The organism is Halomonas sp. HL-93 (assembly GCF_900086985.1).
Lineage (GTDB): Bacteria > Pseudomonadota > Gammaproteobacteria > Pseudomonadales > Halomonadaceae > Vreelandella.
Window position 1 is genome coordinate 2,344,067 of the sequence record NZ_LT593974.1, and the last position, 57,456, is coordinate 2,401,522.

The window sequence follows — 57,456 nt, forward strand, 5'->3', positions numbered from 1 at the left end:
CTGGAAAGGTCTCATTAACGATCCTCATCTTAACGACTCCTTTGAAATCGATGAAGGCCTGCATATCGCGCGCAAACTGTTGGTAGATCTTGCCGAGATCGGCTTGCCGCTGGCAACTGAGGCGCTCGACCCGATCTCGCCACAGTACCTGCAGGACTGCATTAGCTGGTCGGCGATTGGCGCCCGCACCACCGAGTCGCAGACCCACCGCGAGATGGCATCAGGCCTCTCTTCGCCTGTGGGCTTCAAAAACGGCACCGATGGCAGCCTGGATGTGGCCATCAATGCCTTACAGTCCGTTGCCCACCCGCACAATTTTCTGGGCATTAACCAGTCAGGCCAAGTTGCCATTATTCGTACCCGTGGCAACGGCTATGGACACGTCGTCCTACGCGGCGGCAACGGCAAACCCAACTATGATAGCGTCAGTGTCGCCTTGGCCGAACAGGAACTCAAAAAAGCCAGCCTTTCCGCCAACATTATGATCGATTGCTCTCACGCCAACTCGAACAAGGACCCTGCACTACAGCCATTGGTCCTCGAAAACGTGACCAACCAGATACTCGAAGGTAATACCTCCATTGTCGGTCTCATGGTGGAATCCAACATTGGCTGGGGCAATCAAAAAGTCCCTACCGATATTAACGAGCTTCAATACGGCGTTTCGATAACCGATGCCTGCATTGATTGGCCAACAACCGTTGAAACGTTTACCCGCATGAATGACAAGCTCGCGCCGGTGCTAAAAAAACGCCGCCGGTCGTAGCTTCCCCTATCGCCCACTGCGACCTGCGCAGTGGGCGAGCGTGAAGTCATAAGGCGATTTCTCGCCGGAAAGGTGGCAACGCATCCAGCAACGCCTGACCGTAGCGACGCGTGATAACGCGCTTATCCAATAGCGTAATAGTGCCTGTATCACTCTCCTTGCGGATCAGCCGACCACAGGCCTGCACCAGCTTGATTGATGCGTCTGGCACACTGATGCGCATAAATGGATTACCGCCCTGACTCTCAATCCACTCGGCGAGCGTTGCTCCCACCGGGTCATCCGGCACCGCAAACGGCAACCGGGTGATGACAACATGCGTAAGATAGTCCCCTGGCAAGTCGATGCCCTCGGCAAAACTCGCCAAGCCGAAAATAATACTGCCTTTACCGCTATCCACCGCCGCGCGATGGCGCTCGATCAACTCGCGCTTGGGCAAGGCGTCTTGGGCCAGTACGCGCTCCTTGACCGATTCGCTCAGCGCTTTCTCGACCCCGCGCAGCTGTGCACGCGATGAGAACAACACCAGCGCCGCCTCACGATCCGCCAGCTTTGTCACGAAATCGACGATGGCTTTTTCGTGGGCTTCTCGATCGCTTGGATCAGTCGCCTCCTTGGGCACGCTTAATACAGCGTTGGCGTAATCAAACGGACTGGGCAGCGCCTGATAACGGTAGCGATTGGCCAGCCCCGCTCGCTCCTGAAGCCGCTCGAAACGCCCCAGCGCCGTGAGCGTGGCAGATGTGACCACAGCGCCATGGCAGCGCCCCCACAAGTGTTTCGCCAAGGTATGCGCGGCGGATACCGGGCTTGCCGAAAATTCAAGTTCCGGCTCTCCCGCGACACGGCTTAGCGTGATCCAGCGCGCGCTAGGCGGCGCATTAGCGGCATCGCGCTCGCTGAACGCCTGCCATAGCGCATGAGCCTCCAGTGCCCGACCGTGAAGCAGCGCCACCAATGGCAGCCAGGCTTCCGCCTGCTCGCGCTCAAGGCCGGTTTGCTTATCCGGGTCGAGGCTTTCGCGCAAAATATCGCTGATACTTTCAAGGCTGCGCGACAGCGTGGCAAACATCACCACCAATTGCTCGGCCTGCTCGTGCAGCGCATCGGGAATTTGGCCCTTTTCAAACCGTGACTGAAGCGTGCTTTCTTCGTCAGCCAACCCATTCGCGCGCCCTGCAAGCTGATGCCCCATGCTGAACACATCGCCCAACGCCGGCTCCAGGGCATGGATAAGCTCGGGCAAACCGGCGAGCAACCGAGCAATCGTCGGTTGGACGGCAAGCCCTTGATGCAGGTCGGTCAAGCTGCTTTTGAGGGTTTTAAGCCAGCGTAAACAGCCATTGATAGCGAAGCGATGAGCAAAATGCGATAGCGCCTTATCGGGCAGATGATGGCCTTCGTCAAACACAAAGATGCAGTCGGCTGGGTCCGGCAAGATGGCCCCGCCGCCCAGCGCCAGATCGGCCAGCACCAAGTCATGGTTGGCCACAATGACGTCGGCGTTTTCCAATTCCCGGCGAGAACGGAAAAACGCACAGGCACCAAAATGGCCGCAGCGTCGCCCGGTACACTGACGATGATCGACGGTCAAACGCCGCCAGTGGGCATCGTCAATCGGATGCGGCCAGTTATCGCGATCGCCTTCCCACTCCCCCTGACCGTAAGCCTCAGCCATATCGCTGGCAATCAGGCTAAAATCACTGCTTTGTGCCTGTAAAGACTGCTCGAACAGCGACAGCGTGGGATTTGGCTCGGTCCCTTCCAACGCTTGATCAAGCCGCGCAACGCATACGTAGCGCCCGCGCCCTTTAGCCAGCGCGTAGCGAAATGCCAAACCGCTATGGTTCGCAAGAGACGGCAGGTCGTGGTTTAGCACCTGCTCCTGAAGCGCGACCGTTGCGGTCGAGACAATCAGTCGCTTGCCACGCGCTTTGGCGATGGGCAGCGAGGCGATTAGATAAGCCAGGGTTTTGCCTGTCCCCGTGCCAGCCTCAAGCACACACACATGACTGTCGCTTGTGCGCTTGCCGTCGCCATCACTTTCGATATCACCCAGCGTGCGGGCAATCTCGGCAATCATCAGCCGCTGACCGTAGCGTGGAGTCAACTCAAGGTTTTCCACCACGCGACGGTAAGCGTCCTGAATTTCGCTTTTAAGGCCAGTATCTAGCATGCGGCTTAGAGCATACCTTCCGGCGGGTGTTCGCAGGGAAGCTTGTCGTTGATATAGCGCTCAATCTCCGGCAGGGAGAAAGCATCTTCTTCACCCACAAAGCTAATTGAAACGCCTTTTGCACCAGCCCGGCCAGTACGCCCAATACGGTGGACATAGTCTTCCGGATCTTCAGGCAGCGTGTAATTGATGACGTGGCTGACGTCTTCAATATGAATGCCGCGGCCCGCTACATCGGTGGCGACAAGCACTTGAATATCGCCTTCACGGAAGCTCTCAAGGGTTTTGATGCGTTGGTTCTGCGGCACATCACCAGACAGCATGGCGGCACTCACGCCGGCCTTTTTAAGCAGGTCGTCAAGTTTGCGCACCAGATCGCGGCGATTGCCAAACACCATCACACGCTCGAAGCTTTCCTGCTCCAACAGCTTGACCAGCAGACGCTGCTTGTCATCGTCAGAAACCATATAAACCCGCTGGTCGATATCGGCCTGGTTCTCCACGGTCACTTCGATCTCAACGTGGGCCGGGTCCATCGTCCATTGACTGGCCAGGTTGAGAATATCCTCGGTGAACGTCGCCGAGAAAAGAAACGTCTGACGCTCTTCTTTCTTGGGCGTGTAGCGGATGATCCGCTTCACGTCGGGAATAAAGCCCATCGACAGCATACGATCGGCTTCATCCAGCACCAGCACTTCCACTTCGGAAAGGTCGATATCACGCTTCTGGTGAAAATCGAGTAGCCGCCCAGGAGTCGCGACTAGGAGATCGATTTTTTTGCCTAGACTATCGCGCTGCTTTTGATAGTCCATCCCGCCCACAACGCTTGCCACGTTGAGCTTGGTAAAGCGGGCAAGGGCCTTGGCATCTTTCTCGATCTGCAGTGCCAACTCGCGGGTAGGGGCAATAATCAGCGCCCGCGGCGCCCCTGGCTTCTGGCCGTCCGGGGTTGGCTCTTCCAGGAAATAGGCCAGCGCTGAGATCAAAAACGCAGCGGTTTTGCCCGTACCGGTTTGTGCCTTGCCGACGATATCACCGCCCAACAACGTGTGGCGCAGCGCCTCTGCCTGAATAGGCGTGCAGTATTCAAACCCTTGGGCATGAATCGCGCGCATTAACGGCAGCGGCAGATCAAAGTCATGAAAGCGCCACTTGCCAGCCACGGCAGGCACCTGAAACTGACGAAGATCCCAGTTCGACTGGCGACGACGCGGTTTCCGACGACGACGTTTTGGCTTACGGTTCTGGGCCGATGCTGTGGTCTGTTCCGACTCGCTCATAGGCTATGTATCTGTCCATTGCTGTGGATGTTAGGCATCTTGACGTGCGCATTGTACCAGGGCTTGGCAATAAGAGCGCGCCCTGCTGTCGAAGGAGGTCGCTAGGCTGCTAGAATAGGCCTATTACCGAACCAAGGAGCGCGATATGACGCGTAAAAAAAAGACCCGTTCGCTGGCGGATAAAGTCACCATCCGTACTGGTCGGCGTAAAGACTTTAAAAAGTGGCGCCATGATAACCCCGATCAAGTGACGTCATCACGTCGCTTTGTGGCTAAAAAACAGCAGCAACGCAAATTGCAGGCGGTGCGTAAGCTGGCTCGCCAGCAGAGTGGCCAGGATATTGCCATTCACCCAGACAAAGATACGGACAACCCGCCGGGAGACCGCTCCTGATGCGCCTTGTTTCATTCAACATTAATGGCATTCGAGCGCGGCTTCATCAGCTACAGGCTCTTATTGATACACAAAAGCCCGATATTATCGGGCTTCAAGAGACCAAAGTACAAGATAGTGAGTTTCCACTCGCCGATGTAGAGGCCATGGGTTACCACGTTTTCTACTACGGGCAGAAAGGACACTATGGCGTCGCGATGCTTTGCCGCCAAAAGCCCCAAGCGGTATTTTACGGTTTCCCAGACGATGAGGAAGACGCTCAGCGTCGCATGATTGGCGTCAAGCTATTGACCGAGGACGGCGATCCCGTCACCGTTTGGAACGGCTATTTCCCCCAAGGGGAAAATGTTACCCATCCCACTAAGTTCCCCCACAAAACGCGCTTTTACCAGCAGTTGGCGCGCCTGCTTAGCGAGCAGCACCACCCTGATGAGCGGGTTGCCGTAATGGGCGACTTCAACATCTCGCCGGAAGACCAGGATATTGGCATCGGTGAAGCCAATCGCAAGCGCTGGCTGCGCGAGGGTAAAACCAGCTTCCAGCCCATCGAGCGGAAGTGGCTTGAAGGCATTAAAGCCTGGGGATTGCATGATAGCTACCGGCTTTGTTATCCAGCGGACGCCGAGTGGTTTAGCTGGTTTGATTATCGCTCCAAAGGCTTTGACCGCGAGCCCAAACGCGGACTACGCATCGACTATATTCTGGTGACCCAGCCGCTGGCCGACTGCGTCACTGCCGCCGGGATCGACTATGCGCTGCGCGGTATGCAACGCCCGTCTGATCACGCACCCACTTGGAGCGACTTTTCACTCACGCTGGCGTCTTCCGATTAGCCAGCGCGCATAACCTCCAGGTAAGGCGGCCATGTTATCGCGACCAGGCTAAGGTGAATGGTGAGGCGACTGCTCAAGCGTCGCCAGCCATTCAGCGGCTTGCTCATCGCCCAATGTATGAGCCCGCGACAGCGCCTTCTCGGCGCGCTCATCCTGCCCCCAGGCAAAGGCTAGTTGACCATATTGCCGCCAGTCGCCGCCATCCTCACTCAACGTCGCTAATGCCTGCCAGGCATCCAGCGCTTGGGTCTTATCCCTTGCCTGATGCCAGGCGTTCGCCAACAAGCGAAGGGTAGCTTCATCCCGCACTACTTCACCTTCTGCAAGCCAGTGCTCAAGATATTCCGCCGCTCTCGCCGGCGTACCGCCCGCCATGTGCAGGCGTATCAGTTGCCACCGGTCATCGTCTTCATCTAGCTTATCCAACTGCCAAGCGGTATCCCACAACGCCGCGGCGACACCCGGTTGGCCAGACTGCTGCGCAAGAGCAGCGGCCTGACGCCAGCTATCAATATCACTCTGTTCGTTGAGCCCGCGTAACAAAAAGTCGAGCGCTTGATCGGTTTGCTGGGTGCGTTGATAGATCGCCAACGCCAATCTGCGCTGGGCTTCATCGGGTTCAGAGGTCTGACTAAGGCTACGCTCAAGCCATTCAGCCGCCTCTTGCCAGCGCTGATCATTAGCTAACCAACGGGTCAGCTTCCAACGCTCTTGCCGTTGGCTACTTGCATCCTGGCCGGCCTGGGACTGCAAGGCGCTGGAAAGCAACTCGGTCGCCCGATCCGCCTGGCCCGCCGCGCGGCGTAACGACGCTTCTTCTCGCAGCCAGCGAGCGGCCTGAGCTTGCTCTTCACCGCTCAGTTCACGTGCTTGTGCCAGCCGGTCAGCCGCAGCACTCGGCTCGTCTTGGCGCGCCAGCGCGTTAGCTGCCAACTGCTGATAAAGCGCACTCGCCCATCGATCAGCATCGTTGCCAGCCCGCAAGCGCTCTGCCTGCTGAGTGGCTTGACTCACCACGCTAGCGTATTGCTGCTCGCGTAGCTGCGTTTGCAAACGGTTCAGGTCGTCAATGACATCGCTGGGCAGCGCAGGACTAGCATGCGCTAGCGACGTCCATAGACCTAGTAAACAGATGCACCACCATAAACGCATGGTCATACCTCAATAAAGTCGTTAGCGCAGTTGAAACTCGATACGCTGGGTGGCGTTGCGCAGCCGATCACTAGGCTCGAATTGCCATTCCCCAATCGCTTCACGGGCCGCATCATCAAATACGCGGCGTGGTTGGGCGTCGGTAACGCGGATCGAAGAACCCTCAACGCTGCCGTCACGACGAATGGTAAACGACACCTCAACATAGCCTTCCATGCCGCGACGCTGGGCACGCGCAGGATATGTCGGATTGACCCGGTTGGTCGGGGCGGCTTCGCCAACATTCACCGGCTCATCGGACTCAGTCGGCTCAGCTTCTGGCGCTGCTTCCCGCTCGGCATCAGAGGGCTCCGCCTCACTTTCTGCCTCCGCTGTCTCTGTCGGCTCTGGTTCCGGTTCCGGTTCCGGCTCAGGTTCGGGCTCCGGCTCTGCTTCGGTCATTTCCGGCAGTTCACTGTCCATTTCCACCGGCTCTTCGGGTGTCTCGGGCAGGTCAACTTCCGGCATCTCGATCGCACTATCAGCCACCGGCGGCGGCTCGGGCGTCGGCATGGGAGCCGAGGGGGCCGGCGTTGCTGCCTGGTTGGTCTCCGGCGGCGGTGTTTCTTCCTGCGGCGCTTCTTCCGGTGCTTCGACCATATCCATGGAGACGGTTTCTTCGGGGGGCTCGACTGGATCCTCCGGTGGTGCAACCAGTAACGCCAGCAGCCAAAACAGACCAATGGCCAACACCCCACCGACGATCAATGATACCGCTTGGCGCATCATTGGCCGCTCCGGTTGGCCGCCACCGCGACTTGGTCTACGCCTGCCTCCTGTAGACGGTCCATGACCTCAATCAGCAGCCCAGTGGTTGACTCACGATCAGCCTGAATAACCACCGAACCATCATCGCTGATCATGCCCGCCACCTCTTCACCCACCCGGTGGGCGTCGATGGCGCGACCATCCACCCAGACCGCACCTTCGGGTGAAACCGCGACCAATACCTGGGCATCAGGCCTGGGGCTCGCGTCACTCGACTCCGGACGGTTTATTTCAATGCCGCTTTCTTTAATAAAGCTGGTGGTGACAATAAAGAAAATCAGCATGATGAACACCACGTCGAGCATGGGCGTGAGGTTCACCTCGTTATTTTCTGCGGCGCTTTCCATCGAACGTCGTCTACGCATCATTTTCCTCCAGTGCCCGCGCCATCCGGTCGTGCAACCGCTGATCTTCGCGTCGAATAATATGTTCCAGGCGGCTAATAAACAGTAGGCCCACCACGGCGATTGCCATGCCGGTCAGGGTGGGCAGCGTTGCTCTCGCCACGCCATCAGCCATTGCCCGCGCCTGGTGCGTATCACTTAACGAAAGGCTATCGAAGACGCCGATCATGCCCGTGACGGTACCCAGAAGGCCGAACAGTGGACATAGCGCGACCAATAGCTTTAACCAGGGCAGCGGGCGACGCAGGCGGACCACAAGATCTTCCGTCCAAACGTTACGCAATGTGCGGGCGCTCCAGCTTTGGTGATCATCTCGCTTGGCCCAGCGTTTAATGAGCTGGCGCCGCGCTCGCCGCCAGGTGATGCGATAGAACCAGAAGCGCTCAATGGCCATGCCAAATACCAGCAGCGCTACCACGGCCAGCACCACCAGCACGACGCCGCCCGCATTCATCAGCCGCTCAACAGGCTCAAGCCAAAGGGGAACTGTGAACATATCAGGTCACCGGTGAGGCATGGGCAGGCTGATGGGCTTCCAAATGGTCCGCCAGCGTTGCGCTTGCCTGCCCTTCAATGACGTGAGTGAGATAGCGGCTACGGCTAGACAGTGCGGTTTGCGCAAACAGCAGCGGCACCGCGGTAATCAGGCCGAGCACAGTGGTTACCAGTGCCTGGCTAATCCCGCCGGCCATAAATTGCGGGTCGCCAGTGCCAAACACCGTGATCGCCTGGAAGGTGACGATCATACCGGTCACCGTCCCCAGCAGTCCTAGCAACGGCGCAATGGCGGCGAGCAGTTTGACAATCGGTTGGCCACGCTCGAGACGGGGTAGCTCGGCCAGCACCGCCTCATCCAGCCTGGCTTCCAGCGCTTCCGGCGTCTGGTGTTTGTCCATCTCTTCAAAGCGCAACAGGACGCGACCAAGGGGGTTGTTCGCCTGCAGCTGGTCGGGATGTTTAAGCTGACGATTCACCCGCTGGCTGGTAACCAGCAGGTACAGGTATTGCAGCATGGCAACCAGCAACCCTATGCCACCCAACGCGACCACGACATAGCCCACGTACCCGCCTTGATGAAAACGCTCCATAAGGGTGGGACGCTGCGCCAAGGCATCGATAACGCTGTCTTGGGTTGGGTCCATCGCGAACACGCGTGTCTCACCCTGATGATAATCCGCCAAATAATCGGCTACTTCTGCCGGGGTGCGGGGCAATACGGCCAAATGCCCTTCATCGTCCTGACGCAGCAGATCAGACTCTGTGAACGCAGCAAAGTCACCCAGCCGCACGATGGTCTGGGTTGAAACTTCGCCATTGGCATCGGCCACCGGGCGCTCCAACCGCTCAGCACTGCCGGTATTTTGCGTGAGCTTCGCCAGGCTATCGACGACATCTTCAAGAACCTCACGCTCCAGAACATCGACATCGCTGAGTCGTGGCGGCAACGCTTCTTCATTCAGGGTCAGCCAACTGTCATCGCCCAAAGCGTTGCGCACCTCGCTGCTATGTTCATTGAGCGCGGCCAGCAGGTTGCTCAACGCCTCACCTTGCTCAGATTGACGCGCGGAGAGGCGCTCCGCCTCCACTGACTGCGCTGTCTCCTGAGCCTGTAACGCTTCGTTGCGCTCCTGCGCGGCTTGCTGACGTGTCCGTGCTTGGTCGAGCGCGTCTTCCAGCGAGGCTTGGTCGTCAAGCAAGTTAATCAAGCGTTGCTGGTCGCGGACCTCAGCGGCTTCGCGGGCTTCACGCAACGACGTGGCGTCTTGCGACTGAGCGCTCGCCAGCGGGCTAATGCTCATCAGCCCCATCAGAAGTGCTACCGCTACGCCACGATAGCTTTTTTTCATGTCGCGTATCATGGCTACTCTCCCTGATCGGCTGAGACGGTGATGGATAGCGGCAACGTTAATAGGTCCGGCGCGCGTTGATCTTCCGCCATACGAAGCCCGTTGCGCACCTGCTGAACCTGCCGCGAACTGAGTGGCTGCCACTCATCGTCCTGGGCATTCCATACACCGCCCTGACGGCCATCGGGGGTCAGGTAGTAAAAACCGATGCGCCCAATGCGCAAGAAGTCCACTTCCAGCTGCTGGTCATCGTCAAGCTGCAAGCGCCCCCGCCAGGTATCCATTTCACGGCCGTAATCCAACTCTGTGCGCCAGATATCGAGCATGCCTTCGATTCGCTCGGCAGGCTCAGCGCCTTCGTCATTTTTCAGCGTTTCAACGCGTGCAAGCCGCTGTTCTTTAAGAAACGGCAGGTCGCGTTCGATCCATTGAGTTAGCTGCGTTTGCATGTTTTGTTCGATATCCGGCAGCGCGGCGCGCGTATCGGCAAGGGTATCAAGCGCGGACGCTAACCGGACCTGACGTTCGGCTTCCTCAGCCAATTGACCCGTTAGCGACGCATTCTGCGACTCAAGCTGCCTTGTTTCGCGCTCACGCTCGCGCAGCTCTTCCAAAGCTGCCCGCGTTTCGTCGTCCGAGTCATCTATCTGCTGCTGAAGTTCGGCTTGAATGCGCTGGGCATCGACACTTTCGCCCGCTTGATCGAGCGTCTCGTCACTTGCCGCTAGCGTGCTGCTGACGAGCATGCACGCTAGCCAGCACCCACCTATGGCAAAGAAAGGCTTGTTCAGCACATCGACTCTCCGTCACTGTTCACCGGCAGTCACACTGCCTTTATATAGGACACTTCAAATATAAGAACGATTTGCGTTTCATATCGACTGCGCATAGCCTACCATCCACAAAATAAATGACAATATTTATCATTAGCGTTTAAATAAATTTAGCTTGCTACCAAACAAAACGGGAGCCGCTAGGGCTCCCGATATCATCAATGTTAGTGATGGGCTAACACCATAATGTCAAACGTGTTTTGCTAATGGACCACGACGTACGCTTTCGTCAGAGGGGCTAGCGGAAGTTGCCAAGCCTCTTCACGGGTCACCCACCTGGCTTCGGCAATTTCAGCAGCGGCCTCGACCGGCTCGTCAATCACCAAACTGAACAAATGCGCTTCCAGCATCACACCCGGCTCATTGGCTGCTGGAGCGGTGTGTACGCCCATGGGGATCAGTTGATCCTGATTAATATGCAGGCCCAGCTCTTCTTTCAGCTCACGGGATAGTGCCTCAAGCGCGGTCTCACCCGCATCAATCTTGCCACCTGGTTGCATATAAATAGACGTATTGTGCTTACGCACCAACAACAAGCGACCATCCGGGTCGCTCACCACGGCAGCCGCTATTTCCAATACGTTAGCTGGGTTGGTTGGCATACTTTCTCCTTGGTGCACTGATAATATCCAATGCTACTCGTACTGTTTCCACCAAGCGAGACAGAGTTTGCAAGCGCCAGTTAAGGATTAGTCGGCTGCAGGCTAGCTCCGGGGCGGCTAACATCGTGCTTTGGATGGCGGAGCCGGTGGAGTTTCTAAAGAAGGCGGCGACTTCAGTCGCCGCTTTTTTGGCATCAAAGTGGTTGCCGGTGCAAAGCACCGGCAACCGAACAGGCTAGGCTTCGCTTAGCATCTGCTTATTTCGCGGATATATCTTGTTCTCGAACTCCCGCATGCATGAGTCCGCAACGGCCCTGAGCTCCCGCTTGAGTCGCTCGGCACCGTTTGCTAATAGCTCAGCATGGCTCGGTGAGTCATCGGTCTTATCCGGCTGCCTGTGACAATGGGCTTCAGCCACTGCCTGCATCGATCGCGTATCAATCACCTTAAGCTTTGCGGAATATGGCACATGGTAGGTTCTCATGGCGAAAGGATAGTAGGAAAAACCCCAGCCCAGGGTTTCAACATCTACCAGCAAGTCGCTAGACGCATAGTCTCTTGACAAGCCTGCCACCCCAGATTCCTTGGTCACAACTCCGTTTTCCTCAACTTGCTCTATACCAAGCCGCTCAGCAAGTGACGCCGCCAAGCCACTGCTTATATGGCCAGCTGGATCCTCGATCTCGTTCTCTTCAACGATGTTATTGCCTGATATCATCATTGCTGCAACACCCACCAGCCCGCCCACCATGGCTTTCCCTGCTGTCATGGCAGCAAAGCTAGGTTTTTCACGACTGGATATTGTGATCGAGGCTGGTGACGTCTGCTCTACCTTAGCGGTATCCATGGGGACTGTTTTGGTGCTAGCACAGCCGACCAACATGAAGCCTAAGATGAATATTGTGATCCCTTTCTACACCTGACACCCCTTTTCTAATTTTCGCAATATGACTTTATACAGCTTCGAAAATTTAACTTTCTGTTGTGGCATTATTACTAATTGGATGACACCACTGGGCCGGTGTGTAGCTTTCCTGACCTTCTTGAGATCTAACTTCCAGGACAAGCAGGTGGGCACTATATCCACGCACGACAACCTCTGTCTTATATTCTTTTCCTGCCTCGGCGACAAAGCATGAATACAAATATCTAGGCGAGCTTCCATAACTATAAAGAGCTTGGACATTTCTTTTTCCAGGCCTCAAGAAAGCCTCAGATGGATATTGGCACCCATTAGTATAAGAAGTCATAAAGCGCGGAGTTGGCCTTCCGTCAATGGCAGAAAAAAGCACAATAGGCTCACCGACCTCACATGACTCCGAAGCACTATTAACATTTCCCCTAAGATATGCACGCTCAGCTGTAGAAAGCTCCCCTTCGTAAGACTTGTAAACACCTATAGACGTACAGCCTTGAAGAAAAAGAAGCGTCATAAAAAGTACAGCCCTTTTCATTATATATTCCCCTGACTTATCCTACCGATTCACCTGCAATACAACGCTTGCCTGGCTCTCCCTGTACAGTCTCTGATCCAGGAACCCCTCCAACCTCTTCCCCAGTTTCCTGATCTTCAAGCCATATCCTCACTCTACTGCCTTGAGTATCATGTCGTATCAGGTAAATATCGCCCCCTTTAGCATCCACCCACACAGGCGTGTATGCTCGATACGTCCCAACATTATATACATATCTTTGATATAATATTCCTATGTAGCGAACACCTGTTGAAACTTTGGCTTCTTTTGTTGTCGAGGTCAGACCTAAGCTGCTTTCAATAAACTCTCCATCAACACACGCGATTACCGGCCCTCCCGGATCCTGGAGACGCTCTTTATATGTCGTAGAAGGAACCATGATTCGAGCAAACTGATCTGGCGGTGTATTCTCAGGCACACCCTCATAGGGTGCAGACACGCACCCCGCAATACCACTGAACAACATTAGCATGCCCCCCACTTTCTTAAGCATCCTGCTTCTCCCCTTCTCTTAACAAAAGAACCAACGTATTTATACTCAGCTATCTACACTTCCTAGTCGCTAGCTGCTTCCGCTAAACTTCTAACGCACTCCCCTCTATCTCCAACAGTAGACCAGGGCCAATCATCAGTTAGCCGGCACATTTAACTGCCAGACCCTATCTGGATGATGAACACAACGATTCCTTTTCGGACAGCCAGTCAAGTTCCACCACGGAAAACGACAAGCGAAAATAAGCCTGCGAGTTCACGCTCATGCTGATGGCGCAGTGCCCTTCGACCGAGTGCAGCATACCAGTCCCGACCAACACCAAAGGGCGCAAGAAATGGCGGAGCAACCTGCAGACTCTTCCGGCTGCCTCTTGGCCGACTGACTGTGAAGAGCAACCGGTAATTCCCTGTTGCACTGCGTCCATTGCACCACTTTCTATATCGCTTAAGCCTCATGGGTATATCGTGTGAGCAATGATTGCCACAAGGCTGTCAGCATCTAGAAACCGTCGTAAGCGCCTAATTGATATAGCTATCGGCCGATTGATCTCAAGCTTTAGGCCTGTTAGCAATTTTGACCTGCCGACGTCGGGAGCACTCGTGCTCCTAGGCGATCAAGAGTCCGATGTCGCCACCGAATCAAAGGGACATCACGCCATTTGGCTATGACGAATTATTGTGCCAAGCCCCAGAACTTCAGTTATAGCAACCAATTATTAAAAATTAAGCCAAGCGCTACATTTAGCACTTGGACCGCCGAATCCAAAGTTACCAATCAATGAACGGGAACGTTTCTCTAAAACGTTTCTCAACGTGTGGGTTCCTATCGAGTTCTTGCAGCGCCACTTCACGTGGCACCGCATCGCTTAAAAAATCATTCCATCGTCTGTACCCAATTCCATCTAGAGCATCACTTTCGGACTCTGTATGCTCCCAAGAAGGATTGAACCCCATTACTGAAAAGGGTTTGAAGTCAAACTTATTCTCGATATCTAAGATATCCCAAAAATATGCAGGAACTTGATCTTGATGCTCGATGACATAATAAAGCCATTGCTTAAATTCGCTGAACTTTAAGACACCTGAAACCAAGCTTGCTTTCGCGAAACCAATATCATCGCTGTCATTTTTCTCAAGTCGAAAGTTACGTGTCATTATTTACCTCCTGACAAAGCTTCACCGCCTATGTGACCTGTTTCTCTATGAACTCTTTCCCTAACGAGTTGCATACACCCTCTGTCTTGATGGTGGTACCAAGTATAATCTGGAATTTTGGCGTTCCCAGATTGAATTGCCTGTAGCTGCTGATCAGTAAATAATGACCTCAATTGAGGGTTATTCTGAATCTGCGCTATAAGGTCTCTTGTCGCTATCCTCATTTGCGCCTGATAACTGGCTGCCTGAAAATCAGCGCCAGGGAGTCGAGTACCGAGGCTGAATGACTGTCAAAAAGAGGTTATTCTCTTATAGCCAGCTACAAAAAAACGGGAGCCGCTAGGGCTCCCGTTTTTTATTAGGTTTTATGCTCAATGATTGTCTAGAAAGCCCAATCATCATCCTCAGTGGCCACAGCCTTGCCGATTACATAGGAAGACCCCGAGCCTGAGAAGAAGTCATGGTTTTCGTCGGCGTTGGGAGATAGCGCCGCCATGATCGTGGGGTCGACATCCGTTTCGCTGCTGGGGAAAAGCGGCTCAAAACCGAGATTCATCAGCGCCTTGTTGGCATTGTAGTGAAGGAACTTCTTGACGTCTTCGGTCAGCCCTACTTCGTCGTACAGCGACTCGGTATAGCGGACTTCGTTATCGTAAAGCTCCAGCAGCAGCTCGTAAGCGTAGTCTTTGACTTCCTGCTGACGCGCCGGTGTTGCCTCAGCCAAGTCCTGCTGGAACTTGTAGCCGATATAATAGCCGTGCACCGCTTCGTCGCGGATGATCAGGCGGATCAGGTCGGCCGTGTTGGTCAATTTGGCGTGGCTGGACCAGTACATCGGTAGGTAGAAGCCGGAGTAAAACAGGAACGACTCCAGGAAGACGCTGGCGACCTTGCGCATTAGCGGGTCGTCTGAGCGATAGCGGCCGAGAATCAGCTCCGATTTCGCCTGCAGCATGGGATTTTCTTCGCTCCAGCGAAAGGCGTCGTCCACATCGCGGGTAGTGCACAGCGTCGAAAAGATCGAGCTGTAGGAGCGCGCGTGGACCGATTCCATAAAGGCAATATTGGTGTAGACCGCTTCTTCATGGGGGGTGCGTGCATCTTCCATAAGTACCGGCGCGCCGACACTGCTCTGGATGGTATCCAGCAGCGTCAACCCGGTAAACACGCGAATGGTCAGCTGCTTTTCTTTGGCCGTCAGCGTATTCCACGACTGGATATCATTGGACAGCGGGACTTTTTCCGGCAGCCAGAAGTTGCTGGTCAGGCGGTTCCACACTTCAAGATCTTTATCGTCCTGAAGGCGGTTCCAGTTAATCGCGTCCACCCGCGATAAACGTTGCATGCTGGTCATATCATCACTCTCTTCGAAGTCGTTATACGCTTACAGCGTGCAGGAAACGCAGCCTTCCACCTCGGTGCCTTCCAGCGCGCTCTGGCGCAGGCGGATGTAATAGAGGGTCTTGATGCCCTTCCGCCAGGCGTAAATCTGCGCCTTGTTGATATCACGCGTCGTCGCGGTATCCGGGAAGAACAGCGTCAGCGAAAGCCCCTGGTCGACGTGCTTGGAGGCTTCGGCGTAGGTGTCGATGATTTTTTCAGGGCCGATTTCGTAGGCGTCCTGAAAGTAATCAAAATTGGCTTCATTGAGGAACGGTGCTGGATAGTAAACCCGCCCCAGCTTGCCTTCCTTGCGAATCTCGATCTTGGCCGCGACCGGGTGAATGCTCGACGTTGAATGGTTGATATAGGAAATAGAGCCCGTCGGCGGCACAGCCTGAAGGTTACGGTTATACAATCCGTGTGCCATGACGCTTTCCTTGAGCGCCTGCCAGTCCTGCTGAGTAGGCAAGGCAATCCCGCTACGCTCAAACAGCTGACGGACTTTTTCGGTCCGCGGCTCCCAGGCCTGATCGGTGTACTGATTGAAGAACTCACCGGACGCGTAGGTAGAGTCGGCAAAGCCCGCAAAGGTATCCCCGTGTTCAATCGCCAAGCGGTTTGACGCCCGCAGCGCGTGGAAGGCCACGCAATAGAAATATAGATTGGTAAAATCGAGGCCTTCATCGGAGCCGTAATAGATATGCTCGCGGGCCAGGAAACCATGCAGGTTCATCTGGCCAAGGCCAATCGCCCGAGACTTGGCATTACCCTCGGCGATGGAGGGCACGCTGCTCAGGTTGCTCATTTCCGACACGGCCGTCAGACCGCGAATGGCCACCTCGACGCTGGTGCCGATATCGCCCGAGTCCATCACCTTGGCAATGTTCATGGACCCCAGATTGCAGGAAATATCCTGGCCGACCTGGCGATAGCCGAGGTCTTCGTCGTAATCCGTCGGCGTGTTCACCTGGAGAATCTCGGAGCACAGGTTGCTCATGTTGATACGCCCGGCGATGGGGTTGGCGCGGTTCACCGTGTCTTCGAACATGATGTACGGATAACCGGACTCGAACTGCAGCTCGGCCAGGGTCTGGAAGAAGGCGCGCGCGTTGATCTTCTGCTTGCGAATGCGCGCATCCGCCACCATCTCATGGTACTTCTCGGTCACGCTGATATCGCCAAACGGCACGCCGTACACCCGCTCGACGTCATAGGGCGAGAACAGGTACATGTCCTCGTTGCGCTTGGCCAGCTCGAAGGTGATGTCCGGGATCGTCACCCCGAGCGAGAGCGTCTTGATACGGATTTTTTCGTCGGCGTTTTCGCGCTTGGTATCCAGGAAGCGCAAAATATCGGGATGGTGGGCATTCAGGTAAACGGCACCGGCCCCCTGGCGCGCGCCAAGCTGGTTGGCGTAGGAAAATGCATCCTCGAGCAGCTTCATGATCGGGATAATGCCCGACGACTGGTTCTCGATGCGCTTGATCGGGGCGCCCGACTCGCGAATGTTGCTGAGCAGGAAGGCAACGCCACCGCCACGCTTGGACAGCTGAAGCGCCGAATTGATGGAGCGGCCAATCGACTCCATATTGTCTTCGATACGCAGCAAAAAGCAGGACACCAGCTCGCCGCGCTGCTGCTTACCGCAGTTCAAAAAAGTGGGGGTCGCCGGCTGGAAACGGCCGCTGATGATTTCATCCACCAACGACTTGGCCAGGGTTTCATCACCCCGCGCCAACGCCAGCGCGACCATGCAAACGCGATCTTCATAGCGCTCCAGGTAGCGCTTGCCGTCAAAGGTCTTCAGCGTATAGCTGGTGTAATACTTGAAGGCGCCCAGGAAACTGGGGAAACGAAACTTATAGGCATAGGCCTGCTCGAACAGCGCTTTTACGAAGGAAAAGTCATACTGCGCAAGCGTCCCCGCTTCGTAGTACTGCTCTTCAACCAGGTAATCAAGCTTCTCTTCGAGCGAGTGGAAAAACACCGTGTTCTGGTTAACGTGCTGCAAAAAATACTGACGCGCGGCTTCGCGGTCTTTATCCAGCTGTAATTCACCGTTGGCACCGTAAAGGTTCAACATCGCGTTCAGCGCATGGTAATCCATTGTGCGACCGTCGGTTGCCGCTGCAGGCCGTTTTGTTTCAGCCGAATTGTTCGTGGCTAAGGTTGTCGTTTCCAAAACTCTTCTACTCCTTTGCGGACCTTGGCGACATCGTCATCAGTGCCAAACAGTTCGAATCGATAAAGCAACGGTACGTGGCATTTTTTCGCAATAATGCGGCCCGCCAAACCGTACGCATCGCCAAAATTGGTGTTACCCGCCGCAATCACCCCGCGTATCAAATGGCGATTGTGCTCGTCATTTAGAAATCGGATCACTGGACCTGGAACCGCCCCTTTTGCCTGACCGCCTCCATAGGTGGGGGTCACCAATATGTAGGGTTGATCAACTTGCGGTATCGCCTCTTCGCGATTGAGCGGTAACCGTTGGGCGGCCAAGCCTAATTTTTCAATAAAACGGTGGGTGTTGCCTGACTTGGTAGAGAAATACACCAGATTGCCGACCATGGAGGAAGTACATCCATTTGCCAGCATGGGTGACTTATGCCAACGCTTGAATGCGGTCTGGACGAAAACCCGACCAATGGTCTTCACCGGCAACGACTACGGGAAGCTGACGATATCCAAGCGCTTCGACTTCTTGTTGGGCACTGGATTCAGCCGTGATATCAATCACGGTGTATTCAAGGCCCTGCTTGTCCAGCGCGCGGTAGGTAGCGGTGCATTGAACGCAGGCGGGCTTGCTATAAATCTGAATTTCCATGGTCATTTCCCTTTTCATAGCGGCATTTTTCGGGTAGGGCATATCTTGTGCCCACCCTCCCTAGAAGATACAACTCATACTATATATAGACCAGTAGAAAATCAATTCAAGCATATGTGGTATTTTTCATCCACAGGATATTGACAGCTAACACCCAACTCTATTCAGTGCTGGGGACAAACAACAAAAAAACCGCCCACTTAAAAGTGGGCGGTTTTTTATAACAAACGCCTTGAATCGGCGTCATACTTGGCGTGCCAGGACGTTAGGCGATGGCCGCTTGATAGCGACGTTCAACGTCTTCCCAGTTCACCACGTTAAAGAAAGCGGACACGTAATCAGGACGCTTATTTTGGTACTTGAGATAGTACGCATGCTCCCAAACATCCAGGCCTAACACTGGTGTGTTGCCGTGCATAAGCGGGCTGTCTTGGTTAAGCGTATTTTCAACGACCAGTTTTTTCTCAGGGGTAACTGAGAGCCAAGCCCAACCACTACCAAAACGGCCAAGGGCTGCTTTCTTGAAAGCTTCCTGGAAGGCTTCAAAACCGCCAAGCTCAGCGTCAATAGCTTTAGCGACGCCACCTTGTGGTTGGCCGCCGCCGTTAGGCGACATCATTTGCCAAAACATAGAGTGGTTGGCATGACCGCCACCGTTATTGATAACGGGCTGACGCTTGTCTTCCGGAACGCGATTCAGGTTAGCCACAAGCTCTTCTACCGGAACGTCTTCAAGCCCAGTGCCTTCAAGCGCAGCATTCAGGTTGGTGACGTAGGTATTGTGGTGACGCGAGTGGTGGATCTCCATGGTCATCGCATCAATGTGCGGTTCAAGCGCATCGTACGCGTAGGGTAATTCAGGAAGTGTATGTGCCATATTGATCATCTCCTTGAGTGGCTTTCGTTGCGTTCAGCAATTCTCGGCTTTAATAACTAGGTATGGTCACCTCTTAGCTTTTTCAACCACCGAGGGGGCTGATTTCGTTTTTGCCCCAGCATTTTAGTCAACTACTAGCAGTTTACCTAATCTAGCCCACACAAAAAAGCCGACTTCTCCAGAAGCCGGCTGTTAAGTTCTATCATTTCAGCAATTTATAGTTTGCTTTCAAGCTCAGGCAGAATCTCAAACAAATCGCCCACCAGGCCGTAGTCGGCCACCTGGAAGATAGGCGCTTCGTCGTCTTTGTTGATGGCGACAATCACCTTAGAGTCCTTCATGCCCGCCAAGTGCTGGATCGCGCCCGAAATACCCACCGCAATATACAGCTCCGGCGCGACGATCTTGCCGGTTTGCCCTACCTGCATGTCGTTGGGCACAAAGCCTGCGTCTACCGCTGCGCGAGACGCGCCAATGGCCGCTCCCAGCTTGTCGGCAATACCATCAAGCAGCTTGAAGTTCTCGCCGTTGCCCATACCGCGGCCGCCAGAAATCACCACCTTGGCGCCGCCAAGCTCCGGGCGGTCCGACTGGGCCAGCTCTTCTTTGACGAAGCTGGATTGGGCGTTCTCAACCACCACGTCAATCACCTCAATCGCAGCGCTGCCGCCCTCGCCCACCGCGTCAAAGCCGGTAGTGCGAACGGTGATGACTTTTAGCGCGTCGTCACTTTTCACCGTGGCGATGGCGTTACCGGCGTAGATGGGCCGCTTGAAGGTATCGGCGCTATCCACGGCGAGCACATCGGAAAGTTGGCTGACGTCTTTCAGCGCCGCTAGACGCGGTAGCACGTTTTTACCCGTGGTGGAGGCGCTAGCCAGTATGTGCGTGTAATCACCCGCCAACTCAAACAATAGCGCGCCTAGCGGCTCGGCGAGCTGGTAGGCATAAACGGCGTTGTCCGCGACGCGCACTTTGTTGACGCCGTCGAGCTTGGCGGCAGCCTCGGCGGCGGCTTGAACGCCTTCGCCCGCAACCAAGACGTCAATGTCGCCACCGATCGCTTTTGCAGCGGCGACCACGTGGGCCGTAGCGCCCGCCAACTGACCTTCATGAAGATCGGCAAGTACCAGAATGCTCATGGAATCTACTCCTTTCAAAGCTCTTTTATGCAAACAATGGGCTCAAAGAACTTTGGCTTCGTTTTTCAGTTTGTCGATCAACTCGTCTACCGAAGCGACTTTGACGCCGCCTTTACGCTCTGCTGGCGATTCCACTTTGAGCAGACTGACCTTGGAGGCGACCTCAATGCCGTAATCGGCAGGGGTTTTGACATCCATCGGCTTCTTCTTGGCCTTCATGATATCCGGCAGCTTGGCGTAGCGTGGCTCGTTGAGACGCAGGTCGGTGGTGATAATGGCAGGCAGCGTCAGCGCGACGGTTTGCAGGCCACCGTCGATTTCCCGCGTCACGTGCACCTTATCGCCGTCTACCGCGACTTCGGAAGCAAAGGTACCCTGAGGCAGGTTGGTCAACGCGGCGAGCATCTGGCCGGTTTGGTTATTGTCAGTGTCGATAGCCTGCTTACCCAGAATGACCATCCCCGGCTGTTCTTCATCGACCACTTTGGCCAGCAGCTTGGCAACCGCCAGCGACTCTGCACGCTCGTCGGTTTCAATATGAATAGCGCGATCCGCGCCCAAAGCCAGTGCGGTACGCAGCTGTTCCTGGGCAGCCTTGGGGCCAACCGTCACTGCGACCACTTCTGTCGCCACGCCCTTCTCTTTCAGGCGCACGGCTTCTTCCACGGCAATTTCGCAGAAGGGGTTCATGGCCATTTTGACGTTGGTAAGATCGACGTCAGAATGATCCGCTTTGACACGAATTTTGACGTTGTAGTCGATGACGCGTTTCACCGCGACAAGTACTTTCATAGGTTCCTCGCTTGGCTTGTGGTAGAGCCGTTAACCCTGGATGGCACCCACTAGGCAGGCACCTTGAGAAGGTTTGGTATCACGTTGCGGCACCTAGGATGGCTGCCAGCATAAAATTCATTCAAGCGTTTGATAGGCGTGCAAATGAAAAACCTTTTTAATTTGCCACAGCCTACCTGCCTGCAACAACAGGGATTGCTTACGGCCTTGGTCGAACCCGTCGAACCGAGATAGGGGTCACCTTTCACAATCGCTAAACGCGAAATCGCCATTTAGCATCGTAGGCGTGACCTGACACAGGTATTATGCCTATCATGAGGGATAACCAGAAGCAAACGACCGTTTAAAATTAAGGCCGTGTTTTTATAAGCTAGTTCCAATAGCTAGTTATTGTAAACGATGGCACTTATGAGAATAAGGAGACAACCAGGTGGATAACGTTGAACGCGATGTGATGGACTTTGACGTGGTCATCGTCGGAGCGGGCCCATCAGGGCTAGCGGCGGCCTGTCGTCTAATGCAACAGGCCAATGACGCGGAACAAGAATTGACCGTCTGCGTGGTTGAAAAAGGCTCGGAAGTCGGCGCGCACATTTTATCCGGCGCGGTATTTGAACCCCGCGCCCTTAACGAGCTGTTTCCTGACTGGCAAGAACGCGGCGCACCGCTCAACACCCCGGCCATCCGTGATGATGTTTATCTGCTAAAAGACGCTGACAAAGCGCAGAAACTGCCCAACGCGCTGGTGCCCAAGAGTATGCATAACACGGGCGGCGACCTTACCCGCTACGTGATTAGCGCAGGTAATTTATGTCGTTGGCTGGCGGAGCAGGCAGAAGCCCTGGGGGTCGAGATATTCCCGGGCTTTGCCGCCCAGGAAGCCATTGTTGAAGACAATGCGGTACGCGGCATCCTGATTGGCGACATGGGCGTTGCCGCAGACGGCACGCCCAAAGATGGCCATATGCCCGGTATGGAACTGCGTGCCAAATATACCCTGTTTGCCGAAGGCGCCCGTGGCCACATTGGCAAGCGCTTGATTGAGGATTTCTCGCTAGACGCCGGTCGCGACCCGCAACACTACGGTATCGGCTTAAAAGAGCTTTGGGATGTGCCAGCCGACAAGCACGAACCCGGCGTTGTTGTGCACGGCTCCGGTTGGCCGCTGGACAAGCATACCCACGGTGGCTGGTTCCTGTACCACGCTGAAAATCAGCAGGTAGTGGTCGGGCTGATCATGGACCTCAGCTATCAAAACCCGTGGCTCTCGCCGTTCGACGAATTCCAGCGCATGAAACATCACCCGGTGCTCAGCCAATACCTGGAAGGCGGCAAACGCGTCGCCTACGGTGCGCGGGCGCTTACCAAAGGCGGCTTCAATTGCTTGCCTAAAATGACGTTCCCGGGCGGCCTGCTTATCGGTTGCGATGCTGGCACGCTCAACTTTGCCAAGATCAAGGGCCTACACACCGCCATGAAGTCGGGCATGGTGGCGGCAGAAAGCGTGTTTGAAGCCCTTCAAGGCGGCGACGAAGGCGCCCAGGAACTGACGAGCTTCAGCGATAAATGGGAGGCCAGCTGGGCGTATCAAGAGCTGAAAGAAAACGCGAGCTTCGGTCCGGCGATACATAAATACGGTACGGTCGGCGGTGGCGCTTACAATTTTGCCAATCAGCTGCTGGGTGGCAAATTGCCTAATGTGCACGATACAACCACCGACCACGGGGCACTCAAGCCCGCCGCCGAATTTGACAAGATCGACTACCCCAAACCCGATGGTAAGTTATCGTTCGATAAGCCTTCGTCCGTGTTCTTATCCAACACTAACCACGAGGAAGATCAGCCGTGCCACTTGCGCCTGGATGATCCCGACCTGCCGATTCGCCACAACCTGCCCAAATACGCAGAGCCCGCTCAGCGCTATTGTCCGGCGGGGGTGTATGAAGTGGTCGAAGACGAAAAGGGTGAGCCGCGCTTTCAGATCAACTTCCAGAATTGCGTCCACTGCAAGACCTGCGACATCAAGGACCCCGCCCAGAACATCACCTGGGTAGCCCCGGAAGGCGGCGGCGGGCCCAACTACCCGAACATGTAGCGCCCGAGTCAGGCAAATCTGTCCGCAGTCCGATACCCCCGCGTCAGCATTCTGGCGCGGGGGTATTGTGTTTTGCTCAGGCCAATCGTTCGATGGGCGCACGACTGGCAATCAACCGTCGGCGCCCCGCTTGATCAAAACGCACGTCGATCACCGGATCACTGGGGTTGCCCTCCACCGTCGCCACCTCGCCCTCACCGAACACGGCATGATGCAGCCGCTGGCCGGGATAGAACGCGTTTGCGTTATATGCCGCTTTAGGCGCTTGAACCTCAGGCGCTGACAGCACGATATCGTCACGGCCCAGTTGAGTGAGATAGCGCTGCACCAGCGCCGGCTCGGTCACTGAGACCGTTGGGGATGGCGGGTTGGGGCTGGTCAAGCATGCTGCCACTTGCATGCTATCCTGCCATGCACTTTCGGCAATAAAGCGGCTGGGGCGATGCGACCCGCCATCATGCAACACCAGCAGCTGTTCTTTTGAGCGCGTAATCGCCACATAAAACAGCCGCCGCTCTTCTTCCAGGCGGTCATCAGTAAGCGGGTTATCCCGGCTATAATAAGGAAAATCTTCTTCATTAACGCCTGCAACAGCGACAAATGGCCATTCGAGCCCCTTGGCGCCATGCACGGTACTCACCAATACACCCGCCGCCTGATTCTCGACGGGGCGCTCTAATAACTCGATAAAGGCATCCGGGTCTTCAACGCTTTGTGCCTGTTCAATGAGCACATCCAGCAAGCGCACGTCTTCTTCGCCTTTATCACGACGCGCTGCAGCGCGCTTTAGGGTTTTCTCGGCCTCGATGGTATCCACAACGTGCTGCAATAGCTTGGCGGGCGGCCAAGCGCTTAGCTGCGGCAGCTCGCACAGTAAGGCCCAACGTTTTTTTAGCGTGCGTCGTTGAATGGGTTTTAAATCGCTAATCACCGGGTCGTGACGCTCTGGCCACGCTTGACGGCTGGCGAGCTGATGCGCCAGGCGCTGCAGGCGCTCGCGGGCCACAAAGGGCGTCGGCTGCGCCAGCAGTAGAGTCAACTGCTCGGGGTTCTGCAGCAAGGCCGGGCGTCGGGAAAGTTTTAAATAACCCGCCAATGCCTGAACCAAAGGCAGGCGGAATACAAACCGGTCTTCCCGAGCCAGCCGAAACGGTATTCCCGCTTGTAATAGCGCCAGCTGGAACGGGACCGACAGCGCCCAACTGCGTACCAACAGACTCACATCGCTTAAAGCCCGACCCTGGGCTTGCCAATCGCTTAACGCATCCAGCAACTGACGACCGCCCTGCCCCACTGCCAAGCGGGTATCGGGGTTTTGCGTCGCCGCCAAACATAACTGATCGGGTCGTCTTTGATTGGCAGCAATCGCATGGTTGGCCGCCAGCGCCAGGGCATGACCATGACGAAATGTAGTTGAAAGGGGGTAATCGGTGGCTTGACCAAAGGTGGCGGTAAAATTCTCCAGCATAGTATCCGGCCGTGCGCCTCGCCACTCGTAGATGCATTGATTGGCATCACCAACCGCCATCACCGACGCCCGGCTACCCGCCAATACCGCCAGCAGTCGCTGCTGGGCCGCGTTAATATCCTGATACTCATCGATAATAACGTGATCCAAGAAGCCTTCTACCCGGCCACGTAACGCGCTGTCAGCTTCTAACACCTGTAACGGGCGATAAAGCAGATCGGCATAGGTCATCACCCTTTCGCTATCCAAGAGTCGCTCGGCTTCGTTGAAAGCGGCGGGGAAATAGTCGGTATCGGGGTCGTAATGAAGGCGCTCGTATAGTGCTTCAGGAGTCAGCATTTCGGCTTTTACCAAGCCGCAAAAATGCGCCAAGGCTTCGAGTCGATCTCCCTCAAGCGCTGCATCGCGCCGCTCAACAGCATCGCTAAGAACGTTCAAGCTGGCTTGGCGAAGCAGGCGTTCCAGTTGCCATTCCGCCGACAACAGCCGCCGCGGAGCCAAGGCGCCCCAGCGACTCAGGCTTTGGGTTAGCCGGTGACCCAGCGAATGGAAGGTGCGTACATCAGGTAGCGCCTGCCCAGGCGGCGCCATGCTGACCAGGCGGCGCTGAAAATCATCCCGTGCGGAACGGTTAAACATCAGCACCAGGATGCGCTTGGGTGGAACACCGCTTGCGAGCAGGTGAAGGACACGCGCTGCCATCGTCGTCGTCTTACCCGCTCCAGCAACGGCCGCGACGCGGGCATGGCCGTGCGCATGGTGAATGACAGCTTGCTGTTCGGCGGTTAACTTCACGACTCCTCTCTGGCCGCTAACCCATCAAGATCACCCGCGTCGAGGTAACCCAAAGGATGCCATTGACCGGCGCTGTAGACACTCAATGCCTGCTGGCCCGTCTCTGCTTCGCGTAGCGAGGCGGCCTCGGCCAGTTGATAATAAACGTGGCGATGCAAGCGGGCAGCGAGCCCGAACCGTACGGCAATTTCCGGCACTCGGTCGCCCTGTGGCGTGTGCGTCAAGGCTAGCGGGTGTTCGTGATCCAGGCGCACAACATCATCAAACTGGGTCGTTAACCACCACGCATCATCGTGAAAATCGGCCTCAACGGCGACCAGCGGCCGATCATCCACCTGAATACGCCAGCGCTCAACAGGCGTCACCAAGCAGTATCCCTCGGCATCATGGCGCAGCAGGGTAGACAGCAGCCGCGCAATGCTTGCACGGGCAAAAGGCTGGCCTTCGTGCCACCAGCCTCCTTGCGCATCGATACGTATATCCATGTCCCCCGACAACGCTGGCTGCCAGTCATTGAGCGGCGGTATGCTAGACGCTCCCTGACGATAATCAAGCAATCGATCTATGTTCATCGTATTATCCCGCCCGTGCCAACTTGCGCTATACGAGGCCCGCGTCTGCCAACGCTTGTTTAACCTGCTCAGGTGCCTCAGGCACTGCGCCACGAAATAGCTGATAGAAATTGGCAGTGGTCTGCATCGCCACTTCATCCACGCTAATATCTCGCGCTTGGGCAATACACTCGGCCACTTCGACTACCCAAGCAGGTTCATTGGGTTTGCCACGGTGTGGCACCGGCGCCAAGTAGGGGCTGTCGGTCTCGATCAATAGCCGGTCAAGGGGTAGCTTGCGTGCCAGCTCACGTAGCGACTCGGCGCTATTGAAGGTGACGATACCCGACAATGAAATATAAAAGCCCAGCCGCACGGCTTCTCGAGCCATTTCAATGTCTTCTGTAAAGCAGTGCAGCACGCCGCCAATACGCGGATCACAGTGTTCGCGCAGTAACGCCAGCGTGTCTTCTTTAGCCTCTCGGGTATGCACCACGACCGGCAATTCGAGTTCCCGAGCCGCCATCAGATGCCTTTTAAAGCGTTCGTGCTGAACCGCCGCCGGCACGCGATCGGCATAATGGTAATCAAGGCCCGTCTCGCCAATGGCCACCGCGCCGAATTGTTCAGCGGCTTCTTGAATATCGCTAACGCTGGGCTCAACCGATGCTTCATGAAGCGGATGCTGACCCGCTGATATCACCACATCCTCGTGTGCCCTGGCAATCTCGGCAAGCGTAGGCATATCCTCGAGCGTCACGGAAATCGCAAGAAACTGATTAACGCCAACGTTACGAGCCGCCGCCAGCGTCGCCGCAAGGCTGCCATTGTGGGTGGTATCGGATAAGCGGTCCAGGTGACAGTGGGAATCAACAAACATGTCGCTCTCAAGGTGGGCATTAAAGAGTAAATGAGGGCGCGGCCTTGTCTAACTGGCCCGCCAATAGGGTTTCAATGCGGTCTCGCACCGTATAATCCTGCGCATTGAAATGGATACCAATTCCGGGCATGCGTCGCCCGCTGACGCCATCGGGAGACACCCAAATAACCTCGCCGCTAAGCGAAAGACGCTCGCTCTCGCCCGGTAGTGTCAGCAGTAAATAAACGGTTTGGCCTAATTCATAAAGGCCGCGCGTAGGGATAAACATGCCACCTCGGTCGAGAAAAGGCATGTAGGCAGACAATAACGTGGGTACATCGGGCACCGTGAGCGAGAGCGCTTTTTGCGTTGCCATAACACCTCATCGATTCGCCAAGCTTAAGAGCGTAGTAAGGCCGACCACCGCACTAGCCACGCTTCTAACACCAACTGCGGATTAGGGTTAGCGCCCACGGCAAGCAATCGGCGTTGCTCGCGGGCATAATCCAGCAGTTTAAACCAATCCCGTACCCGGGCATTTTTCACCGCTTGACGATAAAGCGGGAGTAAATCCGGGTTACGTAAGGAGGCGGTGGTGCCTGACAAGCCCAACCTAATCAGGTCTTCCAGCCAAGCGATACCGTACCATAAAATGGCGTCTATCGCCTGGCGGTCTAATCGCGCGGCTTCCGCCACCGGCTCGCCACCGCGCACCAGCTGCTCGAAACAGTCATGCAATTGGTGGCGTAATGCGCGTGCATCGGGAGCCGCCAGTTCAACCGCGCTTAACGGCAACCCACCCGACACCTGCCACCAAAAGCGGGCCTCGTCTTCGCTTGCCAACTGCTCGGTCAACCAACCAAGGCAGTCGTCTATTGCCACGCTGGGTAGCGTCCACTGTTGACAGCGTGAACGAATGGTCGGCAACACCCTTGATGGCACATCCGCCAGCAAAATAAATAACGTTTGCTGTCCCGGCTCCTCCAAGCTTTTCAACAACGCATTAGAGGCGGCTACGTTCATCGTTTCAGCGGGCGAAATAATGATCACACGATAACCGCCTTGCTGCGCTGTTTGCGAGACGAAGCGATTGACCTCACGGATGGTATCAATACGAATGTGGCGCTTGCCTTCCTCAGGTGAAATACGCAGTAGGTCGGGGTGGGAGCCAGCAGCCAGCAGTTGGCAACTGCGGCAATGGCCACAGGCCTGTTCGCCAGGTGCAGCACACATCGTTCGTTCAATCAGTGTGTCTGCCAAGCGCTGCTTGCCTACACCATGCTCGCCGCTGAACAACAAGGCGTGGGGCATTCGATCGGTGTCGGCAAGACGACATAACTGCTGCCACGCCGCCTGGTGCCATGGCAATACGCCGCTTAATCCCATAGCGAAACTCGCCCAGCCAGGGTGTCGCGGATATCGGACTGAACGGCGGCAAGAGGTTGGTCGGCATTAATCACGGCAAACCTTTCGGGCGATTGTTTCGCCCGTGCTAAGTAGGCGCTTCGTACGGACTGAAAAAAGTCTGCCTGCTCCTGCTCAAACCGGTCTCGCTGAGTATGCTGATCACGCAGCCGCGCTTCCAGACGTTGTTTAGCGGCCTCTTGGGGCATATCCAACAGTAGCGTTACATCGGGAGTGAGGCCCTTCTGAACAAAATCCTCAAGGGCCGCAATCCGTTCTACCGGAATCCCACGGCCACCGCCTTGATACGCGTAGGTGGCATCAGTAAAGCGGTCACACACTACCCAAGCCCCCCGTGCGAGTGCCGGCAGAATTTTCTCGGCCAGGTGCTGGGCCCGGGCGGCGAACATAAGCAGCAACTCAGCATCGGTATGTAGCCACTCATCAGGAGCGGGGTCGAGCAGCAGTTGGCGAATCGCCTCTGCACGTGGCGTACCACCGGGCTCACGAGTGGCGACCACCTCTACCCCCTGGGCTTCCAGCCAGGCCACCACAAACTGCATATTGGTGGATTTACCCACGCCTTCACCGCCTTCTAACGTGATAAAACGACCGCGCTTCGTCATCATTGCCTCTGGTAACGTTGTTAGTCACGATTACGGATATACCGATTCACGGCATTATTATGTTCGCGCAACGTACTCGAAAATTGATGGGTGCCGTCTCCCCGTGAGACAAAATACAACGTATCGCCCGGCAAAGGATTTACCGCGGCTTCCAGCGAGGCCCGCCCCGGCATGGCAATAGGCGTAGGCGGTAGCCCCTCAATCACGTAGGTGTTGTAAGCCGTCGACTGGCGCAGGTCAGCCCGGGTGATCTTCCCCTCGTAGCGAGTTCCCATGCCATAAATAACGGTAGGGTCGGTTTGCAAACGCATGCCGCGCTCCATCCGCCGCTTGAATACGCCCGCAATCTCTCGCCGCTCTTCCGGCGCCCCGGTTTCACGTTCGATCAACGACGCCATAATCAGCGCTTCATAGGGTGAATCAATGGTCAGATCATCGTCACGCTCAGCCCACACCTCTTTAAGCATACGCTCCATGCGGTTGAGCGACTGACGGAGGATATCAACATCACTCATGCCCAGGTGATAGCGATAGGTATCGGGGAAAAACCAGCCTTCAGGATAGGTGCCCTCCCGATCAAGCAATGCCATGACGTCTTCATCGCTCATATCAGCCGTGCGCTGCTCAAGCTTTGGGGCATTTGCAAGTTGCTCGCGCATCTGACGAAACGTCCATCCTTCAGGAATGGTCAGCGGATAAGTGACGACGTCGTTACTGTCGAGCAGCGCCAACAGCTCCATGCCGGTCATACTAGGCTCGAGGAGGTATTCACCGGTGCGCAGGCTGGGCAGTTTTTCTGGCTCCAGCTTACTTAGCACACGAAATGCCCAGGCATCATCAATCACCCCCCGCGCTTCCAGCTCGCTGATTACGCGGCTAAAACCGGCACCCGAGGGGACTTGGTAAAGCACGGGTTCCTCAATCGTCAATGGCGTATTAAGCCGCTGCTGCCAATAGGCATAGCCACCAGCAGTACCGACAACGCCGATGACCACTACCACGGCAAGAGCCGCCAAGATGCGTTTCACTATGAGACCTCAATATTCAATGCGTTAAGGCGTTGCAGGATATCCCATCAACGGGTGCGCCACTGCTTGCAAGGGATCTGGCTTAGTGGGCTCCCAGCGACGTAGGCATTCGCCTTGAGCCGTCCATACGTCATTGACCGGCCACACCCCCTGAACAGAGTTCGCCAGCCAAAGCCGATCCACTGCAGCGACGTCATCCAACGCCAACTGCGCCGGCGTTACTAGCTGCGCATCAATCAATGCGGCACGCAGCGTTCCTGCGACGCCGCAGTGATCCAAGATAGGCGTCATGATGCGCCCCTCCTGCTGCCAAAAAAGATTCATGCTGGTGGCCTCCACCATCCATCCGTGGCAATCGGCCAACAGGCCTTCACGGTAGGCAGGTGTTTGCAACTCCTGGCGAGCCAGCACATTTTCAAGGCGGTTAAGATGTTTAATACCTGCCAAGCAAGGTTGTCGGGCCAGGCGCAGCGAACAGACACGCACGCTGACGCCCTGTGCCCAGGCCGATGGGTCCGGCTGAAAAGGTGTACGGCGGCTGATAAGACGCGGCGCCGCCACGTCGGGAGCCGCATAGCCACGGCCGCCACTACCACGGGTGACGATGATTTTAAGCACCTCCCAAGTAGCCGTGGGCAGCGCTTGCCAAGTGGCCGATAATGCCGCCTCCGAGGGAGGATCGATCGCCAACCGCTGACAACCCAGCTGCAGGCGTTCGACATGCTGCCGCCAAAGTACCGGTTGGCCTTCGCGCAGCAGCACGGTTTCAAATACGCCATCACCATAGGCCAGCCCACGGTCATCAAAAGGTACCCAGGGCTGACTCATAGGAAGTTACACCTTTTTGAATAGCAGTGACCCGTTGGTCCCACCAAAGCCAAAGGAGTTCGACAGCGCGACATCGATAGGCATATCACGGGCAGCGTGAGGCACATAATCGAGTCGGCAGCCTTCCTGAGGCGTATCCAGGTTAATGGTGGGAGGTGCGACCTGGTCGCGAATGGCCAGCACGCTAAACACTGCCTCGACCGCACCCGCGGCACCCAGCAGGTGACCAATCATCGACTTGGTCGAACTGACCGCCACCCGCTGAGCCGCCTGCCCCATAACGCGCTCGACGGCACGGCTTTCGGCTAAATCGCCAGCGGCCGTTGAGGTGCCGTGGGCATTGATATAATCCACCTCGTCAGGATTAATCTGCGCATCCTTGATGGCGTTGCTCATCGACAGCGCGGCACCACTGCCATCTTCAGGCGGCGCCGTCATATGATAAGCGTCATCGCTCATACCAAAACCCGCCAGTTCGGCGTAGATGGTCGCGCCGCGTGCTTTGGCGTGCTCGAGTTCTTCAAGCACCAGCACACCCGCTCCGTCTGACAATACAAAGCCATCACGGTCGGCGTCCCAAGGACGACTAGCGGCTTGGGGGTCGTCATTGCGCGTAGAGAGCGCGCGAGCAGCAGAAAAGCCACCCAGGCCAAGCGGCGTAGTGGCCATTTCTGCTCCGCCACACACCATCACATCAGCATCGCCATAGGCAATGGTGCGTGCGCTATAGCCAATGTTATGAGTGCCTGTTGTGCAGGCCGTGGTGATCGCAATATTGGGCCCTTTAAAGCCATGCTGAATCGCCATATTGCCCGAGATCATATTGATGATGGACCCAGGAACAAAGAAGGGCGAGATACGCCGTGCTCCGCCTTTATTCAGCGCATTGTGGTTGTGCTCGATCATTGGCAGACCGCCAATGCCCGACCCAATGGCTACACCAATGCGATCAGCGTTGGCATCGGTACATTCAATACCTGAATCCTGAATCGCTTGGCCACCCGCCGCCATACCGTACTGAATGAACAGGTCCATCTTGCGGGCGTCTTTGGGGTTCAGATACGGGCTAATATCAAAATCTTTAACCGACCCACCAAAGCGCGTGTTAAAACCGCTGGTATCGAAATGCTCAATCGGCGCAATACCGCTTTGCCCGGCCACAATATTGGCCCACGACGCTTGAACTGTATTTCCAACTGGGGTCACCAGGCCTAACCCAGTTACCACTACCCTTCTTCGTGCCATCAAGTTTCCTCCAGGCATCCATGGTGACTCGACCCTTGTGGGTCATTAGCAGCCGTCAATGTTGTCGCTAGTATAACGGAGATTGAACGTTATATTCAGTGGGACCGCAAAGCAAAAAAAGCCGTCCTACGGAAGGACGGCTTTTTAATGCGGGTAGACATAAAGCCACCTACCCGGGTTCGATGCATCAACTACCCCTTACTGATGGGCGTTAACGTAGTCGATGGCTTCTTGAACCGTAGTGATTTTCTCGGCTTCTTCGTCCGGAATCTCAGTATCGAATTCTTCTTCCAGCGCCATGACGAGCTCAACTGTGTCAAGCGAGTCAGCACCCAGATCTTCAGTAAAAGAAGAACTGTTCTGGATATCTTCTTCTTTAACGTTCAGGCGCTCAGCCACTACTTTCTTTACGCGCTCTTCAATAGTACTCATCAACGTACTCCAGTCATTCACATTAGCCGTTTTGGATAACCAGCTATTTGGGAACCGCAAGCCAAAAGCTGCGGGGTAGTTTATAGACGCCCTTAAGCTGACGCAACCGCCAAACTAAAGGCCATCAACGCATATTCATGCCGCCATTAACGTGCAGCGTCTCTCCGGTGATATATCCTGCCGCATCGCTGGCCAGAAAACCAACCGCAGCAGCAATTTCATCCGCAGAGCCTAAGCGCGCCAACGGAATTTGTTTCAACAGCATCTCGTGCTGCGCTTCCGGCAGCGCTTCGGTCATATCGGTGGCGATAAAGCCCGGCGCCACCGAATTAACCGTAATGGCCCGCGAGGCAACTTCACGGGCTAGCGCCCGGCTAAACCCTTCCATACCGGCCTTAGCCGCCGCATAGTTAGTTTGGCCCAGGTTGCCCATGGTCGCCACTACCGAACTGATCGATACGATACGCCCAAAACGCGCCTTGGTCATCCCCCGCAGACACGCTTTGCTAACCCGGTAGACGGATTTGAGATTGGTGTCCATCACCGAGTCCCACTCGTCCTCTTTCATACGCATCAACAAGTTATCACGGGTAATGCCAGCGTTGTTGATCAAAATTGTCGGTGCGGAAAACCGCTCAGCGATGGTTTTTAAAACGCTGTCGATACTCGCCTGATCGGTCACGTTCAGGCACAAGCCGGCCCCTTCAATACCTTGGGCCGCGAAGTCGGCATCGATTTTTTCAGCACCGGCGTCGGTGGTCGCCGTGCCGACAACAATACGCCCCTGGCGACTCAGCTCGTGAGCGACGGCTCGGCCGATGCCACGGCTCGCCCCTGTGACGAGGGCTACTCTACGTTCTTGGGTCATAAGGTCCTGCCTTTCGCCATGTAAACAAGCAAGGATAGCGGAAACTTACCACTTATCATGCATTATCAGCCAACGCATCGCGGGCTAACTCAAGCGCTGCATCTAAGCTATCGGGATCGTTAACCGCCAAGCTTTTACTGCCGCGCACAATACGCTTATTCAAGCCGGTGAGCACTTTGCCCGGGCCGCACTCAATAAACACATTAGCGCCCTGGGCCGCCATCGCTTCAACGCAAGACGTCCAGCGCACGGGTTGATATAGCTGCTCAATCAAACGGGTGCGCAGCGTGTCAACATCGGCATGCGCCTCAGCATCAACGTTTTGGATGACGGTATAGCGTGGGGGACGTAGTTCAATGTTCTGCATCGCTGCTGCCAAGCGTTCTGCCGCCGGGCGCATGAGATCACAATGTGAAGGGACCGAAACGGGTAGTGGCATCGCACGCTTAGCACCCGCGTCCTGGCAAGCCGCAATCGCCCGCTCTACGGCTGCCTTGCCGCCAGCAATCACTACCTGCCCTGGGGCATTATAGTTAACCGCTGATACCACCTCACCCTGCGCCGCCTTGGCACAGGCAGCCTCCACTGAAGCGTTATCCAGGCCCAAAATAGCGGCCATACCGCCTTCTCCTGCGGGCACCGCTTGCTGCATGGCATCTCCCCGCAGGCGGACTAACTTAACGCCCTCGGCAAACCCAAGCACACCCGCGCACACCATGGCGCTGTATTCACCCAGGCTGTGACCCGCCATGACGGTTGGACGCGGACCTTCCAGCTCTTGCCAGACACGCCATATCGCGATACTGGCAGATAGCAACGCTGGCTGAGTGCATTCGGTAGCGTTTAAAGAGGCTTCTGGCCCCTCTTGAACGACTTTCCACAAATCGTAGCGTAACGCATCCGAAGCTTCCTCAAAGGTCGTTCCCACTACGCTGTAACGTTCGGCAAGCTCACGCAGCATTCCAAGCTGCTGAGAGCCCTGCCCGGGAAAGATGAGGGCAAGGGGTTGAGACATGTCGTTCACCTTTGCTCTTGTAGGCATTTGCTCAATTGAGCGATAGACGCGGTTATGGGCACATCCTGCTACTCGACATAACCCGCTAACGTGCGGTGCAATGACCTGATCATTACACCTATGAATTAGGCGCTACCCATAAAAAGACCAGCATTTGGCAAGCCGCTCAGGCAGGTTATGCTCAACCTCCTGCATAGCGCGGCGAATAGCATAGTAAAAGCCATCTGCATGGGTACCACCGTGGCTTTTCACCACAATACCCTGCAGACCTAACAAGCTGGCACCGTTGTAGCGCACCGGGTCTAGCTCTTGTTTTAAGTGCTTTAACACTGGCTTGGCGATCCAGCTCGCCAAACGCCCTCTTAGGCGTGACGAAAAGACCAGCTGTACGCGCTCGATCAACATACTAGCCAAGCCTTCACTGGCTTTGAGCACGGCGTTGCCCGCAAAGCCATCGCAGACGATCACATCCAGTTCGCCCTGGAAGATATCGCCTCCTTCGGCATAGCCACAATAAGCAAATGGCAAGGTCGCCGCCGAGTCACGCAATAACCTATCGGCCTCACGCACACTGGCGCTGCCTTTGGTTGACTCTGCACCAACGTTCAGCAGCGCCACACGCGGCCGGTCGACGCCATCCATCTGCTGCGCCATTGCCGCCCCCATCAATGCAAACTCGACCAGACGGCTGGCAGGAGAGTCGACATTCGCGCCTAGATCCAGCAAATAGCAGTGGCGACCATGACGCGCAGGGATTGCCGTACTGATAGCCGGTCGCGACATTCCCGCAAGCGTACCCAGCTCACGCCGTGAAAGGGCCACGAGGGCAGCGGTGTTGCCAACGCTCACGCCCGCCTGGGCATCACCTAAGGCTACACAGCGCAGCATCTGCGCCATGCTGGTCGATTGGCCATGGCGCAACGCCCAGGCGGCTGTTGCCGTGGGCGCCATGCTATCAACCACATCGTGAACCGCTAAACGTGACGTTGCCGCAGCCAGAGGCCGCGGCAAACGCAAAAGTTCAGCATCGATCTGCTGATGCGGACCAAACAGAATCAGTTCTAAGCCAGGGGTATCGGTGACGGCCCTGGCAGCCCCTTCAATTAGCGCGCGGGGGCCTTGGTCGCCCCCCATCACATCAATTGCTAGGCGCACATAGCACCCATTCGTTTAGTCGAATCGATAGGTAAAGACGCTTTATGCGTCTACTACCTTACGACCGCGGTAGAAACCATCCGGCGAAACATGGTGACGCAGGTGAGTCGTGCCGGTTTCTTTGTCTTGAGACAGCGTAGGAGCGCTTAGCGCATCGTGGCTGCGACGCATACCGCGCTTGGAACGAGTTTTACGATTCTGCTGAACTGCCATGGGAGTACTCCAGGGTCTGTCGGATTATGGGTGCTTACTTCTTGCCTTTCAGCGTGCTAAGCACCGCGAAAGGATTGGCGGGGGCTGTTTCTTCTTCCCCGCCTTCTGTCTTGCTGACCAGTTGTTCCGCCGAAACGTGGCACTCTGCTTCCTCGTGATATACCACTTGGGGCAGGCTGAGGATTAATTCATCCTCAACGACCGTCAGCAAGTCCAGCTGTTCATGTTCCACCAGCACCGGCTCGTGACTGGCTGGCAGCTCTGCGGCCAAGCTTTCATCAGCGACCATCCCTAACAGAAAGTCGCTGGTGACATCTTGGCTGAGCGGCTCCAGACAACGGCGGCACGGAAGCGCCAACGTTGCTTGCAGGTGACCACGAATTTCACGTCGCCCTTGAGCATCAACACCAAATTCGAGCACGACGAGACAGTCGCCCGATTGGTTACCGGCTTCTTCGGCAAGGCGCGGCAGCTTATTAAGCGCCACCAGGCCTTCGAGTCGTTCGCGGCGGGCTGCAAGCTTATAGGGCTCGACCCGGCTGGGGAGTTGTGAGGTCAACATAGGCGCGCAATGATAGGCACTCCCCATGCTGGTGTCAAAGCTAAGGCCACAATTCTTTGCGGTCGTGGGATAAGATAAGGCGCTGGCTTGGGCACACGGGATACAAACGTCGCCCCTTGAGTCACAAAGACACTTGCCCCAGAAAGGAAAACCGCATGCCTAACGCAACGCCTGAACTGGTATTAGCCTCAAGTTCACGTTCGCGCCGTGAGCTACTCGACCGGCTGCAAATGCCCTATCAATGCTATTCGCCTGACATTGATGAAACACCGCAAAGCGGCGAGACGCCGCACCAGCTAGTGCATCGACTGGCGTTAAGCAAAGCCACTGCGGTGGCGGACCGCTTTGCTCACCACTGCATCATCGGCTCCGACCAGGTGGCCGTCTTTGAGGGCGACATATTGGGCAAACCCCACACTATTGAGCGCGCCGAACATAATTTAAGACGTTTTTCTGGCCAGCGGGTGACCTTTCTTACCGGCTTGGCGCTACTCGATACGCGCCAACATACCCACCAGGCTCACGTGGAACCGTTTGAGGTAGTGTTTAGAAAACTAAGCGACGCAGAAATTCGTGTTTACGTTAACAAAGAGCGCCCCCTCGATAGCGCGGGAAGTTTTCGCATGGAAGGCTTAGGCATTAGTCTTTTCGAACGCCTGGAGGGACGCGACCCGAACGCACTAATAGGCTTACCGCTGATCGCGCTTTGCAACATGCTGCGCCAAGCGGGCCTCGACCCACTTGGCGCTGGCATTGATCAAGGCGCTTGAAAGCGCAGCGGCGAAGGAGACGTATCCACCCCCAGAAGCTGGGCAGCGGTCTGAGTGAAGCGCCGGGTTATACGATCAAACGGATCCAGGCTCGGCGTGTAGTTTTGCCACTCAGCCTCGTCGGCATACTGGCGGGCTACATCATCCATGCTCCCGAGTTGATCAACAAGCCCCAGCGCCTTGGCTTGTTCGCCACTCCATACCAGGCCGCTAAACAAATCGTCGCTATCGCTTAAGCGATCACCGCGCCCTGCTTTTACATCATCAATAAACTGCTGGTGTGTGCTGTTCAACACGCTCTGCCAAAACGCCTCGTCGTCATCGTCAAACGGTTGAAAGGGGTCCAGAAACGCCTTGTTATCGCCTGCCGTCAACACACGCCGCTCAACGCCTACCCGGTCAATGGCTTCTTCTAACCCAAAGCCGGCATATATCACCCCAATCGAACCGACGAGACTCACCGGCGATGCCACGATATCGTCAGCTGCCGCCGCTATGTAATAAGCGCCACTGGCACCAATGTCTTCAATAACGGCCACAATGGGTTTATCGCCCGACTCGCGAAGCCGCATGATTTCCGCAAAAATGCGCTGGGACTGCACAGGACTGCCGCCTGGGCTATTAATATGCAGCACTATTGCTTCGGCGCTATCGGCTTCCCAGGCATTGCGCAACCCTTCGATAATACGCTCGGCATTGGCCGGGGCATCCTCAGCGATCACCCCGTTGACGTCGACTCGGGCAAGGTGTGCTTGGTCCGTGGGCGCTCCCGTCGACGGGGCATAAAACTGGTAAAAGCCTAACCCCAGCGCCACCGCGAGCAAACTAAGCATCAATAAGCGAAAAAATAGCTTCCAGCGACGCGAACGGCGCTGTTCGGCCAAAACACCGCCAATCCAGTGATCCATCATTTCAATTTGCGCTAACCGCTGGCGCTCACGCAGTGTGGCAGCATCGTCGCTGGGCTGCCCTACGTCGCTGCTCCCCTTGGGAGGCACTTCGGGCCCCTGAGTCCAACGATCTTCAGCGTCTTGGTGCCCCGTCGGGGAGGATGTGTCTTGAGACGCATCGCTTCGCGAATCATCATCCTTCATAGTTCATCCGTTCCTCTGTTCATCCATTCTTGGCAATAAGATGGCCACTCATGCTTGTAGCCACGAAAACAGTTCATCGACACTATGCACAATTTTTTCCGGCTGACTGGCAGCAAGGCGCTCAGGCGTGTGGACACCGTAGCTAACGCCAACGCGTGGCATGCCTAGCGCCCGAGCCATTTCCAGGTCGTATTCGGTATCGCCGACCATGATCGCCCGATCAACGGGGACCGATAATTCGTCGAGCAACTCTTGTAGCATTTGCGGATGAGGCTTGGAGCGCGTTTCATCAGCGGTGCGGCTGGCGTGAAACCACTCGAGACTCCCCGTCTCGCTAAAAATCCGGTCGAGCCCCCGGCGGCTTTTACCCGTCGCAACCGCCAACCGCTGCGCTGTGTTTGTACGCAAGCGAGCTATGTGGTCCTCAACACCGCCAAAAAAACGCATCGGCGTAGTATCGACATGGACAAAATGGTGTGAGTAACGTTCGCGTAAGCGCTCTGCTTGGTCAGGCATGATGCCGGGGCAAAGCGTGTCGATAGCTTCGGGCAACCCCAAGCCGATGATATTTTCTATATCCGCCTGCAGAAGCTCCCCCACCCCTGCTTCAATACCCGCCGCCTGCATACACGACACAATACGCGGTACCGAATCCATTAAGGTGCCGTCCCAATCAAAAATAATCAGCTCATAACGCATGAGAAGTCCTTAGCGGCGCAGGCGATTAAGCACGTCTTCCAGCGCTTCGGGTAACGGCGCTTTGACCGTCACCAGACGTCCGTTGGAAGGTTCAGGAAAAGTCAGGGAGCGGGCATGCAAAAACAGCCTACCAACTCCCAACTGCTTGGTGAGCAAGCCGCTTTCGCGATTGGCATACTTGTCATCACCGAGCAGCGCATGGCCTGCATGCGCTGCATGAACGCGAATCTGATGCGTCCGCCCGGTCACCGGTTCAGCTTCGACCAACGTGGCTTTTTCAAATGTTTCCACCACAGAAAAATGCGTGCGCGATACCTTGCCGTTGGGATCTACTCTCACCCTTCGTTCGCCATTGCCAGCATCATAGCGATCCAAACGAGCGCTTTCGTAGGTTTTGCGTGCTGGCCACCGCCCTGCTACCAGCGCCAAGTAGCGCTTATCCATACCGTGCTTTTTAAGTGCTTCGTTCAGGGTAACCAGCGCATCGCGGGATTTGGCCAATAGCAGGCAGCCAGACGTGTCACGATCCAACCGGTGTACCAGCTCTAAAAACGTCAGGTCGTCGCGCACCTGCCGCAGCGCCTCGATCAGGCCGATCTTGACCCCACTACCACCATGCACCGCGAGACCCGACGGTTTATTGAGCACCAGCCAATCGGGGCCTTCCATAATGACACTGCCTAACAGTAGGTCGCGCAGGTTGTCGCTTACCTCTTTGACAGCATCACGAGGCGCCAAGCGAAGTGGCGGTATACGTAATAGGTCCCCGGCTTGAAGACGATAGTCGACTTTGATGCGTTTTTTATTGACCCGCACTTCCCCTTTACGCACGATCCGGTAAATCAAGGCACGCGGTGCTCCCTTCAAGCGTGTCATCAAAAAATTATCGATGCGTTGGCCTGATTGTTCTTGGGCAATTTCCACCCACTGTACTTCACGCCCTTCGGCCATTGCCGCGCACTCCTGCTGATAGGCTAAAAACGGCATTCTACCGTAGACCTAACTCCAATGCGTCAATTGCTGGTCGTTCGCTTTACTGTTATATTCCAAAACGCTTACCGGCTGATGCGGATCAATGATGCCATTGCGTTGTCATTAGGTAATTGAAGGTATCAACCATCATTGGCCAGCGCCTGCCCGACTAACACGCAGGCCGAAGCAAGAGGCGTGGTTCAGTGTACGCATTAACCCACCCTCGACGTAATAAAATGCAGTAACTCTGCCGCCCGTGTTCAAGACGGCAGACAAGATTGAGCCCAACCCTCATCGGTGGGCAATCGCTAAAAACGCCACGTCCTAAGTAGCCACGCTGAAACGTCACAACGCGCTGCCTGCTTAAGACGATAAAGTTCAACGCCGTGCCGATGGTCGGTGTTGGTGAATCTATGAATGCCAGGTGTTGGCGGTGTCAGCAGGGCCGGATGGACGTGACAGCCACCGAAACATGTCCTGCCTCCGCCACGTACTCAACGCCCAATTGGCCAGGTCGGCGATCACGCCTGCCTGGTAAAATGCGTCAGCATCGCTATGCGCCGAGCACAAGCACGCAGCACCCAGAGGTTCGCCACATCACCCCCGAGGTGGTTCGTCGGCACGCTTCGCTATGCGAGACACTATGAAAAGAATGCTGATCAATGCGACCCAGCCTGAAGAGCTGCGCGTCGCTCTGGTTGATGGACAACGGTTGTATGACCTAGATATCGAGTCCGGCGCACGGGAACAGAAAAAAGCCAATATTTACCGTGGTAAAATTACCCGCGTTGAACCCTCACTAGAGGCTGCCTTTGTTGACTTCGGCGCCGAACGTCATGGTTTTCTGCCGTTAAAAGAAATCTCACGGGAATATTTTGTAAAAGATGTTTCCGGCCGTCCGAGCATTAAAGAAGTGCTCAAGGAAGGCCAGGAAGTTATCGTTCAGGTCGATAAAGAAGAGCGCGGCAATAAAGGCGCTGCGTTAACCACCTTTATTAGCCTTGCGGGCCGCTTCCTGGTGCTGATGCCTAATAACCCTCGCGCTGGCGGTATTTCGCGCCGCATCGAGGGTGACGAGCGTAGCCAGTTGAAAGACGCCATGGGCCAGCTTACCGTGCCGGACAAAATGGGGCTGATCGTGCGTACTGCTGGTATCGGGCGAAGCCCTGAAGAACTCCAGTGGGACCTGGACTATCTCGTGCAGGTGTGGGAGTCGATCACGACCGAAGCCGGCAAACGCTCCGCCCCGTTCCTCATTTACCGCGAATCCAACGTGATCATCCGCGCGATGCGTGACTATCTGCGCCAGGACATCGGCGAAGTCCTCATCGACAGTCCGGAGATACATGCTGAAGCGCTGGCGTTTATCCGCCAGGTGATGCCCTCCTATCAGCAAAAGATCAAGCTTTACGCCGATGAGGTGCCGCTGTTCTCGCGCTTCCAGATCGAATCGCAGATCGAAACGGCCTACCAGCGCGAAGTCAAACTGCCGTCGGGCGGCTCAATTGTTATTGACCATACCGAAGCCCTGGTGTCGATCGATATTAACTCGGCTCGGGCGACACGCGGCAGCGATATTGAAGAAACCGCGCTGCAAACCAACTCCGAAGCCGCCGATGAAATCGCGCGCCAGCTGCGTCTGCGCGACATTGGTGGCCTGGTGGTCATCGACTTTATCGATATGGGGCCCGCACGCAATCAGCGCGAAGTTGAAAATCGCATGCGCGATGCCCTGAAGCTTGACCGTGCTCGGGTACAAATCGGGCGTATCTCGCGCTTTGGCCTGATGGAAATGTCTCGCCAGCGCTTACGCCCCTCGCTGGGCGAAACCAGCGGCGTGGTCTGCCCGCGCTGTAACGGCCAGGGCACCATCCGCGATGTACGCTCGCTCTCGCTATCCATCATGCGCCTGATCGAAGAAGAGGCCATGAAAGAGCGCAGCGCTCAAATTCGGGCCATCTTGCCGGTGCCTGTGGCGACGTACCTGCTTAACGAAAAACGTAGCGTGCTGGCCGATATTGAATCTCGCCAGGGCGTTCGCGTCGTGCTGTTGCCTAATCCGGAAATGGATACGCCTCACTACGATGTTCAGCGTCTGCGTGATGATCACATGGACGAAGACGACAGCCAAACGCTGTCTAGCTTTGAGCTGTCCACCGATAGCGATGTTGGCAAAGAACCCGCTCCCAGCTTTGTACCGCCTGCTCTGCGTGCCGAAGCCGCGGTTAAAAGCGTGACTCACAACGCACCCGCTCCTGCATCGTTGCAACACGAACCAACCCCGCAAAGCACTGCGCCTGCCAAAAGCGCTGACGAGGCCAGTATGCTGGGTCGTTTCATGCGTGGATTTGCCAAATTGCTAGGCAGCGATGAGCAGCGCCCGGCTGCAACCGAGCAGGCTCAGACACCGGTAGAGCAACCTGCGCCGCGTAAAACGGCTGATCGCTCATCCTCCGCTCGCAAGGAAGCACAGCCAAGTCGCGAGCGTAACGAGAGTGCTACGGCCAAAAATGAGGCGCAGAGCCCATCACGCGGTGCTAACAACGAAACGGGCGACAAGCGTAACGGCCCCAGCCGGACGCGCAATCGTCGTCGCCATCCCCAACAGGACGATGGCACTAGCACCCAGGGCAACAGCAACAAGCCTAACCGTCAAAAAGATACCGCTTCAGCGAGTTCCGCCAAGGACGCCGACAGCGAGACGACAGACAAAAGCGCGCCCACCAAAGCGCGCCGCGAGTCGAATCGAGACGCACCTCGCAGCACCAACGCCGTTCAAGAGCAAGATAGCGCCAACGCTGATGCATCATCAGCTCAGCAGGATGACGGCAAGCCCAAGCGCACGCGCAATAATCCGCGCCAGCGCTCGCGCAAGCAGGCCATTAATCCGAATGCCGAAGCCGAGCAGATGAAGCTTCAGGCACAAGCGGCCAACACGCCTGGCGAAGCAGAATCCAAGCCCAGCGAAACCCGTGAGGATAATGCAGCAGTTAGTCAACCGACGATGCCAGAGCCAACAACGTCCGCACCCGCTGATGCTGCCGAGGAAAGCCGCACTGAACCTGCAGCCGAGCAACTCGCTGACACTCGGGACGATACGGACAGCGAAGCGTCGGCGACCACTGCAGAACGCCCCGCCGCCTCTGCGGTAAAAGCGCGCAAATCGACGCACCAGCGTCGTCAGCCCAAGGAGTCGTCGCGTCAGGCAACTGACAAAACGTCGTCGACTGAAAACCAAGCCAACCAGACGGCACAGGCTCCTACTGCTGATTCAGCGCCTGAAGAACCCAAGGCAGAAGCGCGCACCTCAGAAGAGCCCAAGGCAGATGAAGCTACATCCCATGAGCCCGAGGTAGAAGCGCCCATGACGCAAACCACCGATGCCCCTCGCGCCGCCACCCAGGCGCCGATGACGGACGACGATGCGTCACCGCATGAGGAGACCGCCGCCGATAAAACCCAGGATAATAATGCGCCTGTAACGGCGACACCTGAAGCGGCAGACGAAGTAGCAGCATCTGAAGACGCTGGCGAAGCGGCCGTGGATACCGACAAGTCCGCCCCCCCCAGTGGCACTTTAGAAGCCTCGTCAACGCCGGCTCCAAGCGACACGTCAGCTGATGCTGATACGTCTCAAGCCAGCGACAAAAACGACGTGGTGGATGAAGCGCTGCCAGCGGATCACGAACGTGTCGCTGACGAGACTAAAACGCCAACTACTGACGACGCCACTGCACAAACGCCCGATCAGCTCGAAGCGACGCCTGCCGATGCGCAAGAACCGGCTACAAACAGCGAAGCCGTGGCCGACGAGGCCGTCAAACCACGTCGTCGTCGCAGTCGTGCGCACAATGATCCACGCGTTCGGCGCAAGCAACAGACGCAGGACGCTAGCACCGACTAATCGCTACGTGCACTGAAACCTAAACGCCCCGCTTATGCGGGGCGTTTTCTTTTGCTCAGGTTGAGATTAGGCCGCTATCAAGCGGGGCTCTGAGGTTAACGTCACTCCAAACTGTTTAGCCACTTGTGCCGCAACGCTATTGGCTAACGCAAGCAAACCCTGGCGATCTCCGCCCCCGAAATGGACGAGCACTAGCGCTTGACGCTCATGAACCGCGAAAGCCCCCTTGCGAAATCCTTTCAAGCCACACTGGTCAATCAACCAACCCGCTGCCAACTTTGTTTGCCCATTACCCTGGGGAAAACAGGGCATATCGGGATAGCGTTGGCGTAGTTGCTCGGCGAACTGATCGGTCACGAACGGGTTTTTGAAAAAACTGCCCGCATTGGCCAGTTCTTTAGGGTCCGGCAACTTCTCACCACGAATAGCACATACGGCGTTTGCCACCGCCAGCGGCGTGGGCGATTCAGGGACGCGCATCGCCAAATCCCCATAGCCGAGCGTCGGCCTGGGCAAACGCGAAAGTTTCAGTACCACTCGAGTAATAATTACGCTTTCCGCGAGTGCACCTTTGAAGATGCTGTCGCGGTAGCCAAACTGGCAAGCATCACAGCTTAACCAGCGCACCTTGCCGGTTGCCCGCTCCACTACTTGCACAGCCGCTAACACATCCGCAAGCTCAACACCGTAGGCGCCTATATTTTGCACTGGAGCCGCACCGCTATCGCCTGGGATCAAGGCAAGGTTTTCGGTGCCCCATAAACCCGACGCCGCCAGCGCCATGACCAGACGGTGCCAATTAACCCCTGCGCCCACATGGGCAAGTAGTTGGCCTCCCTGCGCTTGTACCCACCATTGATTAAGCGATGGCCTGATCACGATGCCACTAAGCCTTGCGGGTAACAGCACATTACTGCCTCCACCCAGCACAGTAATCGACCAGCCTTCATGGCGGGCCACAGCAAGCACCCGCTGCAACTCAGCAAGCGTGCCAGGCGCGGCGTAACGCTCAGCCCTACACGGCAGGCGCAGCGTATTGGCACCACTGAGGTCTACTTCTTGCTGGACGCCCGGTACATTCATCTCAGCGGCCACGCTGGATATGCTCGACCAGCCCTTTAGCAGCGGCTTCCAGCAGGTTTAGCACGTGCTCAAAACCTTCATCGCCGCCGTAGTAGGGGTCCGGCACTTCGTTCTCCGCCATGTCGGCAAAGTCCAGAAACAGCCCGACATGCGCGTTGGCGTGGTCGGGCTTCATGGCTTGCATGGCACGCAGGTTATCGCTATCCATACCCAGTACATAGTCGAAATCCATAAAATCCTGGGGCTTGAGCTGGCGAGCTCTTGAGCCACTGATATCGATACCCCGTTGTTTAGCCGCCGCCTGAGCGCGCAGATCGGGGCTACTGCCCACATGCCAATGCCCCACACCACAGGAGTCGACGCCCACCCGATCCTGCCATCCGGCATGTGCCAATTCACGGCGAAAGATCCCTTCAGCGGTAGGCGACCGGCAGATATTACCCAAGCAAACAAACAGCACTTTCACAGTTCACTCCTTCTGCGACGTTGGCGTTAATAACGCACGCACGCGGGCTAAGTCTTCAGCCGTATCGACCCCTGCCGGGTTTACGTCACAGGCCAAAGCAACCTGAATCGCATGGCCATGTTGGAGAGCGCGCAACTGCTCAAGCTGCTCAAGCTGTTCCAAACTGGAGGCGGGCCATTCGCAGTAGGCGTGGAGAAAGCTGACCCGGTAGGCATAAAGGCCGATATGACGTAGCCACGCATCGGTGTGGAGCACCGTTGGCGGCGCAGAAAATTGCTCACGGTCCCAGGGGATGGGCGCCCTTGAAAAATACAGCGCCCGCCCCTGAAACGAACGAACGACTTTTACGACATTAGGATTAAACAGGGAGTCGATATCGGTAATTGGTTCTGCCAGCGTCGCAATGGACGCCTCACCATCGTCTGCCAAGCGCTCGGCAACCTGATTGATCAGCGCCGGGGGGATTAATGGCTCATCGCCCTGAACATTGACTACCAACGCCGACTCATCCAGCGCCAACTGATCAGCTACTTCAGCCAGCCGGTCGGTCCCAGAAGCATGATCCGGACGCGTCATGACGACTTCGGCGCCGTAAGGCTGCATGGCCGCTTGAATGCGCGCATCGTCGGTAGCCACGACCACACGGCTGGCCCGACTTTGACAGGCACGCCGCCATACATGAGCGATCATCGGTTCGCCTGCAATGTCCAGCAACGGCTTGCCGGGCAATCGACTTGACCCATAGCGAGCGGGGATCACCACGGTAAACGCCAAGGTCATTCATCCCTCTCCTGTGCGACCCGGTGATGGGGGAAGCTTTTCGTCAACGTCCAGCGGGCGGGCAGCTTCGGGCAACATGACCGGGATTCCCTCGTCAATCGAATAGGCCAGACCATCGTAAACACAATGCAACTCCTGGGCCTCACGGTCATACTTCAGTTTGCCTTGACACAGCGGGCAGACCAACATTGCCAGCAGTTCCTTATCCATGAGAGTTTCTCCTGCCTCAGGTAAGTGCTGACAGTTTGTCTGCCAGCCAGTGCTCAAAATCAGGTGGAAGCGATGCTTCCACGTCGAGAACCCAACTATCAGGTGGGGCAAACGCCTGACATTTCACGGCATCCTTGGCGGTCATCACTAGCGGGCGCCCTCTCCACTGGTTCAATAAGACCTCCGTCAACGGCTGGTGATCCGCCAGAGGGTGCCATTCACCTTCCACCCCCAGCGACGCCAACACAGCAAAAAACCGCTGGGGGTTGCCAATGGCCGCCAGACCGTTAACCGGCCCCGTAAACGGCAGCGGCATCAGTGGAAACCGCTGGCCATCATGTATACGCCGCCAAGCACATGGCGTAAGGCGCATGGTGACGGTCTCCACCGGCAGTTCACACGCTGTGTCGCCATTAACGATCACGGCATCGGCACGCTTCAATCGGCTAGACGGTTCGCGTAAAGGGCCTGCCGGTAAGCAGCAACCATTGCCTAACCCACGCGCGCCATCAATGACCACCAACTCAATATCGCGTGCCAGGGCAAGATGCTGCAATCCATCATCGCTGATAATCACGTCACAGCCAGCTTCAACCAGCGCGGCCGCTGCCCGGCCACGCTGCGGGTCAACCATGACCGGAAGCCCTGTTTGCTGGGCGAGCATCAGCGGCTCATCGCCACTTTCAGTCACGGGGGTGGCCGTCGTTACCCGCAGGGGATAGCGCTTGGCACTGCCGCCATAGCCGCGTGACACGATTCCCGGCGACCATCCCTGTGCCACTAGCCGACGCCCAAGCCATGCCACCAACGGCGACTTGCCGGTGCCGCCCAAGGTGATATTACCCACAATGATCACCGGAACGGACACACGCCAGACGGTTCGCTTGCCGCGTTCGTACTGATTTGCTCGACGCTGCATCAGCCATTGATAAAGCCGACCTAGCGGCCGCAACGGCCACAGCCAACGGCTACCCTGATAGGCACCAGCAAGCCAACGCTCAGCAAGCTTCACTGCGGCTCCTGAAACTGCAACTGATGCAGCGCGGCGTAAGCACCGCCTGCCGACAGCAGCGCTTGATGGCTGCCCTGTTCGATGATACGCCCCTGGTCCATCACAATGATTCGGTCGGCGCGTTCAATGGTGGATAACCGATGGGCAATCACCAGGGTCGTGCGCCCTTGGCAAACATCTTCGAGCGCCTTTTGGATATAACGCTCTGACTCGGTATCCAGGGCGGACGTTGCCTCGTCCAGGATTAACAAAGGGGCATCCTTGAAGATTGCCCGCGCAATAGCCAATCGCTGGCGCTGGCCGCCTGACAGCATCACGCCGTTTTCCCCCACCACTGTGGCGTAACCTTTGGGTAGCTGATCAATAAACTCATCGGCATAGGCCGCCTCAGCCGCCGCTTTTACGGCGGAAGGGTCGGGGTTATCCACGCCATACGCAATGTTGTCGGCAATCGTGGCGTTGAACAGCGTGACCTGCTGGGACACCAACGCCATTTGCTGACGCAGGGGACGCAATGCGTACTCTTCAAGCGGCACGTCATCGACGCTAATGCGTCCTTCACTGGGATGGTAAAAACGCGGCAGCAAACTCACCAGAGTCGATTTTCCACTGCCAGAACGCCCCACGATGGCTACCATTTCACCAGGCGCCACTTGCAGGTTGATATCACGCAGGACGAAGGGTTGGTCATCGGCATAACGGAAACTGAGGTTTTCAAGCTTGACGTCGCCCGCCAGCCGTTCGACACGGTACGTGCCGTTATCACTCTCAGGGGCGACATCCAGCAGTCCGAACAGTTCCGACGCCGCGGCGATGCCCTTTTGGATCTCGCTGTTAATTTCCGTCAACTGGCGCACCGGCTTGATCATTAGCGCAGCGGCGGTAATAAACGCGACAAACTCACCCGGTGTCATGCTCGCCATCAACGCCGGGGCCATGGCCAGCCAGACGAGAATGGCCATCGAGATTGCCACCAGAATCAAAATCACCGGCGAACTGATGGCGCGGGTCATAGCTTCTTTCATGCTTTGGCGACGGTTCTCTTCGCTGACGCGTTCGAAGCGCTGTTTTTCATACATCTCAGCGCCGTGGGTGCGTACCACCCGGTGACCCGATAGCGCCTCAGACGCTACGTGGGTCACATCACCCATCGAGTGCTGAATACGTTTGGAAAGCCGCCGGAAACGCTTGCTGGCATAGCTGACCACGCCCGCGATAATCGGGGTGACCCCCAGGAATAGCAGCGTCAGCAGCCAGTTGGTCCAGAACAAGTAGCCCAGCAGACCAATCACGAAGAGTCCCTCGCGCAACAGAATCGTGAAGGCCTTGGTCGCCGCCCCGGCGACCTGCTCCACGTGATAGGTGACCCGCGACACCAGGTGACCACTGGAATGATGGTCAAAAAACATGCCGGGCAAATGGAGCATATGGGCAAAGACGTCACACCGCAGGGTGTGGATCACATAACGCCCCACATAGGCCATGAAATAGGTGCTCAGAAAGGTGCCGATACCCCGCGCGGTAAACATAATAATGACGAATAGCGGCAGAAACAGCCGGAATGAGGCGTCGGGATTTTGGATACCATCAATCAAGCGTTTCATCATTTCGGCCAGCGCCGTACTCGACGCGGCGTAAATGACAAACCCCACCAGCGCCAGGCTAAAGGCTCGCCAATGCGGTTTCACATAGCCTAATAAACGTTTATAGAGGACCCAGCCTGATTCAGTCACACGAGCTCCTAGCAATAGCGTGCAGTGGGGGAAATTCTACCTGATGGCGCACAGCATCAACACCGCTGTCGCGGATTAGCCGTTCGGCGATGGGTATTTATTTCAAGCGGAGCGTCGGGTGAGAGCTTAAGTTGTATCGCTCCGTCATGCGCCGTATTCCATAAACAACTTCCCTGCTCTCGAAAACGCCGCACAACGGCATCGTTAGGATGACCAAAAGGATTGTCTCGTCCGGCACTAAAAATAACATGCCAAGGGTCTGCCGCCCGCACGAATTGCAGCCCCGAACTTGAGGCACTGCCGTGGTGGCCGGCCACCAACGCTGTGATTGGCGGGTCCACATCGCCTATCAAACGCCTTTCGACTTGGCGACTTACATCCCCAGTGATCAACACACGCTGCTGCCCCACTTGAATGGATAGCACGCACGAACGGTCATTTGCCGAGGAATCGGCCTGATCAGCGTTAGGCCACAATACTTGATAGTGAACGCCATCGCGCTGCCACTGATCGCCTCGTTCACAGGATCGGGTCTCCACCGCGAGTGGCTCACTGTTCGGCGCACGCCACTCATCAACTTGATGCTGATCGAGCAGCGCCTGCACGCCGCCGGCATGGTCGGTATCCGCATGGCTAACCAATACCTGATCAAAATGCCTTCCGGGCGGCCATAGCGTTTCCAATGGCATAAACCCTGAGCGATAGCGCGGGCCAGTATCCACTAGCATACGATGATGAGCACTGCGCAGTTCGATCAACTGCCCTTGCCCCACATCGTATACGGTGATGGTTAACTCGCCATTCGAAGGACCTTGCGATACAGGCCAAAAAGGCACCAACATGACCATGATAAGCGAGCCGCGCTTCAACCACGTTGCTGTGCCGGGCAGTCCCCAACATAACGCCGTCAGAAAAAGCCCCAAGGCCCACGGCAAGTGCAAATATCGGGGAGGCTCCCACAGCGGCCAATGTACTACCGCGTGCTCCAGAGCATGGTAGAAGCCACCAAGCCCCTGCTCGAACAACCACCAAGCCGCCGTCGACGCATAAGGCAACGGCGTCAACAACCAACCCAAAAGCGCCAACGGCACCATCACAAGGCTCATAAAGGGCACGGCGACAAGATTAATCAGCGGGGCGGCAGGTGCCACGCGGCCAAACGCAATAAGTACCGCAGCCGCTATGAGTGGGGCTAGCAGTAACTGAGAACGCAGCAATGCCCAACACCATCCGCGCACTCCCTGTGGACGAGCCCGCCCCTGCCAGATGATGATCAGCCAGGCCACCGCTAGAAACGATAGCCACAACCCTGGCCGCCATAAGGCAATGGGATCAACCATTAACACCGCCGCAAGTGCTAACCACCAGCCTTGCCACGGCCCCGGTGCATGACGGCCACTCAACACCCATAACCCGACGACACTCATGATCATGGCGCGCATCGCGGGCGGCGCCATTCCCGCCAAGACCGCATAGCCTACCGCTGACATCCCGGATAGCCACCATGGCCAAGCACGCAAGCGCCAGTTGCCAGGCGTTATTAAACGCGCTGAGCGAGTTGCCAGTAACAACACAAATGACGCCACTAACCCCACGTGCAAGCCAGAGATGACGACCAAATGAGTGGTTCCACTGGCGTTAAGTAATTCCCAGTCCTCCTGGGTAAGCTGATCACCCAATCCAAGCGTAAGTGCCGCTAGCCAGCGCTGGGTTCGCGGTGCCAGCGGTTGCTCTTCTAGCATGGAATGCGCTTGATGCCGCAGCGAGAACGGGGCTGGGGCTAGCCGCTGCGGAGGCGGCTCTTGGCGCACATACCCGGTGGCATGAATACCTTCCCGCCAAAGCCAGTGGGCAAAATCGAAGGCGCCCGGGTTCATAAACCCATTGGGCGGCCGTAACCGCAAGGTCATCCGCCAGCGCTCGCCCGGCTGGGGTGTGGATGCCTCAAGATCATAAGCGCTGACCCGTACCCGTTTGAGACGTTGGCAGTCTGGTCGCTGAGCGGGAGCCACACAGTGGTCCACCTCCAGCAACAAGCGCAAACCTCCGGCAACCTGCTGGGAGTGCGCCACCCGCCCTTCTACTCTGACATCCTCACCAGTAAGCCCCTCCGGCAACTGGCGTGCCCATTGGGACTGGACAGCCACTACCCCCCAACAAACAATCGCTAACCACAGGCAGTAGCGAAAACGCACTGCTGCAAGCATTAGCAGCAAACTAGCTAATATGGTGGTCAAAAGCGTGGTGCTACCGCTTGGCCCAAGCCAGTTACCCAGCGCCCCACCTGTCATTACTGCCAACGCTGCTGGCATGGCAAGCCCAATGCGCATATTGCCCTCCCTGGCTCACGCTTACCCGCGTCTTGCCGTAGCCGAAAGCCTGCCCCTTGTGGATAATGGGCGGCATTCATAGGCAAGAGTGTCTGACATGCCTCGCCGTTTTTTGCAGCGTTACATGCCCAAGCCCGATACCATCAAGCGTCAGCGGTCGCTCCGTTTCATGGCCCCGCTAATCGCCGATCCGGGTTTATGGCAACTAACTCGTCGCAGCGTTGCCAATGCGTTTAGCGTTGGCCTGTTCTGCGCCATGCTGCCCATTCCTTGCCAAATGGTAGCGGCCGCGCTTGGCGCTCGCTTAACTCGTTGCAACCTAGCGCTGGCGGTCGGCCTCGTATGGATCACCAACCCACTAACAATGCCGCTGTTTTTTTACGGTAATTATTGGATTGGCACCTTCTTTCTGGACACACCGGTCCGCGAAGCGCCTTCACGCATCTCAACGCGCTGGCTAGCCGAGCAAATGCACGACCTTATGCCCGCGCTATTACTGGGGTCATTGGTGTCAGCGCTGGTACTGGCAGTGGTGGCCAACGTTGCGGTGCGCCTAATCTGGCGCTGGCACGTTTCTCACCACTGGAAACGCCGCCGCCAAAAACGTCGGCTGCGGCGCGCTAGCATCGAAGCCGAATTTGACGATTAAGGCTGCGCCACGAGTTTACCTGCATCCAACTTCATCACCCGATCTTGATGAGCAGCCAGGCTGATATCGTGGGTAACAATCACGAAGGCACAGGCGCTTTCCTGGGCAAGCTCATCCATCAACGCAAGGATAGTGGCCGCCGTGGTTTGGTCTAAATTACCCGTAGGCTCGTCCATCAAGACAAGGCTTGGGTCGGTGACCAACGCGCGGGCAATCGCCACCCGCTGACGTTCCCCCCCGGATAACTCGCCTGGTTTATGATCAGCCCTGTCTTGCATGCCCACTCGCGACAAAATCTGCATGGCGCGTTGCTCAGCGGTTTTCTTGGCTTGCCCACGAATGATCAACGGCAGTGCGGCATTTTCTACCGCCGTAAACTCCGCCAGCAGGTGGTGAAACTGGTAAACAAACCCGATATAGCGGTTGCGAAACCGCCCCAAAGCGGCCTCATTCAACCCCGATAGGGGCTGGTCGGCGATCACCACGCTACCTTCGCTGGGCCTGTCCAGGCCGCCTAACAGATTCAACAACGTGGTCTTGCCCGACCCCGAGCTACCCACAATGGCCACGCGTTCACCCGCATGCACTTGAAGGTCCAGCGTATCGAGCACGGTTAAATCCTGTGGCCCTTCGTTGTAGGTGCGGGTCAATCCTTGGCAATTGAGCATCACAGGGGCTTGAGTCGATGTCGTTTCAGACATGTTGGCATCCTTATTCATAGCGCAGCACATCCGCAGGTTGGACACGAGCCGCGCGCCAAGCTGGGTATAACGTTGACAAGAAGGTCAACCCAAAGGCAGCCAGCACAATGTCGCGGACATCTTCAAAGTGTAAACGCGACGGCAAATCACTAATGAAATAGACCCCTGCGTCTAAGAACTTAATATTCATAAAGCCTTCAACCCAGCCGATCAGGTCTGAGATCGTCAGGGCCAGCAGCACACCCACCGCCACGCCAAAGGCAATGCCAATCAGGCCAATGGCTAAACCTTGCACGATAAAAATACCCATAATCGAACGTGGGGTGGCACCGATGGTTCGCAATATCGCGATGTCGGCACGCTTGTCAGTGACGACCATGACCAAGGTGGACACAATATTGAAGGCTGCTACGGCGATAATGACGGTCAACAACAGCGCGATCATGCGCTTTTCCATCTGAATCGCTTGGAAAAGGTTGCCCTGGGAGTATGTCCAATCACTGCCGCGATAGCCTGGCCCCAGTTCGTTGAGAATGTCTTGTGTCTCACTACCGGCGACAAACAAGTCATCCAACTCAAGGCGCAGCCCGCCAATGGCATCATTCAGACGCCCTAATTTCTGCATATCCTCAATATTAGCATAGGCTAAATTTGCGTCCAGCTCGGCACCTACGCTGAAGATACCGCTAACGGTAAAGCGCTTAAGGCGAGGAAACACGCCAGCGGGGGTAATAGAAGCCTCAGGAACAAGCAAGGTCACTTGATCGCCCACTTCGACGCCCAATCGTCGGGCCAGCATGGAGCCCAGCACCACGTTCCACTCACCGGGCACCAGGTCACTTAGCTCGCCCTGCTGCATGTGATCGCCAATAATCGACACCTTGTCTTCCCACTCAGGATCAATGCCGTTGACCATTGCCCCTTCGTTGCGTCCGCCAACCGAAAACATGCCCTGCTGTTCCACGTAAGGGGCTACCCCCTCAACACGGTCACGCTCCATGAGCTCTTCGGCTAGCGACTGCCACTCCACCATACCCTCTCGGGCTTCAATTTTGGCGTGCGGCACCATTCCCAATACGCGAGTACGTAGCTCGTGATCAAAACCGTTCATTACCGAAAGAACGAGAATAAGAACGGCCACCCCCAGCATCAATCCGAGCATAGAGGTCAGCGATATAAATGAAATAAAATGGTTTCGGCGTTTAGCGCGCACGTAGCGCAGCCCCACCAGAAAAGGCAAACGATCAAGCATGGCGTCATTCCTTATAAGTCAGCGCTCATGGTACGGTTTTTTTAGCATCCCTGCATGTGTAAACGGGCTTTAGAGACACATCAGTCGCCAGCGTTCCCTTGTCGTGATCAGGACTTGCAACTTTTGACTTGAGCCCCTACATTGCGCCGGTTCGGCAAGCGCTTAGCATGCCTCTTTTCATCTTCGCTGCGAGCGATTATACGTGACGACTTCGACCTATCGTTTATTACCCGAATGGCATCCCCAGGATGGCATTCAACTTACCTGGCCACGCCCGGATGGCGATTGGCAGGCGCTCTTGGAGTGCATTGAAGGCACGCTGGAGCGCATCGTCGTCGCCGTGACACGTTATCAGCGGGTAATCATCAGCGTGCCTGACGCTGCCATACGCGCACGTCTGACAGCAACATTCGATGCCTATGGGGTACCCGAAGGTCAGATACTGTTGCGCGTCGCGCCCACCAACGATACCTGGGCGCGCGATCACGGGCCGATTACCGTCGCCGATGAAGAGGGTAGATTGCAACTGCTGGATTACACTTTTACCGGCTGGGGCGGCAAATTTCCCGCCAACCAAGATAACCGGTTAACGCAGCGGCTTGCTGAGTCAGGCCTATGGAACTGCCCTGTCAGTACCCGCGATCTAGTGCTGGAGGGTGGCGCGATTGAGACAGATGGCGAAGGCACCTTGCTCACCACCGAAGCCTGCCTGCTTAACCCTAACCGCAATCCGCAGATGACGCGGCGCACCCTTGAAGCACAGCTGTATCAGGATATGGGCATTGACCGCGTATTATGGCTAACCCAGGGTTATTTAGAAGGTGACGATACTGACAGCCACATCGATACCCTAGCGCGATTTTGCAACCCCGGAACCATCGCTTATGTACGTTGTGACGACCCGACAGACCCTCACTTCGACGCCCTACAAGCGATGGAGCAGGAATTACAGGCGTTTCGCAAACGTAACGGCGAACCCTATCAGTTGGTCCCGCTACCCTGGCCAAATGCCTGCTATGCTCCAGACGATGGCCGACGACTGCCCGCCACATACGCCAATTTTTTGATTATTAATGGGGCTGTTCTGGTACCCACGTATGGGGATCCCGCCGATGTTATCGCGCTACAAGCCTTGGCGGCGGCCTTTCCTGAGCATACGCTTATTCCCATTGAGTGCAGTCACGTCATTCGTCAGCACGGCAGCCTGCATTGCTTAACCATGCAACTACCCCGCGGTACGCTTGCCGTTGCTCACCCGCCTGATATGGAGTCGTCATGCCAAGTCCTCTAACCGTTGGCGTCGTGCAACAACCTGCTTGGCCCGATAAGGCCAAAAGTTTAGCGGCCAGCGAAGCTGGCATTCGTGAGGCCGTTCAGCGCGGCGCGCAATTGGTCTTACTTCAGGAGCTTCATGCGACGCACTACTTTTGTCAGTATGAAGACCCTGCACTTTTTGATTTGGCAGAGCCACTAGACGGACCAACGGGACAACAGCTTGCCAAGCTGGCCCGTGAGCTGGACATTGTTCTGGTTGGCTCCCTATTTGAACGTCGTGCGCCTGGGCTTTACCACAATACCGCGGTGGTTTACGACCGAGCCCTAGGGCGGGTTGGCCACTACCGCAAAATGCACATTCCCGATGACCCCGGGTTTTACGAAAAATTTTACTTCACCCCAGGCGACCACGACACCGAGCGCGCCGAAGGTTTTACACCCATTGATACCTCCGTGGGCCGTTTGGGCGTATTGGTTTGCTGGGACCAATGGTACCCCGAAGCTGCGCGGCTAATGGCGCTTGCCGGGGCCGACTTACTCCTCTACCCCACGGCGATTGGCTGGGACCCCGGCGATGACGATGCCGAAAAAGCCCGCCAGCAGGACGCATGGACGCTCATTCAGCGCGCCCACGGCGTCGCCAACGGCTTACCCGTGATTGTCGCTAACCGCGTTGGGTTTGAGGCTGACCCTTCTGGCACCGGGGGTGGCATCCAGTTCTGGGGAGGCAGTTTTGTCTGCGGCCCACAAGGAGAACTGCTGGCCAGGGCAGGCGAAACGGCAGAGCAACTGATAGTGGAAATCGATATGGCGCGCAGCGAAAACACTCGGCGCATTTGGCCTTACCTGCGGGACCGGCGCATTGATGCCTACGGCGAATTAACACGCCGTTTCAGAGACTAGCGCTTTACAATGTCTCAACCAACGCAAAACGCCTGCCCGGCTCGCCGGGCAGGCGTTTTTCTATGCCCGCATTACTTCCAGAAATCGCGAATAGAGGCAATGCCCTGTGCGCCGACGGCGCGGGCATGGTTGGCGTCAAAACGGGTCATTCCACCAAGGGCAAACACCGGCATGCCAGCCCGCTCTACCCACTGCTGGAAATCATGCCAGCCCATGGGGGCTACTTCAGGGTGCGACGGCGTAGTACGCAATGGCGACAATGTCACAAAGTCACAGCCCAGAGTGGCGGCCTGCGCCAACTGCTTGGGATCATGGGTCGAAGCCGATAACCATTTGTGTTCTGCGATGGGACGACGCTCTAGCTGCATAAGTCGTTCGCTCGTTAAATGAATACCGTCGGCATCCACCTGGTCGAGTAACGACGGGTCGCCGTTGAGCAGTAACCGTGCACCGACCTCACGGCATAAGGTGAGCGCTCGTTCAGCCCGAGCCACATAGGCCTCGGGTGTTAGCTGCTTAGCACGCAGTTGGACTAAGCGGATGTGATCTTCTTCCAGCGCACGGGTTAACAAGGCCTCGAAACGGGCTTCATCGGCTTCTTCGCCGGTAATCAGGTATTCAGTCGGTAACATGACGGCGCGCAAAATAGGCAGATTGGCCGCCGGGAACGGATAATTGACCAGCTCTTCCATCGGCACCCAACGCACCGCCTGACCTTCACGACCAAACGGCTCGCCGGCAAAAGCATGCACCTGCCATACATCTAGCAATATGTGCTTGTCCGAGTACTCGTGATGCACCCGGATCAGCGGCTGTGCATTGACAATTTCGACACCCAGCTCTTCATGCAGCTCGCGTTTCAAACCTTCTAACCCGGTTTCATAGGGCGCCAGCTTACCGCCTGGAAACTCCCATAACCCACCGTGATCCACGTTTGATGGACGCCTGGCAATTAACACCTGCCGCTGGTCAGCGCTGATAATGGCCGCTGCCGCCACATGAACCCGTCGTTTAACCATGATATTCATTACGTCTTTATCCACTGTGTGCATACCCGCTAGGCAATTGGCGGTGTTATCTTGCTGCATTAACGCTAGCTTTGACGACGAGTGAGCGACAACGGCTCACATTCGCTAGCTACGATAATCGGCGTTGATCGATACATAGTCATGGGAGAGATCCGAGGTCCATACGGTGGCGTTTTCTTGTCCTCGACCCAAGCTGATGCGTATCGTTATCTCG

The 57,456-nt window shown here is 56.3% G+C and carries 58 protein-coding genes and 1 pseudogene (2 of these 59 only partly in view); 9 read left to right on the forward strand and 50 right to left on the reverse strand.

The window, feature by feature from the left end:
* A protein-coding gene (locus tag GA0071314_RS10870; protein ID WP_074396659.1) for a 3-deoxy-7-phosphoheptulonate synthase crosses the window boundary here: on the forward strand, positions 1–766 show its 3' portion. It extends 311 nt beyond the left edge of the window; 766 of the gene's 1,077 nt are visible here — the last part of the coding sequence; the start codon falls outside the window, past its left edge; it ends in the stop codon at positions 764–766.
* A gap of 46 nt (positions 767–812) precedes the next feature.
* Here GA0071314_RS10870 and dinG read toward each other — a convergent pair whose 3' ends face one another.
* Both dinG and rhlB read right to left on the reverse strand, forming a co-directional pair.
* Positions 813–2,942, reverse strand: coding sequence for an ATP-dependent DNA helicase DinG (dinG, locus tag GA0071314_RS10875; protein WP_074396660.1), 2,130 nt, complete (start codon positions 2,940–2,942; stop codon positions 813–815).
* 5 nt (positions 2,943–2,947) lie between these two features.
* The gene (gene rhlB / locus GA0071314_RS10880; protein WP_074396661.1) at positions 2,948–4,222 is read right to left on the reverse strand and encodes an ATP-dependent RNA helicase RhlB; all 1,275 of its coding nucleotides are present in this window, start codon (positions 4,220–4,222) and stop codon (positions 2,948–2,950) included.
* A gap of 145 nt (positions 4,223–4,367) precedes the next feature.
* Between rhlB and GA0071314_RS10885 the strand changes: the two genes are divergently transcribed.
* Together GA0071314_RS10885 and xthA are read left to right on the forward strand one after the other, a co-directional pair.
* The gene (locus GA0071314_RS10885; RefSeq protein ID WP_074396662.1) at positions 4,368–4,616 is read left to right on the forward strand and encodes a hypothetical protein; all 249 of its coding nucleotides are present in this window, start codon (positions 4,368–4,370) and stop codon (positions 4,614–4,616) included.
* Positions 4,616–5,449 (forward strand): exodeoxyribonuclease III, encoded by an 834-nt coding sequence (xthA, locus tag GA0071314_RS10890; protein ID WP_074396663.1) that lies wholly within the window; start codon positions 4,616–4,618, stop codon positions 5,447–5,449. The genes GA0071314_RS10885 and xthA overlap by 1 nt, the downstream gene beginning before the upstream one ends.
* A gap of 48 nt (positions 5,450–5,497) precedes the next feature.
* Here the strand turns inward: xthA and GA0071314_RS10895 are convergent, their stop codons facing one another.
* The 19 genes and pseudogenes from GA0071314_RS10895 to GA0071314_RS10985 all read right to left on the reverse strand — a co-directional run bounded on the left by GA0071314_RS10895 (position 5,498) and on the right by GA0071314_RS10985 (position 21,237).
* Positions 5,498–6,607: a tetratricopeptide repeat protein gene (locus tag GA0071314_RS10895; RefSeq protein WP_331710452.1), complete on the reverse strand. Its 1,110-nt coding sequence runs from the start codon at positions 6,605–6,607 to the stop codon at positions 5,498–5,500.
* 15 nt (positions 6,608–6,622) lie between these two features.
* Positions 6,623–7,369 (reverse strand): energy transducer TonB, encoded by a 747-nt coding sequence (locus GA0071314_RS10900; protein ID WP_074396665.1) that lies wholly within the window; start codon positions 7,367–7,369, stop codon positions 6,623–6,625.
* Positions 7,366–7,773, reverse strand: coding sequence for an ExbD/TolR family protein (locus tag GA0071314_RS10905; protein WP_074396666.1), 408 nt, complete (start codon positions 7,771–7,773; stop codon positions 7,366–7,368). The genes GA0071314_RS10900 and GA0071314_RS10905 overlap by 4 nt, the downstream gene beginning before the upstream one ends.
* A complete protein-coding gene (locus tag GA0071314_RS10910; protein ID WP_074396667.1) occupies positions 7,766–8,308 on the reverse strand; it encodes a MotA/TolQ/ExbB proton channel family protein in 543 nt (180 codons plus the stop codon). The genes GA0071314_RS10905 and GA0071314_RS10910 overlap by 8 nt, the downstream gene beginning before the upstream one ends.
* A gap of 1 nt (position 8,309) precedes the next feature.
* A complete protein-coding gene (locus GA0071314_RS10915; protein ID WP_231896445.1) occupies positions 8,310–9,671 on the reverse strand; it encodes a MotA/TolQ/ExbB proton channel family protein in 1,362 nt (453 codons plus the stop codon).
* Positions 9,672–9,673: 2 nt separating this feature from the next.
* A complete protein-coding gene (locus tag GA0071314_RS10920; RefSeq protein WP_074396668.1) occupies positions 9,674–10,453 on the reverse strand; it encodes a DUF3450 domain-containing protein in 780 nt (259 codons plus the stop codon).
* Between the two features lie 242 nt (positions 10,454–10,695).
* The gene (locus GA0071314_RS10925; protein ID WP_074396669.1) at positions 10,696–11,094 is read right to left on the reverse strand and encodes an NUDIX hydrolase; all 399 of its coding nucleotides are present in this window, start codon (positions 11,092–11,094) and stop codon (positions 10,696–10,698) included.
* Between the two features lie 235 nt (positions 11,095–11,329).
* Positions 11,330–11,941, reverse strand: coding sequence for a hypothetical protein (locus GA0071314_RS10930; protein WP_156524112.1), 612 nt, complete (start codon positions 11,939–11,941; stop codon positions 11,330–11,332).
* Between the two features lie 124 nt (positions 11,942–12,065).
* Positions 12,066–12,548, reverse strand: a complete 483-nt coding sequence (locus tag GA0071314_RS19505; RefSeq protein WP_156524113.1) for a hypothetical protein — start codon at positions 12,546–12,548, stop codon at positions 12,066–12,068.
* A 16-nt stretch (positions 12,549–12,564) separates the two neighbouring features.
* The gene (locus tag GA0071314_RS10940; protein ID WP_074396671.1) at positions 12,565–13,062 is read right to left on the reverse strand and encodes a hypothetical protein; all 498 of its coding nucleotides are present in this window, start codon (positions 13,060–13,062) and stop codon (positions 12,565–12,567) included.
* A 767-nt stretch (positions 13,063–13,829) separates the two neighbouring features.
* Positions 13,830–14,216: a hypothetical protein gene (locus tag GA0071314_RS10945; RefSeq protein WP_074396672.1), complete on the reverse strand. Its 387-nt coding sequence runs from the start codon at positions 14,214–14,216 to the stop codon at positions 13,830–13,832.
* Positions 14,216–14,446: pseudogene (locus tag GA0071314_RS19980) on the reverse strand (HNH endonuclease); the annotation flags it as partial. The pseudogene GA0071314_RS19980 and the gene GA0071314_RS10945, both read right to left, overlap by 1 nt.
* Before the next feature lie 152 nt (positions 14,447–14,598).
* Positions 14,599–15,570, reverse strand: coding sequence for a class 1b ribonucleoside-diphosphate reductase subunit beta (gene nrdF, locus GA0071314_RS10955; protein WP_074396674.1), 972 nt, complete (start codon positions 15,568–15,570; stop codon positions 14,599–14,601).
* Between the two features lie 30 nt (positions 15,571–15,600).
* Entirely contained in the window at positions 15,601–17,781 is a 2,181-nt protein-coding gene (gene nrdE, locus GA0071314_RS10960) for a class 1b ribonucleoside-diphosphate reductase subunit alpha (RefSeq protein ID WP_441316759.1), read from the reverse strand.
* Positions 17,763–18,170, reverse strand: coding sequence for a class Ib ribonucleoside-diphosphate reductase assembly flavoprotein NrdI (gene nrdI / locus GA0071314_RS10965; protein WP_074396675.1), 408 nt, complete (start codon positions 18,168–18,170; stop codon positions 17,763–17,765). The genes nrdE and nrdI overlap by 19 nt, the downstream gene beginning before the upstream one ends.
* Positions 18,171–18,204: 34 nt before the next feature.
* Positions 18,205–18,426 (reverse strand): glutaredoxin-like protein NrdH, encoded by a 222-nt coding sequence (gene nrdH, locus GA0071314_RS10970; RefSeq protein WP_074396676.1) that lies wholly within the window; start codon positions 18,424–18,426, stop codon positions 18,205–18,207.
* Between the two features lie 265 nt (positions 18,427–18,691).
* Positions 18,692–19,303, reverse strand: a complete 612-nt coding sequence (locus GA0071314_RS10975; protein WP_074396677.1) for a superoxide dismutase — start codon at positions 19,301–19,303, stop codon at positions 18,692–18,694.
* Between the two features lie 215 nt (positions 19,304–19,518).
* Complete coding sequence (locus GA0071314_RS10980; RefSeq protein WP_074396678.1) at positions 19,519–20,445, reverse strand: electron transfer flavoprotein subunit alpha/FixB family protein; 927 nt, start codon at positions 20,443–20,445, stop codon at positions 19,519–19,521.
* Positions 20,446–20,487: 42 nt separating this feature from the next.
* On the reverse strand, positions 20,488–21,237 hold the full coding sequence (locus tag GA0071314_RS10985; RefSeq protein ID WP_074396679.1) for an electron transfer flavoprotein subunit beta/FixA family protein: 750 nt from the start codon (positions 21,235–21,237) through the stop codon (positions 20,488–20,490).
* A 430-nt stretch (positions 21,238–21,667) separates the two neighbouring features.
* Between GA0071314_RS10985 and GA0071314_RS10990 the strand changes: the two genes are divergently transcribed.
* Complete coding sequence (locus GA0071314_RS10990; RefSeq protein WP_074396680.1) at positions 21,668–23,332, forward strand: electron transfer flavoprotein-ubiquinone oxidoreductase; 1,665 nt, start codon at positions 21,668–21,670, stop codon at positions 23,330–23,332.
* 76 nt (positions 23,333–23,408) lie between these two features.
* Here GA0071314_RS10990 and GA0071314_RS10995 read toward each other — a convergent pair whose 3' ends face one another.
* From GA0071314_RS10995 to GA0071314_RS11065, 15 genes are all read right to left on the reverse strand, one after another.
* A complete protein-coding gene (locus tag GA0071314_RS10995; protein WP_074396681.1) occupies positions 23,409–25,595 on the reverse strand; it encodes an ATP-dependent helicase in 2,187 nt (728 codons plus the stop codon).
* Complete coding sequence (locus GA0071314_RS11000) at positions 25,592–26,167, reverse strand: DUF1285 domain-containing protein (protein WP_074396682.1); 576 nt, start codon at positions 26,165–26,167, stop codon at positions 25,592–25,594. Before GA0071314_RS11000 ends, GA0071314_RS10995 begins: the two co-directional genes overlap by 4 nt.
* A gap of 28 nt (positions 26,168–26,195) precedes the next feature.
* Positions 26,196–27,026 (reverse strand): TatD family hydrolase, encoded by an 831-nt coding sequence (locus GA0071314_RS11005; protein WP_074396683.1) that lies wholly within the window; start codon positions 27,024–27,026, stop codon positions 26,196–26,198.
* Positions 27,027–27,045: 19 nt separating this feature from the next.
* Positions 27,046–27,381 (reverse strand): PilZ domain-containing protein, encoded by a 336-nt coding sequence (locus tag GA0071314_RS11010; RefSeq protein ID WP_074396684.1) that lies wholly within the window; start codon positions 27,379–27,381, stop codon positions 27,046–27,048.
* Positions 27,382–27,404: 23 nt separating this feature from the next.
* The gene (locus GA0071314_RS11015) at positions 27,405–28,391 is read right to left on the reverse strand and encodes a DNA polymerase III subunit delta' (RefSeq protein ID WP_074396685.1); all 987 of its coding nucleotides are present in this window, start codon (positions 28,389–28,391) and stop codon (positions 27,405–27,407) included.
* The gene (gene tmk / locus GA0071314_RS11020; RefSeq protein ID WP_172822134.1) at positions 28,382–29,035 is read right to left on the reverse strand and encodes a dTMP kinase; all 654 of its coding nucleotides are present in this window, start codon (positions 29,033–29,035) and stop codon (positions 28,382–28,384) included. The genes GA0071314_RS11015 and tmk overlap by 10 nt, the downstream gene beginning before the upstream one ends.
* A gap of 20 nt (positions 29,036–29,055) precedes the next feature.
* Positions 29,056–30,066 (reverse strand): endolytic transglycosylase MltG, encoded by a 1,011-nt coding sequence (gene mltG / locus GA0071314_RS11025; RefSeq protein ID WP_074396687.1) that lies wholly within the window; start codon positions 30,064–30,066, stop codon positions 29,056–29,058.
* A gap of 21 nt (positions 30,067–30,087) precedes the next feature.
* Positions 30,088–30,891 carry an aminodeoxychorismate lyase gene (gene pabC / locus GA0071314_RS11030; RefSeq protein ID WP_074396688.1) on the reverse strand — a complete coding sequence of 268 codons (804 nt, stop codon included), beginning with the start codon at positions 30,889–30,891 and terminating at the stop codon, positions 30,088–30,090.
* Positions 30,892–30,897: 6 nt separating this feature from the next.
* Positions 30,898–32,136: a beta-ketoacyl-ACP synthase II gene (fabF, locus tag GA0071314_RS11035; RefSeq protein WP_074396689.1), complete on the reverse strand. Its 1,239-nt coding sequence runs from the start codon at positions 32,134–32,136 to the stop codon at positions 30,898–30,900.
* A 198-nt stretch (positions 32,137–32,334) separates the two neighbouring features.
* A complete protein-coding gene (gene acpP / locus GA0071314_RS11040) occupies positions 32,335–32,568 on the reverse strand; it encodes an acyl carrier protein (protein WP_008956801.1) in 234 nt (77 codons plus the stop codon).
* Positions 32,569–32,692: 124 nt separating this feature from the next.
* The gene (fabG, locus tag GA0071314_RS11045) at positions 32,693–33,436 is read right to left on the reverse strand and encodes a 3-oxoacyl-ACP reductase FabG (protein ID WP_074396690.1); all 744 of its coding nucleotides are present in this window, start codon (positions 33,434–33,436) and stop codon (positions 32,693–32,695) included.
* Positions 33,437–33,491: 55 nt separating this feature from the next.
* Positions 33,492–34,451 (reverse strand): ACP S-malonyltransferase, encoded by a 960-nt coding sequence (fabD, locus tag GA0071314_RS11050; protein ID WP_074396691.1) that lies wholly within the window; start codon positions 34,449–34,451, stop codon positions 33,492–33,494.
* 132 nt (positions 34,452–34,583) lie between these two features.
* Positions 34,584–35,606, reverse strand: a complete 1,023-nt coding sequence (gene plsX / locus GA0071314_RS11055) for a phosphate acyltransferase PlsX (protein ID WP_074396692.1) — start codon at positions 35,604–35,606, stop codon at positions 34,584–34,586.
* A gap of 42 nt (positions 35,607–35,648) precedes the next feature.
* A complete protein-coding gene (gene rpmF / locus GA0071314_RS11060; RefSeq protein WP_021820795.1) occupies positions 35,649–35,819 on the reverse strand; it encodes a 50S ribosomal protein L32 in 171 nt (56 codons plus the stop codon).
* Positions 35,820–35,853: 34 nt separating this feature from the next.
* Positions 35,854–36,381, reverse strand: a complete 528-nt coding sequence (locus GA0071314_RS11065) for a YceD family protein (protein WP_074396693.1) — start codon at positions 36,379–36,381, stop codon at positions 35,854–35,856.
* Between the two features lie 155 nt (positions 36,382–36,536).
* Between GA0071314_RS11065 and GA0071314_RS11070 the strand changes: the two genes are divergently transcribed.
* A complete protein-coding gene (locus tag GA0071314_RS11070) occupies positions 36,537–37,151 on the forward strand; it encodes a Maf family protein (RefSeq protein WP_074396694.1) in 615 nt (204 codons plus the stop codon).
* Here the strand turns inward: GA0071314_RS11070 and sppA are convergent.
* From sppA to GA0071314_RS11085, 3 genes are read right to left on the reverse strand one after another with little or no spacing between them, the layout of a single operon-like run.
* Positions 37,139–38,245, reverse strand: coding sequence for a signal peptide peptidase SppA (sppA, locus tag GA0071314_RS11075; protein WP_074396695.1), 1,107 nt, complete (start codon positions 38,243–38,245; stop codon positions 37,139–37,141). The two genes, GA0071314_RS11070 and sppA, sit on opposite strands and share 13 nt — an antisense overlap.
* 48 nt (positions 38,246–38,293) lie before the next feature.
* Positions 38,294–38,944: an HAD family hydrolase gene (locus tag GA0071314_RS11080; RefSeq protein ID WP_074396696.1), complete on the reverse strand. Its 651-nt coding sequence runs from the start codon at positions 38,942–38,944 to the stop codon at positions 38,294–38,296.
* Positions 38,945–38,953: 9 nt separating this feature from the next.
* Positions 38,954–39,895, reverse strand: coding sequence for an RluA family pseudouridine synthase (locus GA0071314_RS11085; protein WP_074396697.1), 942 nt, complete (start codon positions 39,893–39,895; stop codon positions 38,954–38,956).
* A gap of 664 nt (positions 39,896–40,559) precedes the next feature.
* On the opposite strand from GA0071314_RS11085, the gene rne reads away from it, so the two are divergent.
* The gene (rne, locus tag GA0071314_RS11090; RefSeq protein WP_074396698.1) at positions 40,560–43,820 is read left to right on the forward strand and encodes a ribonuclease E; all 3,261 of its coding nucleotides are present in this window, start codon (positions 40,560–40,562) and stop codon (positions 43,818–43,820) included.
* 66 nt (positions 43,821–43,886) lie between these two features.
* Here rne and murB read toward each other — a convergent pair whose 3' ends face one another.
* From murB to GA0071314_RS11125, 7 genes are read right to left on the reverse strand one after another with little or no spacing between them, the layout of a single operon-like run.
* On the reverse strand, positions 43,887–44,903 hold the full coding sequence (gene murB, locus GA0071314_RS11095) for a UDP-N-acetylmuramate dehydrogenase (RefSeq protein WP_074396699.1): 1,017 nt from the start codon (positions 44,901–44,903) through the stop codon (positions 43,887–43,889).
* Between the two features lies 1 nt (position 44,904).
* A complete protein-coding gene (locus GA0071314_RS11100; RefSeq protein WP_074396700.1) occupies positions 44,905–45,369 on the reverse strand; it encodes a low molecular weight protein-tyrosine-phosphatase in 465 nt (154 codons plus the stop codon).
* Between the two features lie 3 nt (positions 45,370–45,372).
* On the reverse strand, positions 45,373–46,149 hold the full coding sequence (kdsB, locus tag GA0071314_RS11105; RefSeq protein ID WP_074396701.1) for a 3-deoxy-manno-octulosonate cytidylyltransferase: 777 nt from the start codon (positions 46,147–46,149) through the stop codon (positions 45,373–45,375).
* Positions 46,150–46,359, reverse strand: coding sequence for a Trm112 family protein (locus GA0071314_RS11110; RefSeq protein ID WP_074396702.1), 210 nt, complete (start codon positions 46,357–46,359; stop codon positions 46,150–46,152). It lies immediately after the preceding gene.
* Between the two features lie 16 nt (positions 46,360–46,375).
* A complete protein-coding gene (gene lpxK, locus GA0071314_RS11115) occupies positions 46,376–47,371 on the reverse strand; it encodes a tetraacyldisaccharide 4'-kinase (RefSeq protein ID WP_074396703.1) in 996 nt (331 codons plus the stop codon).
* Positions 47,368–49,104 (reverse strand): lipid A export permease/ATP-binding protein MsbA, encoded by a 1,737-nt coding sequence (msbA, locus tag GA0071314_RS11120; protein WP_074396704.1) that lies wholly within the window; start codon positions 49,102–49,104, stop codon positions 47,368–47,370. Before msbA ends, lpxK begins: the two co-directional genes overlap by 4 nt.
* 56 nt (positions 49,105–49,160) lie before the next feature.
* The gene (locus tag GA0071314_RS11125; protein ID WP_074396705.1) at positions 49,161–51,434 is read right to left on the reverse strand and encodes a DNA internalization-related competence protein ComEC/Rec2; all 2,274 of its coding nucleotides are present in this window, start codon (positions 51,432–51,434) and stop codon (positions 49,161–49,163) included.
* Between the two features lie 97 nt (positions 51,435–51,531).
* Here GA0071314_RS11125 and GA0071314_RS11130 point away from each other — a divergent pair, with 97 nt between their 5' ends.
* Positions 51,532–52,083, forward strand: coding sequence for a DUF2062 domain-containing protein (locus tag GA0071314_RS11130; protein ID WP_074396706.1), 552 nt, complete (start codon positions 51,532–51,534; stop codon positions 52,081–52,083).
* On the opposite strand, the gene GA0071314_RS11135 is transcribed toward GA0071314_RS11130, so the two are convergent.
* Together GA0071314_RS11135 and GA0071314_RS11140 are read right to left on the reverse strand one after the other, a co-directional pair.
* Complete coding sequence (locus GA0071314_RS11135) at positions 52,080–52,784, reverse strand: ABC transporter ATP-binding protein (protein ID WP_074396707.1); 705 nt, start codon at positions 52,782–52,784, stop codon at positions 52,080–52,082. The two genes, GA0071314_RS11130 and GA0071314_RS11135, sit on opposite strands and share 4 nt — an antisense overlap.
* Positions 52,785–52,794: 10 nt before the next feature.
* Positions 52,795–54,036 (reverse strand): lipoprotein-releasing ABC transporter permease subunit, encoded by a 1,242-nt coding sequence (locus tag GA0071314_RS11140; protein ID WP_074396708.1) that lies wholly within the window; start codon positions 54,034–54,036, stop codon positions 52,795–52,797.
* 202 nt (positions 54,037–54,238) lie between these two features.
* On the opposite strand from GA0071314_RS11140, the gene GA0071314_RS11145 reads away from it, so the two are divergent.
* Positions 54,239–55,327 carry an agmatine deiminase family protein gene (locus tag GA0071314_RS11145; protein ID WP_074396709.1) on the forward strand — a complete coding sequence of 363 codons (1,089 nt, stop codon included), beginning with the start codon at positions 54,239–54,241 and terminating at the stop codon, positions 55,325–55,327.
* A complete protein-coding gene (locus GA0071314_RS11150) occupies positions 55,312–56,214 on the forward strand; it encodes a carbon-nitrogen hydrolase (protein WP_074396710.1) in 903 nt (300 codons plus the stop codon). The genes GA0071314_RS11145 and GA0071314_RS11150 overlap by 16 nt, the downstream gene beginning before the upstream one ends.
* Positions 56,215–56,285: 71 nt before the next feature.
* On the opposite strand, the gene GA0071314_RS11155 is transcribed toward GA0071314_RS11150, so the two are convergent.
* Positions 56,286–57,242 carry a Nudix family hydrolase gene (locus GA0071314_RS11155; RefSeq protein ID WP_231896554.1) on the reverse strand — a complete coding sequence of 319 codons (957 nt, stop codon included), beginning with the start codon at positions 57,240–57,242 and terminating at the stop codon, positions 56,286–56,288.
* Between the two features lie 105 nt (positions 57,243–57,347).
* On the reverse strand, positions 57,348–57,456 hold the end of the coding sequence (gene argJ / locus GA0071314_RS11160; RefSeq protein WP_074396711.1) for a bifunctional glutamate N-acetyltransferase/amino-acid acetyltransferase ArgJ. It continues 1,121 nt past the right edge of the window; 109 of the gene's 1,230 nt are visible here — the last part of the coding sequence; the start codon falls outside the window, past its right edge — the gene reads right to left on this strand; it ends in the stop codon at positions 57,348–57,350.

Coding starts and splice junctions, on each gene's coding strand:
- GA0071314_RS10975 (WP_074396677.1), bottom strand. CDS start 19,303: ATGGCACATACACTTCCTGAATTACCCTACGCGTACGATGCGCTTGAA.
- murB (WP_074396699.1), bottom strand. CDS start 44,903: ATGAATGTACCGGGCGTCCAGCAAGAAGTAGACCTCAGTGGTGCCAAT.
- nrdI (WP_074396675.1), bottom strand. CDS start 18,170: ATGGTCGGCAATCTGGTGTATTTCTCTACCAAGTCAGGCAACACCCAC.
- GA0071314_RS11110 (WP_074396702.1), bottom strand. CDS start 46,359: ATGGATAAGGAACTGCTGGCAATGTTGGTCTGCCCGCTGTGTCAAGGC.
- fabG (WP_074396690.1), bottom strand. CDS start 33,436: ATGACCCAAGAACGTAGAGTAGCCCTCGTCACAGGGGCGAGCCGTGGC.
- GA0071314_RS11065 (WP_074396693.1), bottom strand. CDS start 36,381: ATGTTGACCTCACAACTCCCCAGCCGGGTCGAGCCCTATAAGCTTGCA.
- rne (WP_074396698.1), top strand. CDS start 40,560: ATGAAAAGAATGCTGATCAATGCGACCCAGCCTGAAGAGCTGCGCGTC.
- nrdH (WP_074396676.1), bottom strand. CDS start 18,426: ATGGAAATTCAGATTTATAGCAAGCCCGCCTGCGTTCAATGCACCGCT.
- GA0071314_RS10945 (WP_074396672.1), bottom strand. CDS start 14,216: ATGACACGTAACTTTCGACTTGAGAAAAATGACAGCGATGATATTGGT.
- kdsB (WP_074396701.1), bottom strand. CDS start 46,149: ATGACCTTGGCGTTTACCGTGGTGATCCCCGCTCGCTATGGGTCAAGT.
- sppA (WP_074396695.1), bottom strand. CDS start 38,245: ATGAAGGATGATGATTCGCGAAGCGATGCGTCTCAAGACACATCCTCC.
- GA0071314_RS11085 (WP_074396697.1), bottom strand. CDS start 39,895: ATGGCCGAAGGGCGTGAAGTACAGTGGGTGGAAATTGCCCAAGAACAA.
- GA0071314_RS10980 (WP_074396678.1), bottom strand. CDS start 20,445: ATGAGCATTCTGGTACTTGCCGATCTTCATGAAGGTCAGTTGGCGGGC.
- GA0071314_RS11135 (WP_074396707.1), bottom strand. CDS start 52,784: ATGTCTGAAACGACATCGACTCAAGCCCCTGTGATGCTCAATTGCCAA.
- GA0071314_RS11130 (WP_074396706.1), top strand. CDS start 51,532: ATGCCTCGCCGTTTTTTGCAGCGTTACATGCCCAAGCCCGATACCATC.
- fabF (WP_074396689.1), bottom strand. CDS start 32,136: ATGGCACGAAGAAGGGTAGTGGTAACTGGGTTAGGCCTGGTGACCCCA.
- GA0071314_RS10985 (WP_074396679.1), bottom strand. CDS start 21,237: ATGAAAGTACTTGTCGCGGTGAAACGCGTCATCGACTACAACGTCAAA.
- nrdF (WP_074396674.1), bottom strand. CDS start 15,570: ATGACCAGCATGCAACGTTTATCGCGGGTGGACGCGATTAACTGGAAC.
- GA0071314_RS11155 (WP_231896554.1), bottom strand. CDS start 57,242: ATGAATATCATGGTTAAACGACGGGTTCATGTGGCGGCAGCGGCCATT.
- GA0071314_RS10930 (WP_156524112.1), bottom strand. CDS start 11,941: ATGGATACCGCTAAGGTAGAGCAGACGTCACCAGCCTCGATCACAATA.
- GA0071314_RS11140 (WP_074396708.1), bottom strand. CDS start 54,036: ATGCTTGATCGTTTGCCTTTTCTGGTGGGGCTGCGCTACGTGCGCGCT.
- GA0071314_RS19505 (WP_156524113.1), bottom strand. CDS start 12,548: ATGAAAAGGGCTGTACTTTTTATGACGCTTCTTTTTCTTCAAGGCTGT.
- rhlB (WP_074396661.1), bottom strand. CDS start 4,222: ATGAGCGAGTCGGAACAGACCACAGCATCGGCCCAGAACCGTAAGCCA.
- GA0071314_RS11070 (WP_074396694.1), top strand. CDS start 36,537: ATGCCTAACGCAACGCCTGAACTGGTATTAGCCTCAAGTTCACGTTCG.
- GA0071314_RS10895 (WP_331710452.1), bottom strand. CDS start 6,607: ATGACCATGCGTTTATGGTGGTGCATCTGTTTACTAGGTCTATGGACG.
- fabD (WP_074396691.1), bottom strand. CDS start 34,451: ATGTCTCAACCCCTTGCCCTCATCTTTCCCGGGCAGGGCTCTCAGCAG.
- GA0071314_RS11015 (WP_074396685.1), bottom strand. CDS start 28,391: ATGGGATTAAGCGGCGTATTGCCATGGCACCAGGCGGCGTGGCAGCAG.
- acpP (WP_008956801.1), bottom strand. CDS start 32,568: ATGAGTACTATTGAAGAGCGCGTAAAGAAAGTAGTGGCTGAGCGCCTG.
- GA0071314_RS10885 (WP_074396662.1), top strand. CDS start 4,368: ATGACGCGTAAAAAAAAGACCCGTTCGCTGGCGGATAAAGTCACCATC.
- GA0071314_RS11080 (WP_074396696.1), bottom strand. CDS start 38,944: ATGCGTTATGAGCTGATTATTTTTGATTGGGACGGCACCTTAATGGAT.
- GA0071314_RS10915 (WP_231896445.1), bottom strand. CDS start 9,671: ATGATACGCGACATGAAAAAAAGCTATCGTGGCGTAGCGGTAGCACTT.
- GA0071314_RS10925 (WP_074396669.1), bottom strand. CDS start 11,094: ATGCCAACCAACCCAGCTAACGTATTGGAAATAGCGGCTGCCGTGGTG.
- GA0071314_RS11005 (WP_074396683.1), bottom strand. CDS start 27,026: ATGTTTGTTGATTCCCACTGTCACCTGGACCGCTTATCCGATACCACC.
- GA0071314_RS11150 (WP_074396710.1), top strand. CDS start 55,312: ATGCCAAGTCCTCTAACCGTTGGCGTCGTGCAACAACCTGCTTGGCCC.
- pabC (WP_074396688.1), bottom strand. CDS start 30,891: ATGAGTCAGCCCTGGGTACCTTTTGATGACCGTGGGCTGGCCTATGGT.
- xthA (WP_074396663.1), top strand. CDS start 4,616: ATGCGCCTTGTTTCATTCAACATTAATGGCATTCGAGCGCGGCTTCAT.
- GA0071314_RS10940 (WP_074396671.1), bottom strand. CDS start 13,062: ATGCTTAAGAAAGTGGGGGGCATGCTAATGTTGTTCAGTGGTATTGCG.
- GA0071314_RS10905 (WP_074396666.1), bottom strand. CDS start 7,773: ATGCGTAGACGACGTTCGATGGAAAGCGCCGCAGAAAATAACGAGGTG.
- GA0071314_RS11000 (WP_074396682.1), bottom strand. CDS start 26,167: ATGAACATAGATCGATTGCTTGATTATCGTCAGGGAGCGTCTAGCATA.
- GA0071314_RS11010 (WP_074396684.1), bottom strand. CDS start 27,381: ATGGCAACGCAAAAAGCGCTCTCGCTCACGGTGCCCGATGTACCCACG.
- GA0071314_RS11125 (WP_074396705.1), bottom strand. CDS start 51,434: ATGCGCATTGGGCTTGCCATGCCAGCAGCGTTGGCAGTAATGACAGGT.
- rpmF (WP_021820795.1), bottom strand. CDS start 35,819: ATGGCAGTTCAGCAGAATCGTAAAACTCGTTCCAAGCGCGGTATGCGT.
- dinG (WP_074396660.1), bottom strand. CDS start 2,942: ATGCTAGATACTGGCCTTAAAAGCGAAATTCAGGACGCTTACCGTCGC.
- tmk (WP_172822134.1), bottom strand. CDS start 29,035: ATGACGAAGCGCGGTCGTTTTATCACGTTAGAAGGCGGTGAAGGCGTG.
- GA0071314_RS10910 (WP_074396667.1), bottom strand. CDS start 8,308: ATGTTCACAGTTCCCCTTTGGCTTGAGCCTGTTGAGCGGCTGATGAAT.
- GA0071314_RS10900 (WP_074396665.1), bottom strand. CDS start 7,369: ATGATGCGCCAAGCGGTATCATTGATCGTCGGTGGGGTGTTGGCCATT.